This is a genomic window from Desulfovibrio psychrotolerans, from assembly GCF_013340305.1.
GTDB lineage: Bacteria > Desulfobacterota > Desulfovibrionia > Desulfovibrionales > Desulfovibrionaceae > Halodesulfovibrio > Halodesulfovibrio psychrotolerans.
Genome location: NZ_BLVP01000005.1, coordinates 115,343 through 163,666 on the forward strand (window position 1 = coordinate 115,343; position 48,324 = coordinate 163,666).

The window sequence follows — 48,324 nt, forward strand, 5'->3', positions numbered from 1 at the left end:
GCCGCTTACAGAAAACCGTTGCGGGGCAATGCCCAGCGCAAGAAAATAGTCCAGAACAGCCATCGCCCGCATGCCGGAAAGGGCATAATTGTCCAACGGTGCAGAAGGCATGTTGTCCGTATGCCCCGCTATGTTGCAGTCCGCCGTGGTGTATTGCAACATCATTCCCACCTGTTCCAGCAGCTTTTCCGCCGCCGGGTTCAGCGTATAGCTGCCGGAAGGAAAAAGCAGCGAGTCCGTCAGCACAATGGCAAGCCCTTCGGGATGCTCCAGAATCCGCAAATTCCTGTCCAGCGTGCTCACATCAATATCAGGCGGCAGCACATCGTCCGGGAAGAGCAGGTCCTTTATGCGTTCCGGCTTGTTCAGAGCCATCTGCGTATCTTCCAGCAGTTTCAGCAGCACAGTCACCCTTGTGGGCACCTTCCCCGATCCCTGATGGCTGATAATTTCGGCACGGCTCTGAAAAGGACTCATCTGCGAGAGCATTACCCGGTCCATAGAGGCCATACTCAGCAGCAACACAAAAAACGTCAGCAGCAGCGTGACAAGGTCCGAAAACGTAATCAACCACGCCGGGGTGCCGCCACCGCCCTTTTCCTTCTTCTTTCGTGCCATGGCTCACTCTCCCGTCTCTGGGGGCGAAGAACCCGGCAAGCTCAGCCGGAACCGAAAATCCCTGTAGTTAAAATCCCCGGAACCAGCGGCACCGCTCTGACGCAGCCTTTCCATGCGCTCAATCCATTCCTTGTTGCGCCGGTCAAGCACAATATCCACCCGCCGGTTCATGCGCCTGCCTTCGGGCGTGTTTTCCGTCCAGCGCGGTCGGTTGCTGCCAAACGCTTCCACCGTAAGCGATTCCGTAGACATCCCCCTTCCCGTGAGGTAGCGGTAAATGCTCATCACGCGCAAAAAGGAAAGCTCCCATGCGGGCGAACGGGTCGGCAGGCTGCCCAGGTCCACCCGGTAATCCTCTCCCATCTCCTCCCGCAGGCCGGAGGTATGCCCCGCCAGCAGAAGCGGATGGTTCACCCGCAGCAGCCACGGCAGCATACGGTTGATAAGCACCACACCTTCTTCGCTTAACTCTGCCGTTCCGGGCCGGAAGAGCACCTCATCGCTTATGGAAAATATCTGCACATAGCTGTTTTCCTGAAAATTCAAATCCCCGCGCTGGTCGTCCCACAGCATTTCCTTAAGCGGTTCCAGCGAGTCGGTTTCCATATCCATGGCCCCCGGTTCAATAAGCCGGGTGTGGTGTCGCGGCGTTTTGGGGTTAAAGCTGCCAAGCCCCTCGCCAAAGGCACCGGAAATGGAATTCAGCACCACCAGTTTGCGCCGCTCGTCAATAACCGCCATACTTACCAGCAGCACAAAGAACGTGAGCATCAGCGTCATCATGTCCGAGAAGGTGATGAGCCATGCCGGGGCGTCTCCGCCGCCTTTTTTCTTCTTGCGCTTTGCCATGCCGGTCTGCCTGCTGCGTCTGCCTTTTGGGCTTGCCTGTTGGGCTTACCTGTTGGGATTGCCGGCTGTCCCCGCCGGCTACACCCATCGGTTACACCCGTCCGTCATACCCGCTAGTCGCTGCTTTTGCGCTCCCTGGGCGGCTGGAAGCTGGAAAGCTTTTCCTGAATAATACGCGGGTTCTCCCCCTTGGAGATGGCCAGAATGCCTTCCATCTGCATCTCCTTGATGAGAATCTCGTCCTTGCTGCGCGATTTCAGCTTGCCCGCCATGGGGTTGAACACCAGGTTGGCCAGAATGGCCCCGTAAAAAGTCGTGATAAGCGCCACCGCCATGGCCGGGCCGATGGAACTGGGGTCGTTCATGGTCTGCAACATCTGCACAAGCCCGATAACCGTACCAATCATGCCAAGGGCCGGAGCATATTCGCCAAGGGCTTTCACAATGTCGTAGCCGTTTTCGTGGCGGCCCTCTATGTTGGCGATTTCCGTCTCCATAATTTCCTGAATGGCCGCAGGCTCCAGTCCGTCCACGGTAAGCTGCAGCCCCTTGCGCAGATAGGCGTCATCAATCTCCTTGATAATGGGCTCAAGGGAAAGAATCCCCTCGCGGCGGGCGCGGTTGGCGTAGTCCATGAACTGTTCAATGATGGTGGAGGGGCTTTCCGACTTGGAGAACAGCGTCTTCTTGATAACGCCGGTCACGGAAAGCACCTTGCCGAGCGGGTAGTTCACCAACAATGCGCCGGTCGTGCCCCCCAGAACAATGGCCATGGACGCGCCGTCAATGAAGATGAACAAGCTGCTGCCCGACATGATGGCGGCCACCACAAGCCCGAATGACAGCACTATTCCCAGTATGGTTGCCAAATCCATAAGATCAGTCTCTCTTTACCTGTCCAGACCGAACCGGCTGCATGCCGAAGCCCTATCCGCCGCAACACCTCTTTCCCGCGCATTATGGCGCGCCGAAAATCAGGCGTCCCGTGTACCAAAAATATCTGTTCCCACGCGCACCAGCGTGGCGCCCTGCGCAATAGCCTGCTCAAAATCGTGCGACATGCCCATGGAAAGATGGGGCAGCGGCATACCCAGCCTGTGTTCCACGGCATCGCGTATGGTCCGCATATGCTCAAAAAATGGCGTAGCCATGTCGCCCGTGCAGTGAAACGGCGGCATGCACATAAAACCCTGCAGCCGCAGCAGGGGCATCTGCGCCACGTCTTCGGCAAGGGAGGCGGCATCCTCAATGGCAACGCCCGATTTTTGCGGCTCCCTGCCAATATTCACCTGAATGAGCACATCCTGCACTCCTGCCGGGGCACCTGTCTGCGTAACCGGCAGCATTGCCAAACGATTTTGCATGTTCTGTGCCAACTTGAGCGAATCCACGGCATGGATAAGGGAAAACCTCCCCACCACATCCTTGGCCTTCTTGCTTTGCAGGTGGCCAATAAAATGCCACTGCACCTGTCGCCCGGCCTCCCCGCCCATCAGGGAGCAAACCGCCTCCTGCTTGGCAAGGGCCTCCTGCACGTAACTTTCCCCGAACAGGGTATGCCCCAGGGCTGCCAGCTCAGCCACGGCTTCCGCCGGATGCGTCTTGGAAACGGCAACCAGTGCCACCGCATCCTCCTGCCTTCCGGATGCGCGGGCAGCGGCACGCACCCTGTCGCGCACTTCCAGAAAACGCTGCCGCAACGCCGCAGCCTGTTTTTCTTCCATCATCGCCATTACGTCTCGGTTCCTTTAGAGCGGGCCTCGTCTAGAGCAGTATTTATCCGGAGCAGGCTTTATCCAGAGCAGGCTTTATCCAGAGCAGTCTTCGTCTGGAGCAGTCTTCATCAGGCCCGGCAGGAAAACCGGGGCAAGCCTGAAAAAAAGGGCGGCTTTCGGCCGCCCCTTACGACTGTTGCTATGAGGACAGCCCGAGCATGCGCAAAAAGCCAATATCCTCGGTCCACCCTTCGCGAATCTTCACCCACAGTTCCAGGTGCACCTTCTTGCCGGTCATCTCCTGCAGCTCCTTGCGGGCAGCCGTGCCCACACTCTTCAGGTTCTGTCCGCCCTTGCCTATAACCATGGCCTTGTGCGTCTTGCGGGCAACGTAAATAATGGCGTTCACAATAATGCGGTCGCCCGTGTCCTCCCACTTTTCAATCTCCACGGCCGTATAATACGGCAACTCCTGCCGCAGGTCGAGGAAGAGCTTCTCGCGCACCACTTCCGCAGCCATAAAGCGCAGCGGCATGGTAGAAAGCTGATCGGCAGGATACAGGGGCGGGCTTACGGGCAGCCTGCTTTGTATGAATTGCAGCACGGCAGTCAGTCCGTCCGCGTTCTTGGCGGAAACGGGAAACACCTCCGCATTGGGCCACAGCTTGCTCAGCCGTTCCAGCAGCGGAAGCATCTTGGCCTTGTCCCGGAACAGGTCCACCTTGTTCACCACCACTGCAACGGGACGCGTCTCGTTCAGAATGGCTTCGCTCAGCGGCTCAATGTCGTTGTCAAAAAAGTCCGGCTTGCGGATGTACAGGTCAGAATCCAGCACCACCATCACCACGTCCGCCCCGCTCATGGCCTGCCATGCGGTCTGCAGCAGCAACTTGTTCATCTTGCCGCGCAGCTGGTGAATCCCCGGGGTGTCCATGAAGATTATCTGGCTGTCCGGCCGGGAAAGAATGCCGCTTATCTGGTGCCGGGTGGTCTGCGGCTTGGGGGTCACTATGGCCACCTTCTGCCCCAAAAAGGCGTTCAGCAGCGTAGATTTGCCCGCATTGGGCGGGCCCATCATGGCCACCCATCCGCAACGGTGTTCTGTTTCGCTCATTGTATATGGTCTCCTCATCGGAAATAGCATGGGAATGTGTGCTCCGGGGCGGAATACCCGCCTGCCGGGTGCAAATCGGGGTGCGTCCCCTCATACGTCCGGGTACGGCCCGGAAACGGCGTAGGCACACTGGCGGAACAGCCCGCCACGGTGCATGGCGGCTTACTGCAACCATTTTTGTCTCGGCAGATCGTGCCGCAGCATACCGGAACGCGCATGTTTCACATGACATACCGGAAAGTCAAGCTGGCCGCCATCATAATATACGAAAAGCCGGGAATGCGTCCTGCATTCCCGGCTGTGCCATGCAACTATTCCGGAGGAGAAACTATCCTTGTTTGCTCACGAACTGGCTGTGCAGGCCATCGCCCCGCACCGCCTGCCGGTACCCCTGAAGGCGGGCCGAATGCTTTTTGGTTTTCTGAAGCTCGCTCTTGAGCGAGGCATGGAGCTTTCTGGCTTCTTCCGTAAGCAGCCCCTGCATGGATTGCAGCTTGAGCAGCTTGTCCTGCAGGGCGTCCAGCGCCACGCCTTCACGCTTTTCCCACGCCATGGATATAAGGCCGCTGCGCCGCTGGGCGTTTTCATCGGCAAAATCCACATCCCCCGCAGCAAGTGCGTGCAGTTCCTGTTCGCCAAGGGACAGGGCCTGATCAAGCAGTGAAAGGCTGTCGGCCATGATATTACCCCTTGTTCACCTTGCGGATATCTTCGCGCAGCAGGTGAATAACGTTCTTCCAGCGATCGGTGGCAGGAACGAATTCATATTCCAGCAGGTCCGCCAGCAGAATCCAGTCCTCATTTTCCATCACCTCGGTCATTTCACCGAACAGATCGGAAATTTCTTCCACCCCGCTGTTAAAGGCGGCATGGTCCTTCAGCGTAAACTCGCTGCGCAGCACACCGATCATACCCAGGAAGTCACGCACAACCTGCAAGAGATCCTGATACATTTCCAGAGCTTCGGTGTCGTCTGCCTGACGGAACAGGTCCGCCACATGGCGCGCGCCGTCACCCATAATCTGCACCACCTTGTACAGCTCACGGGTTATGCTCATGGCCATTTCCCCAACGGGAACGCTGATGATTTCCAGCGAGGAAATCTCAGAGGCTTCAATGTCTTCGGCCTGATGGGGATAAATTTCCGAGAACGGCTCGTTGTTCACCAACACATCGGTAACGATGCGGTTTTCCATCGTTCCGTTCTCCATCACCTTCACAAGAATCTCTTCCAGGTTCGCAAAGCTGGCAACCTGCATATCACTGTGCTGACCATCAATAACAATCATAGCTTCCCTCCTGATACTGCCCGAGCGGGCCAGAATTTTCCGGTTTGCCGATGAATATTCAATATTCATGCCACAAAAGGAACATCAGGAGAAAACGCCGTGCGCCTGCGCACGGGCATCAGGCTTCCGCCCCCTGCGCCCATGCCGCCATAAGCACGGCATACTGCTGCGCCAGCGCGAGCATGGCAGGCAAATCGCCCCCGGCTTCCTGCGATTCGCACATCCACAGATACCCCAGCACATTAAAATACGCGCTGTTGTCCCATAGGGTCTGCAACCGTTGCCACGTGCCCAAAAACCGCTGCTTGGCCATGTCCGTGGGCCGTGCTGCCAGCAGCTTGCCCTGTTCGGCCAGCAGGTGCAGCAGTTGCGATGCCTGCAAAATTTCCCGCCGCACCGTTTCCCCCGCCTGTGCAGAAAGGCCGCAGGGGCGCATCGGCGGCACAATGGCGCGCACCGGCGTATCGCCCCGCGCCAGCGAGGCCGATGGACGGTCAAGAAATTGACTGTAAAAATGCCGCTGCAGGCGCACCCACTGTGTGCGGTCCGTCTCCTCGTGCCCGGAAAGGGAGGCAAGGTCCATGCCGCCGTCCGTCCCACGCCGTGCCACCCACACCCGCGCCTCGCCCGTGCCGGGGTCGCGCCATGCGCCCTGCTCAAGCCACGCGTCCGCAAGCGAAAACACTGTCTGCGCAGAAACGCGGGAGCGGCAGGCGTGCTCATACGGGCACGGCTTGCCGAACGGGCACGGATGACAGTCCATAGCCGGCTCAAGGCTGCAACTGCCTTCCAGATACGGCCCCGTGTCCCACGGCTGCGCGGTGGCAAGAAACACCGCCAGCACAGGCACACCCAGCCCTGCGGCAAGGTGCATGGTCCCGGTGTCGTTGCTCGCCAGCAGCCGCATACGCCTGAGAACGGCAGCCAGCACGGGCAGCTCTGTCCTGCCTATGAGGCTCAGGTGCGGTTCCGTTGCAGACGCGGCGTAGCGTTCGCCCAGATGCGCCTCGCTCCCTGCCCCCAGCAATACGGGCAGCAGGCGGCGGCTGCGCCACAGCATATCGCCCAGCGCGGCAAAATGCGCCACGGGCCAACGGCGGCGGTCTTCGCTGGCTCCCAGTTGCAGGGCCACAAACCCCTGAATCTCCGCCCCGCCGGGTGCCGTGGCAAGCAGGGCATCCGCCGCTTCCGTGTGTCCGGGCTGCGGTGTCCGCAGGCAAAAAACGCGCTCCCCCGCACCGGGCAGACCATCCAGCCCCGCCGCCTTCCAATACAGGTCCACCAGATTGAACGGGCTGCACCCACGCAGCCGGGTGGATGCCTGCAAAAACGTGCTCCACGGGTCGCTGTTCATCCCGAACCCGTAAGCGTCCAGCCCGAACCCGCGCAGCACGGCCCGGTTCGCTCCCGGTCCCTCCGTCTCCCCGGCAGGCAATGCCCGGTGCAAAACCAGGTGCGACGCCAGCAGGCGCACACTGAGGGTGGCGGTCAGGTTCAGCACCTCGTCCGCTTCAAAGGCGGCGGCTTCCCCGCTCCACCGCCATAACCTGCCCAGTGCACCGCGCCAGTCGGCATCCAGTGCCGCCAGCAGCCCGCCCCCCGCGAGCGGGTATACGGCGTCCACATCACGCAGCAGGTCCGTGGCCGGGGCAAAATTATCCAGACAGACCAGCCCCACCCTGCGCCCGGTGCGCGCAAAGCCGGAAATCACCGGCTGCGTCTGCAGCAGGTCGCCGAATCGGGTCAGGTTCACGAGCAGCGTATTCATGGGACCCCGCATCATGCGGTAACAGGTTGCCCTTCTCCCGGAGACAATGACAAAAAGCCGCGCCGCAGGCAACGTCCGCAAAAGACAACGCCCGCAGCAGGCCGTTCCGGCAGAGGCAACAAGGCCCGGAGAGCGTCCGGGCCGGAAAAACGGGGCAGCCGGTGCCGGGCCGCAACAGAAAAGAGACAACGCACCTTACGATACCAGCCGCAGGATATCGGCCTCCTTGCCTATGGCGGCAAGGGTATCCCCCTGCAGCAGCACCCTGTCCGCCGCAGGCACAAAGGAATAATCCTGCTCACCCTTGGGCCGGATAGCCACCACCATTATGCCCTGTGCCGTCAGTTGCAGTTCCATGAGCGATTGGCCCGCCCAGTTGTTCACTTCCAGTTCCTGCAACAGCACCCCGCCGCCCAGTTGCAGCATGTCCAGCATGCCGGGATTGGCGATGCGGTGCGCCAGCGTCAGGGCGGCGTCATGCTCCGGCTGAATGACATTTTCCACCCCCAGCCGGGTGAGTATCTTTTTATGCTCCGGAGTAATGGCCTTAACAGCCAGCTTGCGCACTCCCATCTCCAGCAGATTGAACACAATGAGAATGGAAGCCTCCATAGAAGACCCCACACTCACCACCACAAGATCCAGATCCTGAAAACGCAGCTGCCGCAACACGGCACTGTCCTTGGCATCGGCAATGTACACATGCGCCAGCAGGCTCTGCGCCTGCCGCACCCTGTTCTCGCTGCCGTCCACCCCCACCACCGAGTGTCCCCGCTCCTCAAGGGCAATCGCCAGCGGCAGGCCAAACTTGCCAAGCCCTATCACGCCTACTTCCATTTTCTTTTTCATGGCATTTCCTGCGCCGCTAGCCCACGGGCATGTCGCCTTCCGGCCAGCGGTAACGGGTTTCCGTCTGCATGTGCTGCAAGAGCGTCAGCAGCCATATGGGGCCTATGCGCCCCACAAACATAAGCACGGCAAGGCATATCTTGCCCGGCGGCGACAAATCAGGGGTTATCCCCGTGCTCAGTCCCACAGTGCCAAAGGCTGAAATGGCCTCGAACAAATAGTCCGCCAACTGCCCCCGCACCTCCCGGTGCGGCAGGTTCCCCCCCTCTGAAACGGAAAGGAACAGCACAGCCAGCAACACCGCGCACGAGGCGCAGAAAAAAAGCGCAAACGCCTTCTTCAGGTTCTCCGCAGGCACGGCCCGCCCGGCCACCACCGTCTGCCCCCGTCCCCTGAACTGGGCCAGCATAAAGGCCCACAGCACACGCACCGTCGTTGTCTTTATGCCGCCCGCACAGGAACCGGGTGAACCGCCCACAAACATGAGCAGCATCATGATGAGCAGCGAAACATTGGTCATGTTGCCGATATCCAGCGTGTTGAATCCCGCCGTACGGCACGAAACCGACTGGAACAGCGCCCCAAGGGCCGTGTCTGCCACAGAGTGCCCCTGCGTGCCCCCGACCATCTCCGAACCAAATATCAACACCGCGCCGCCAAAGGTAAACAGGGCAGATGTCCCCAGCACCACGCGCGAGGGGTAGCTGAGACCGCGCCTTCCAAAGCGCACCCCGCGCGCCAGAAGCAGGCATTCGTCAAGCACCGCAAAGCCCACCCCGCCGAAGGTGATGAGCAGCATGAACACAATGTTCATGCCCACGGCCCCCTGCCACTGCATGAGGCTGTCCGGAAAGAGCGAAAAGCCCGCGTTGCAGAAGGCGGAAACAGCATGGAACAGTGCCCCGAACAACCCCATCCCTTCAGGTGCAAGAGCATAGATAAGTGCCGCGCCCGCCAGTTCAATGACAAGCACCGTCCGCACCACGCGGATGAGGAACCTGCCCAGATGAAAGGAGGGGTCCTGCAGCAGAGCCTGCCCCACGGCAAGACGGTCGGTGAGCGAAACCCGGCGCCGCCACAGATAAAAGACAAGGCTGGTATAGGTCATCAGGCCCAGCCCTCCCAGTTGAAACAACCCCATGAGCACCCAATGCCCTTCCGGGCTGAAGGCTGTGCCCGTGTCCACCGTAACCAGTCCCGTCACGCATACGGCAGACGTGGCCATGAACAGGGCGTCCGTCCACGGCAGGCCATGGGGCAGAATGGCTGTGGCACGCAGGAGAACGGTGCCTGCAAGAATCGCCAGTATGAAGGTGCCCACCGGCAGAAAGAAGGGCAATACGGATTTTCCTCGCATGGCGGAACACATACGCCTAATGTGCCTGCGGGGCAAGAGCAGCCGAATCATGCTGGACTCCGCTCCGCGCAATGCCTATAGTCCCGGAGAAATTTGCCCTGCGGCCCGGGCTGCGCCCGGCCCGTGTCCGGTCTGCATCGGGCCCGTGTCCGAACCGTGTCCGGCCTTGGTCTGATCTGAGCCGGACCTGCGTAGAGCCGGCCCGTTCCCACAACCTGCACAGACACATGCCGGGTACGCACCCGGTATCCATATTCGGAGGCTGCACATGGACATCCGTTTTCAGAAAGGCCCCGCGTCCGACTGGCGCGCCAACACCGCTATTGTCTTCGGCTTCAAAAACGAGCCGCTGCTGGAACGCATCCCCGCACTGACAGATGCCGCACCGTGGATAACCATCACCCCCGCGCACCTCGACTTCAGGGGCGACAAGAATCAGGTGGTGGTCATGTACGGCCATCCGGATATCCCCCTGCCCCGCTGCATCGCCGTGGGTCTGGGCGACCGCTCCAAGTTCACGCTGGAAACCCTGCGCGGTGCCGTGGCAACCGCCATGCAGAAATGCCGTGAACTGAAGGTGGAAACCTGCGCCATCCCGCTGGAAACCTTCAGCGACATGGATGCGGAAGACACCGTGCTTGTCGAAGAAGCGGTGCTCTCCATGCTGCTTTCGCTCTACACCTACGATGCGCTCAAGACCACGCAGGAAGAACCGGCCTTTTCCCCGCGCTGGGCAGCCCTGCTCTCCACGGCAGAGGTCTTCCCGGACGACATTCACGCTGCCGCACGGCGCGGCGAAGCCGCCGCCAAAGGCGTGACCGCCGCCCGCACCCTTGTCAACGGTCCCGCAAACATCGTCACCCCCGCCCACCTTGCGGACAAGGCGCGGGCACTGGGCCGCACCTACGGATTTTCCGTGCGCGTGCTCGAAGCCCCCGAACTTGCCGCCATGGGCATGGGAGCCTTCGAGTCCGTGTTCAAGGGAGCCGAGGAGCAGGCAAAAATGCTGGTGCTGGAACACGCCCTCAAGGGCACGGAAAACGATGCCCCCATCGTGTTCGTGGGCAAGGGTGTCACCTTCGATACCGGCGGCATCTCCATCAAGCCCAGCGCGTCCATGCACGAAATGAAAAGCGACATGGCAGGCGCGGCAGCGGTTCTGGGCCTGTTCGAGGCTCTGGGCAATTCAGACATTCCCCGCCGCGTGGTGGGCATAGCACCCTGCACGGAAAACATGCCCGACGGTCGCGCCACCCGCCCCGGCGATGTGGTAAAAACCCTTTCCGGCAAGACCGTGGAAATCATCAATACCGATGCGGAAGGCCGCCTCATTCTCTGCGATGCCCTTACATGGGCGCAGCAGGAATACACCCCCGCCGCCATCATAGACCTTGCCACCCTCACCGGAGCCTGCGTTGTGGCGCTGGGAACGGATGTCGCCGCCGTGTTTGCCACGGATGACGCCCTTTCCCGGCAGGTCACGGAAACGGGGGAACGCGTGGGCGACCGCTTCTGGCCCCTGCCCCTGTGGGATCTCTATTTCGAACCGCTCAAGTCCGAAGTGGCGGACATGATGAACGTGGGCGGGCGCGAAGGCGGAGCCATCAATGCCGCCCTGTTCCTCAAACAGTTCATAGGCGAAGGCGTGCGCTGGGCACATCTGGATATTGCAGGCCCTGCCTACAAATCCAAAAAATCGCCCCTGTCCGTCCCCGGCGGCACAGGCTTCGGCGTCCGCACCATGCTGGAAATTGTGCGCAACGGCATAACCGGGGCATAGCCAAGGCATAACCGGCGCGCACCCGGTGCGTAAAACGCCCACAGCCACCGACCAACAAAATAGGCCGGAGTCGCGCGACTCCGGCCTTTCTTTTTCTGCTCCGGCTCCGGTGCATCTGCGCCGGAAGGAAAAAACCTAGCCTATGGGCAGCACCTTCCTGCCGTATACCTCGTTCAGCACGTCTGCCATGGCGAGATAAATGGCGGATGCCCCACAGATAATGCCTTCATACCCGGCAATGGTGCCTATCAGCTCGCTGCCCGTGAAATCACGCGCGGCCAGCAGGAAAAAGAGCACCGTCAGGGAAAGGAAGATGAACTTGAGCACAGTGTTGCTCTTCAGCGTGCCCAGGAACATGAACAGGGTGAAGATACCCCACATAACCAGATACCAGCCCATGTAGGCATGGGGGGTGGCTTCGGTCCAGCCCAGCTTGGGCATGACCAGCAGGCCCACCAGCGTGAGCCAGAAAAATCCGTAGGAGGTAAAGGCCGTCAGCCCGAAGGTGTTCCCCTTCTTAAACTCCATGATGCCGGCCACTATCTGGGCCATGCCGCCGTAAAAAATTCCCATGGCCAACACCATGGCGCTGATGGGAAAAAATCCCGCATTGTGGATGTTCAGCAACACCGTGGTCATCCCGAACCCCATAAGGCCCAGCGGGGCGGGGTTTGCAAGCTTCTGTTCCATGTACTCCTCTCTGCTCCAGTGCTTTCTGTCCTGATGAATGTAAAACCCGCGCGTATGCAACGGGCAGTCCTGCCCAGACTACTGTTCGCTCAACCAGCTAGAGCATTCGCATGAAAAAGGCAAGACGGTTGCGAGTGCTCACGTCACCACATTCCTGCCTCTCCATGCCTACCCCAGCTTCGCTCTCATCTCGTCCACTTCTCGTCCACTTCTCGTCCATGTTTCGTCCACATCTCGCACGCCTCGTTACTCCCTTGCTATGGCCTGCCTTTCACCGCCTGCCCCGCTCGGCAGGGGCAAAGATCACCGGGCATATACGGGATACCCCACCTGCGCCCCTCCCCGCCGCCCCGGCGCGCAGCACATGCGCGGCGCAATGCATTATACCCCCACCCGCATAAAAAACCCGTCATGCCCTGTCGCTCCGGCCCGGAATATGGTATGGTTTGCCCACAACAGTTCAAGGCAACAAAACAAAGTGCCCCCGCAGGCACGCAATGAACACCCTAGCCCCGGAAACGGGTCCGCCGACACAAACACGGCCATTAATTTCTCCATGCAGAGCAAGGGATAATGCACTGTCATACAACATCTTTTTAAGCTGCCTTCAAAATGTCGCCGGGCAGAAGAAAACAGAGTATTGACAGCGCGCCCCCCCTGCCTCTAAATGATCCCCCCGGCTTTGCGGAGTGGCACTTTCGCCCACTGCACAACCGCGGCAGCGGATACGGTAGAATGCCCATGCGCGGCATTCCTGTGCGTTCACCTTAATTGGGGTTTGTATGAGGTCCGACAGTTGGCAAAGAAGAAAGCCCTCACGCAGTGGAGTGTCGAAGACTCCGCTGAACTGTACGGCATCCGTAACTGGGGTGCCGGATACTTCGACGTTACCTCGGAAGGGGATGTTGCCGTGCATCCCTTCGGGAGCGGCAGCAATATAGCCGTCAGCATCCCGGAACTCATCCGGGGTCTCAAGGAACGCGGGCTCACTCTGCCCGTTCTTCTCCGCATAGAAAACATCCTCGACTCGCAGATATCCACCCTGCACGAGTCCTTCCGCAAAGCCATAGCCGCTCTGGGCTTCAAGGGCCAATACCGCGGAGTCTTTCCCATCAAAGTCAACCAGCAGCAACAGGTGCTGGAAGAAATCGCAAACTTCGGCTCGCGCTACCACCACGGCCTGGAAGTGGGCAGCAAGGCAGAGCTTATCGCCGCCGTCTCCCAGATGCGCGACTACGAGGCATGCCTGGTGTGCAACGGCTACAAGGACGAGGAATTCATAGACCTTGGCCTGCACGCCATGCGCATGGGCTTCAACTGCATTTTCGTTCTGGAAATGCCGTGGGAGCTGGACAGCATCTTCGAACGCGCCCGCCTCATGGGCGTGGACCCCAGAATCGGCGTCCGCGTCAAACTGGCCGCAAAGGGCGGCGGGCACTGGGCGGAATCGGGCGGCGAACGCTCATCCTTCGGGCTGTCGCTCTCGCAGATCATGGACGTGGTGGATACCCTGCGTTCCATGGACAAGCTGCACTGCCTGAAACTTCTGCATTATCACCTCGGTTCGCAGATTCCCAACATCCGCGACATCCGGGGTGCCGTGCAGGAAGCCTCGCGCGTGTACGCCGAACTCGTGGCGGAAGGCGCAGCCATGGGCTACATAGACCTTGGCGGCGGCCTTGCCGTAGACTACGACGGCTCGCACACCAACTTCATCTCCAGCCGCAACTACACGCTGGATGAATACTGCACCGACATAGTGGAAGCGGTCATGGCCACGCTGGACGCGCGCGGCATGGCCCACCCGCACATCATTACGGAGTCGGGCCGCGCCACAGTGGCCTACTACTCCGCGCTGCTCTTCAACATTCTGGACGTCTCCACCGTGGAGGACGGACGCATTCCCGATGAAATGCCCGCCGACCTGCCCGAGCCGGTGAAGAACCTCTTCGAAGCGTACCGCAGCCTTTCCCTGCGCAACGTGCAGGAATGCTACAACGACGCCCTGTATTACCGTGACGAAACCCGGCGCATGTTCCTGGACGGCCGCGTCACCCTGCGCCAGCGCACCCTTGGCGACAACCTCTTCTGGGGCATCATCAAGGGCGTTGCCGCGCTCAAGGACCAGCTCAAGCACATCCCCAAGGATATGGAAGAAATCGATGTCGCCCTTGCGGACATCTACTACGCCAACTTCAGCGTCTTCCAGTCCCTGCCGGACGCGTGGGCCATTGACCAGCTGTTCCCCATCATGCCCGTGCACCGGCTCAACGAGGTGCCTTCGCGGCAGGCCATCATCAGCGACATAACCTGCGATTCCGACGGCAAGATTGACCAGTTCATCGACCCGCAGGGCAAAAAGCGCGTGTTGGACCTGCACCCCATGAACAACGGCGACGAATACTACCTCGGCGCGTTTCTTGTGGGAGCCTATCAGGAAACGCTGGGCGACCTGCACAACCTGTTCGGCGATACAAACGTGGTGAGCGTGCGCGTCTACCCGGACGGCACCTATGAATTCGTGCGCGAAATTCAGGGCGACACCGTGGCGGAACTGCTGGAATACGTGGAGTACGAACCGCGCCGCATCATGGAAGACCTGCGCGCCCTTGCGGAACAGGCCGTGCGCGCCGGACGCATAACCCCTGCGGAACGGTTCAGCATCCTGCAAGCCTACGAACTGGGCCTGCGCGGATACACTTATTTCGAAAGCTAAGCGTCAGGGGCGAAATGCGCCCCGAAGGAGACAGCCAATGGCCAAAGTACTGATCATCGGCGCAGGCGGCGTGGGCGGCGTATGCACTCACAAATGCGCGCAGGCGCCCGAAGTGTTCACCGACATCGTGCTCGCATCCCGCACCCTGTCCAAGTGCGATGCCATCGCCGCTTCCGTGAAGCGCAAAACCGGGCGCACCATCACCACCGCCAAGGTGGATGCGGACAACGTTCCCGAACTTGTGGCGCTCATACGTGCCCACAAGCCCGACATTGTGGTCAATCTGGCCCTGCCCTATCAGGACCTGACCATCATGGACGCCTGCCTTGAAACCGGCGTGCCCTATCTGGATACCGCCAACTACGAACCGCTGGATGAAGCCAAGTTCGAATACAAATGGCAGTGGGCCTATCAGAACCGCTTCAAAGACGCAGGACTCATGGCCCTGCTCGGCTCCGGGTTCGACCCCGGCGTGACCAACGTGTTCTGCGCCTATGCCATGAAACACCTGTTCGACGAAATGCACGAACTGGACATCATAGACTGCAACGCGGGCGACCACGGCCACCCCTTTGCCACCAACTTCAACCCGGAAATAAACATCCGGGAAGTTACGGCCCGCGGCCGTTACTGGGATCGCGGCGAATGGCTGGAAACCGACCCCTTAAGCTGGTCCATGATGTACAACTTCCCGGAGGGCATAGGCCCCAAGAAGTGCTTCCTCATGTACCACGAGGAACTGGAATCCCTTGCCATCAACATCAAGGGACTCAGGCGCGCGCGGTTCTGGATGACCTTCTCCGACAACTACCTCAATCACCTGCGCGTGCTGGAAAACGTGGGTATGACCAGCATAGAGCCGGTGGACCATAACGGACAGCAGATCGTGCCCCTTCAGTTCCTCAAGAGCGTGCTGCCCGAACCCGCCTCGCTGGGCGGACGCACCAAGGGCCGCACCTGCATCGGCTGCAAGATGAAGGGCGTGAAGAACGGTGAGGTGAAGAACTACTTCATCTACAACATCTGCGACCACGAAGCCTGCTACGAGGAAGTGGAGTCGCAGGCCATTTCCTACACCACCGGTGTGCCCGCCATGATAGGTGCCATGATGATGGTTACCGGCGCATGGAAGGGAGAGGGCGTGTTCAATATGGAACAGCTTGACCCCGACCCGTTCATGGACAAGCTCAACATTCACGGCCTGCCGTGGGTGGTTGTGGATCTGGACAAGCAGTAATCCCACATCGGGGGCCGGTCTCCGGCCCCCTTTTTTACTATTTTCTGGAGATGAGGCGGTTTTGCCTGCGGCGCTTTTTTTCGTTTTTTTTCGCTCCGCGGGCCTAAGGGCCAACCGGCCCTTTGGAAACCCTTCTACGTACAAACGCAGCATCCGCGTTTGGAAGGGATGACTGGGGATAACGCGAAGAACGGCCTTGTTACTCCCTTCCTTTCGAATCCAGTAAGACGAAAACTGCACCTGATAACAAAACTTCGTTGCTTACACGGGTGCAGGAACTCAAGCGAAGTGTATCGATTCGGCCCAAGCCGGGTACAGGGCAAAGCCCTGTCCGCCAAAGGCTGGCGATGCCTGCCACCCACAAAAACTCTTACTCCGCAAAACATCATGAAACTCCCCAATCTTGCTCAACTGCCCTCGCCCTGCTTCATCGTGGACGAGGCCCTGCTGGAACGGAACGTGCGCATACTTGATACCATTCAGCAGCGCACGGGCGCGAAGATACTGCTAGCCCTGAAGGGCTTTGCCACCTTCAGCACGTTTCGTGTACTGAACACGGTGCTGCGCGGCACCTGCGCCAGCTCCCCGCACGAGGCACGGCTGGGACGCGAGGAGTTTGGCGGCGAGGTACACGCCTTTGCGGCTGCCTATTCCGATGACGACATGCGCGAACTGGTCACGCTGGCAGACCACATCGTATTCAATTCCTTTGCGCAGCTTACGCGGTTCCGCCCCGTGGTGCAGGCATGCGGCAGGCAGATAGAGATTGGCCTGCGCGTCAACCCGCAGCATTCGGAAGGCGCGGTGCCCATATACGACCCCTGTGCTCCCGGCTCACGGCTGGGCATACGGCGCGAGCACTTCCTGCCCGAACAACTGCAGAGCGTCAGCGGCCTGCACTTCCATACCCTGTGCGAACAGAATGCCGATGCGCTGGACCGCACTCTGGCAGCGGTGGAAGAACAGTTCGGGGAATTTCTGCACGGCATGCGCTGGCTGAACTTTGGCGGCGGGCACCATATCACCCGTGAAGATTACGACATTGACCGCCTGTGCCGCTGCATAGAGCGCGCGCAGCAGCGGTACAACGTGCAGGTGTATCTGGAACCCGGCGAAGCCGTGGCACTGCAGGCGGGCTACCTTGTGGCCACGGTGCTGGACATAGTGCAGGCGGACATACCCGTGGCCATTCTGGATGCCTCTGCCGCCTGCCACATGCCGGACGTGCTGGAGATGCCCTACAGGCCCTTTGTCATCGGCTCCGGCCAGCGCGACGAAAAGGCCCACAGCTACCGCTTTGCGGGCAAATCCTGCCTTGCGGGCGATGTCATCGGCGAGTATTCGTTCGATACGCCGCTACAGGCAGGCGACAAGGTTGTCTTCACCGACATGGCCATCTATTCCATGGTCAAGACAAACACCTTCAACGGATTGCAGCTTCCCGCCATTGCGCGCTATCATTCGGAAAAAGACGAACTGGAAGTGATCCGCCGCTTCGGGTATGAGGATTTTCGCAACAGGCTCTCGTGAGGAGAACACCATGAACCGCTTTCTCGCCTCGGAACTCCCTGAAATAGCACCGGAAAAAAGTCTCTTCCACGTCATCCCGGCCCCCTACGAGGCCTCTGTCTCCTACGGCGGCGGCACTGCCAACGGACCGCAGGCCATCCTGAACGCCTCGGATCAACTTGAGGTATGGGACGGCATTTCCAACCCTTCGGAACTGGGCATCTGCACTCATCCGGCGGTGGATTGCTCCGGAACGGCGGAACAGGTGATGGAAAACATCGAAGCGGCTGTGGCAAATGCGGCACAGCATGGCATTCCCGTTCTGCTGGGGGGCGAACATTCGGTGACGCTGGGGGCGCTGCGTGCGCTGCAAAAAAAGCACGGTACCTTCGGCGTGGTGCAGTTCGACGCCCACGCGGATCTGCGCAATGCATACGAGGGCAACCCTTACAGCCACGCCAGCGTCATGCGCCGCGCGCTGGATCTGGGCCTGCCGGTCTATTCCATAGGGGTGCGCGCCCTGTGTGCGGAAGAAGTGGCCGTGCGCAAGGAAAAAAAGCTGGCGTTTCTGGACGCGCGCGACCTTGCCCTGAACGGCATTCCCGCCGCCCTGCTCCCGGACGGCTTTCCGCAACGCATCTACATAACGTTTGATGTGGACGGGCTGGACCCTTCGGTCATCCGGGCCACGGGCACACCCGTTCCCGGCGGCGTGCAATGGTGGCAGGCCATCCGCCTGCTGGAACGGATAGTGGCAGGGCATACCGTCATCGGCTGCGATGTGGTGGAACTTGCCCCCATGCCGGAAGACCACGCCTCGGACTTTGCCGCCGCACAGCTTGTGTACAACATGATGGGCGTCATCCAGCGGTTCGCAAAGCGGTAGAGACTTCGCGTAAAAAACGGGAGCGTCCATTGCCTGGCCGCTCCCGCTCATGCAGCTCTGCTATTCCTCGTCCTCAAGCCGCGAAAGCCGGGCCGCGCCGTATGTCTTGCGCGCCTCCCACACCTTCATCCCTATCTTCCTGCCCAAATCAAGCTGGCGTGCGCGCAGCAATGCCTCTGCCGCCTCCTTATCCCCCTGCTGCTTGAGCAGCGTGGCGGATTCCAGATCCCGCAGATATTTCTCGCACTCGGCGATTAGGCCGGACAGGTCGAGCGCGCTCAACTCTTCCGGCACACGGACGGATTTGACCTTTCGGGACATATTCCATTCCTCCCATGACTGCTCCATGAAATACAGAATGTAAACAAAAGGTCAACAGTCTGTATACAGAACGGGAGGGTAAACGCTCATTTTTCCGCGAGGAACACCCGGCAGACCGACAGGAGGACACGCGGAAAAGAGAACGGAGGCGCATATGCCGGATGGCAGATAATGGCGGATGATGGTGGACGATTGTGGAAGATTCCGGAAGATTGTGGACGATGGCGCGCCCCGTCCATTAGCCCGCCGCGCGGCGTCTGTTACAGCCGGACAGACGCATCTTCTGCCACACAGCATCCTTCGCCTCACCGTATCGGTTGCCTCACCGTATCGGTTGCCTCACCGTATCCTTTGCCTCATCGTGTCCTTTGCCTCATCGTGTCCTTTGCCTCATCGCGTCCTTTGCCTCATCGCGTCCTTTGCCTCATCGTGTCCTTTGCCACACCGTATCCTTTGCCACACCGTATCCTTTGCCTCGCCGTATCGTTTGCCGCGCTATGCCAGCCCGTCGCAGGCTGCGCTTATCCCCTATCCCCTCTCGCGCACCTGCTCGCGCCACGGGCTGGAAGGGGCGCAGCAACCCTTGCCCATACGCTGTACCGCCCGCATATAGGCACCGCCCTGCGCCTCGGAAGCCATAGCGCACAGATACCGGCGGCGTTCTTCGCTCCAGCGCAGTTCCGGGCAGCGGTCGGTATAGCCGTGCCGGTGCAGGGACTGATCGCACGGGTAGTTCATGCAGCACCACCCGCACCCAGTGCAGGGCAGCGACTCTGTGCATTCGGGGGGCTGCCATGCGCCGTCACACACATCTGCGGGGTTGTGCTCAGACATGCTGCACCGCCCTGCCATGTGCGGCTGACAAAGACGGAACCGCGAATGCACGGAGAATGGCTGGCAGGCGGCAGGGCGGGTGACGCAAAGGTTGCCCGACACAACAGGTGATACGGGTAATACGGGCAGTAAGGGCAGTAAGGGCAGAACGAGTTATTGATTCCGGTTGCCGGATGGATGGAAAACAGGCCCGCGCAGGGCAGGCAGTGCCGCTAAACGCCCGTCCTGAAAGGAACACGGGCTGCATGGCTCCCCCTATGACCGGGGTACAGGATACGGCAATGGTCCGGTCGGCAGCCGTTCTGCCGCCCTCTATCTGCGCGCGTAGCGCAGTTTCATCACCAGAATGGACAGTGAAAGGACAAAGGTTATGCCGTTGGCAGTGATAATGGGATACGACCCCACACCCAGACCGTACAGAAACCAGAGAAACACGCCGCAGGTCAGCGCGATGTAGGTAAGAAGAGAGATATCGCGCACCGACTTGGTCCGCCATACCCTGAGCACCTGCGGCAGGAAGGCGAGGGTTGTCAGGCAGCCGGCAACCGAGCCGACAAGCTCCACATACTGTACAGGAATCATGCCCCCTCCGCACGCAACAGGATTGGTGCGCAAGCCATACTCCCCAAAGCTTCTTCCGGGCAAGCGAAGAATGCGTGAAGTATGCGGCACTTCGTGCTACACGGGATGCAGAGAACACGCAGGTTGAACACCACCGCGCCGACAAGGAGACAGGCATGCAGGCAGAAAAGTTGACCGCCCCGGTTCTGGTTACGGGGGCTACGGGATACGTGGGTGGCAGGCTGGTGCCGCTGCTGCTGGAAAAGGGATACCGCGTGCGCGCCATGGTGCGCTCTGCGCGCAAACTGGGGTGCAGACCGTGGGCGGCACACCCCAATCTGGAAATTACCGAGGCGGACCTGCACGATACGCAGAGCCTGCGTAACGCCCTTTCCGGCTGCGGCGCGGTCTACTACCTTGTGCACTCCATGACCGCCCGCCACAACGACTTCAAACAGGCGGACAGGACTGCCGCCTATAATATGGTGCGTGCGCTCAAAAACAGCGGCGTGCAGCGGGTCATATACCTTTCCGGGCTGGTGCCCGATGATTCCGCCATTAGCCCGCACCTGCGTTCCCGCGCCGAGGTGGCGGAGATTCTCTCCCTCTCGGACACCCCCGTCACCGTGCTGCGGGCTGCGCAGATTCTGGGGTCCGGCAGCGCATCGTTCGAGATTGTGCGGTACCTCGCAGACCGTCTGCCCGTGATGGTCACCCCGAGATGGGTGCGTACGGAATGCCAGCCCATAGCCATATCCAACGTGCTGGAATATCTGGAAGGCGTCCTGCGCGTGCCGGAAACGGAAGGAAAGACCTATGATATCGGCGGGCCGGACATCCTCACCTACAAGGACCTTTTCGATATCTACGCGCAGGAAGCCGGACTGCGCAAACGGCTCATCATTCCCGTGCCCCTGCTCACGCCCTATGTCAGCTCCCTGTGGCTGAACCTTGTCACCCCCGTGCCCACGGTGCTTGCCCGCCCGTTGGTGGAAGGGCTGCGCAATCGGGTGGTCTGTTCAGAAAACACCATCCGTGAACTCATACCGCAGGAACTGACGGGCGTGCGGCAGGCTGTGCGGCTGGCGCTGGACAAGCTGCGCCAGCACACGGTGCCCACCTGCTGGAGCGATGCCGGAACGCCGCCCGTGCCGGAATGGATAGCCTGCGGCGATGCCTCGTTTGCGGGCGGCACGGTTCTGCACAGCGCGCACATGGTGCGCATTCATGCTGAACCGGACGAAGTATGGACGCATATACGACGCATCGGGGGCGAGACGGGATGGTATCAGGGCGACGCCCTGTGGCGGCTGCGAGGCTTTGTGGACAAACTGCTGGGTGGTCCCGGGCTGCGGCGCGGCAGACGCCACCCGGAAGAATTGTTTGTGGGCGATGCGCTGGATTTTTGGCGCGTGCTGGATATCCGGGAAGAAAGACGGCTCCTGCTGCTGGCAGAAATGCGTTTGCCGGGCGAGGCCCTGCTGGAATTCACACTGACCCCGGCGGAACAGGATGACGCATCCGGCGCAGGCGGACAGGAAGGACAGACAGGACAGGCACCGCAGACGGAACTGGTAATGACCGCACGGTTCCTGCCGCGCGGCCTGTGGGGCATTGTGTACTGGTACGCCATGCACCCGTTCCATCTGGGCATCTTCAGCGGCATGCTGCGTGCCATAGCCCGCAAGACCGGAAAGGATATCACGGCCGGCCCCGTGCGTCTTAAGGACAGCCGTTCGCGATTTGACGGTTCCGGCGGCAGCGGGACAGGCAACAGCGGCTCCGGGGGCTGCGCCCTGTAATGCAGAGATGCTGCTGACGGCTCCTCTGCCCGCCGGTTTGCTTTTTGGCGTCAGCCTGTTATGAACCTTGTCAGGCCGCCGCTGCATACACCGCCCCCGGCCGGGACAAAGCCCGAACGGCACGGAAGACGTGATATACGCCCGCGAAACCACACGCGCACACACCGCAAGACTGAGGATACCCGATGTTCGAACTGTTTCTGCCCCTCGCGTTCATGCTCTCTCCCGGCGCGATCAAGGCTGCCGGAAACGGCAGCGGCGCAGGGGGCATGCTGTTCGGCATATTCCTGTTCGCGGCCATGGCGCAGGCCCTGTTCACGGGCAACGGCATGGGAGCCACGCAGGAAGGGTCTTCCGCCTCACGCGGGCTGCATTGTGCGGGGCTGGGCATCATAAGTGCGGCGCGCATTCTGGCCCTGTTCACGCTGGTCACCCTGTGGCTGGGCGAAGCCGGGTACGCCTTCAACGAGCTTTTTGCGCCGTGGTATCCCAACCTGGGCTTTTCCTTTACCTTGCTTGCGCTCATCTTCGGCATTTCCATGCTGCCGGAAACGCCCCGTGGCGTGGTGCTCTATCTTGCCACCATGATCACGCTGGCGGGCGTGGGCTATGTGGCCGTTATGGCAACCCAGCCCCACGGGCTGGAATCGTGGTTTCCCACCATGTTCCCGCAAAAGACGCCCCCCTTCTTCCCCACCGGGGGCGACCCCGTGCGCAGCCTGTATCTTGCCCTGCTCGCCCTGCTGGGGTTTGACCTTGCCGTACGGCCTGACAGCGGTCGCGGGGCACGCCGGACCGCCATTGCCGTGCTGCTTGCGGTGGCCGTGTTCGGCGTCTGCATGTGGGGCGGCCTTTCTGCGGCGCATCCGCTGGACCTTGCCGGGTCCGTGGTGCCGCATTTTCTTATGGCCAGCATTGCCCTGGGCGAAAGGGGCCGCGATATCATGGGCGTGGTGGTGCTTACGGGCACCTTTGCCGCCGCAACGGCTCTGCTCACCGCCTGCTGCCGACAGATGCAGCACCTGTTCCGCCGCACGGACGACCTGAACTTTCACCGCGCCATGAGCATTCTGCTGTGCCTTGGCGTGGCCGCCATGCTGGCAACGGGCTGGGCAGGCGAACCCCGTCTGGAAATCCTCATCGCCGTGGCTCTGACCGGCTGGTTTGCCGGGTACGCGCTCATCAATCTTTCCCATGCCGTACGGGGCGTGCTGCCGCCGCTGGCTGTTACAGGCGTGCTGCTCTACGTTTTTGGGGCCTGCGTGGCCAGCGGGCTGACCACAGACCTGTTCGCCAGACTTGCCTCACTGCTGACCGACGGCGCAGCCGATGCCGTGCATGAAGGTACCACCGACCCCGGACAACTGCTCCTGTTCGCCTACGCTTTTGCGGGTCTGTGCGGTGTGGCACTGCTTTTCGCCCTTGGCTTCAGGCGCCCCCCCGCGCAGGCAAAAGGGGACGACAGCACACCCAAAGACGGGCAACCTACAAAAAAGTAGGCTTCCCGCTCCTGCCATCGGTCATGTCCGTCCTGCGGCATTGGTCTATCCGCAAATATCGTTTCCTGCTTGCCATAGATGCGTCCTATGCTATGCTGAAGGCAAACCCGTGCCCGCAGCCGCGCGCCGGGGGCATTTTACAGGAGGAAACTGCCATGCGAGGCAAAACCCTGCACATACTCTGGGCAACGCTGCTGTTCGTTGTCCTGTTCACGGCCATATCCGCCCGCGCGGCGGAACAGACCGGCATATCTGCGGACGAGGCAAAGGAGCGTCTGGGTGTCGCCGTGTTTGTGGATGCCCGCACGGGCGCGGACTGGAGCGGCTCGCAGCTCATCATTCCCGATGCGCTGCGCGGACAGCCCGGACAGGAAGCCACATGGGCGGCAGACATTCCCAAAGACAGCGAGATCATTGTCTACTGCGCCTGACCCAACGAATACACCAGCACCCGTGTGGTGCGCACGCTTAAGGGAATGGGCTTCACCAATGCCAGAGCCTTGCTGGGCGGCTGGCATGGCTGGCACCGGGGCGGATACCCGGTAGTGAACAAATAACCCAAGGGCAGGCGGAACAACGCCTGCCCTTTTCCGTTATTGCCTTCCGGCGAAGCGAGCCTATCTGTTTCTTGTACACGGCACGCAACCTGTGCTATTATTCCTCTATTGCCGTATTTTTCCATTCCTCATGCGCAAGACACCCGGAGGCTACCATGGCATCTGCACATACACCCGGCACCGATCACGACTGGCTCATCCCCGAAGAGGGGCAAAAGCACCTGAAGGACGTCTTCAAAAGCCTGAAAGGCACCGTTCGGCTGGTGCTGTTCACCTCTGATGAACCGGATAATCAGTTCAACCTTTTTGCCACCCGCTTTGCGGCGGACCTTGCCCTGCTTTCAGACAAGATTGTCACCGAGCGGCATGCGCTGGACAGCGATACGGCGCGCAGGCATGACGTGACGCTGGGCCCCACGCTGCTGGTCAACCCGGACGACTACCGCATCCGCTTTACCGGCGCACCGCTGGGGGAAGAGGCACGCGCCCTCATAGAAACCATCATGCTGATTTCCCTTGGGGTGAGCGGCCTTTCCGCCGCCTCGCGCCAAATTCTGGATGAACTGGACGGACTGGACGAACAGGACAGGCAGCGCCATCCGCGGGTCTTTTCCTCGCCGGGGTGTCCGTACTGCCCCGGACAGTTCATGAACGCCGTTAAATGCGCCATTGCCAAGCCGCAGCTAGTTTCCGCAGAATGCGTGGATTCCGATGAATTCCCAGATCTTTCCGCACGGTACGGCGTGGGTTCTGTGCCGCATACGGCTTTCAGCGAAACGCACAGCGGCATAGGACTTATGCCTGAAGAACGGTTCGTGCTCGAACTGGTGGCCCTGAAAGGGGCCGAAGATGCCCTGCGGGAGCGCGGGCTGGTGCAGGACGGGCCTGCACACCCTGAACACGACATGGCGGTGGAGGAATATGACATCATCATCCTTGGCGCAGGACCCGCAGGGCTTACGGCGGGCATCTACGCAGAACGCTCCGGCCTGCGCAGCATAGTGCTGGACAAGTCCATCATCGGCGGGCAGGTGGCCGTGACCCCCGTGGTGGAAAACTACCCCGGATTCAAGAACGTGGGCGGCATGAATCTGGTGGAAATTCTCACCGCGCATACCCGCGAATATGCCAATGTACGGGAAAACGAGCCGGTGGAAGAAGTAAAGCTCGGCAGGCAGATAGAGGTCTTTACGCCCAAGGCGGTCTATCTGGGCAAGGCGCTGGTCTTTGCCACGGGTTCCCAATGGCGCAGCCTTGGCGTGCCCGGTGAAAAAACATACTACGCCAACGGTGTTTCCTACTGCGCCTCCTGCGACGGGTTCGGCTACCGGGGCAAAAAGGTGCTCATGGTGGGCGGCGGCAACAGCGCGCTCACCGATGCCCTGCACCTGAAGAATCTGGGCGTGGATGTCACCATCGTACACCGGCGCGACAGCTTCCGCGCGGAAAAGGCGTTGCAGGATTCATTGACCCGTGAGAGCATACCTGTCATCTGGAACACCACGGTGGAAGAGATTGTGGGTGAGGATGGACGCGTGACCGGCGCGGTTCTGCGCGATACGGCAGCGGACAAGACCTTTACCTTTGCGTGCGATGGCGTGTTTGTGGCCATAGGCCATGTGGCAAACACGGAACTCGCTTCCCAGATCGGCATTGTTCTGAATGCGGACGGCACCATCAAGGTGGACCGCAGCATGCGCTCGAATATTCCCCGCGTCTACGCAGCAGGCGATGTGACCGGGGGCGTACGGCAGATAGTCACTGCCGTGGGAGAGGGAGCCACCGCCGCCCTCTCCGCCTTTGAGGACATACAGAACCCCTACTGGAAAAAGAGCGGTTGACCCTTTCGCCCCTGCGGCGGTTCATGGCAGGAACCGTTGCGGAGCCTCCTTCACGTTTCCGCCGGAACGGTGCGCCGTGCGCTGTTCCGGCGGATTCCTTTCTGCCCGTCTCACGTGCCCCCGCTTGCTCCCACTTGCCCCTACTTGCCCCTACTTGCTCTGTCATGACGTATGGGCTAGTCAGGGACATGCCTGCCTTAGCACCGCTCATCTCCGTGATCATGCCCGCCTACAACGCCGCCACCACCGTTTGCGCGGCTGTGGAAAGCGTGCTTGCGCAGACCTGCACAGACTTTGAACTCATTGCCGTGGACGACGGCTCCACCGACCACACCGCCCGCCTGCTGGAGGCCCATGCCCGGCGTGATGCGCGGATACGCCTGCTCCGCCTGCCGCACGGGGGTATTGTGCCCGCCCTGAACGCAGGGCTTGAGGCGGCACAGGGCCGGTTCATTGCGCGCATGGACGCGGACGATCTCTGCCTGCCGCAGCGTCTGGAAATGCAGGCGGGGTATCTGCAGCAGCATTCGGAGGTTGGCCTTGCGGGGTGCCGGGTGCATTTCGGCGGCGCCCCCGGAGGCTATGCCCGCTATGTGGACTGGATAAACAGCCTGCTCGCGCCGGAAGAGATTGCGCTGGAACGGTTCCGGGAATCGCCTTTTGCCCATCCTTCGGTCATGTTCCGCGCGGAACTGGTTACGGCGCACGGCGGCTATGCCGACGGGCCCTTCCCCGAAGACTACGAACTCTGGCTGCGCTGGATGGAAGCGGGCGTGCGCATGGCCAAACTGCCGCAAACCCTGCTGCTCTGGAGCGACCCGCCCACACGCCTTTCCCGCACCGACAGCCGCTACAGCACCGACTGCTTCTATGCCATGAAAACGGCCTACCTTGCCCGCTGGCTTGCCGCCCGCAACCCTTTCCACCCGCGCATCACCGTCATTGGCGCGGGCAAGACCAGCCGCAGGCGCGCCCTGCCCCTGCTGGACCTGGGGATGGAGATCGCGGCATGGATAGACGTGGACCCCCGCAAGATAGGCAACATTGTCCACGGCATTCCCGTGCGGGGCAGAGAGGCGCTTCCCAAGCCGGGAACGGGGTTCTGCCTTGCCTACCTCGCCGGGCACGGCGCGGCGGACGAGCTGCGGGAATTTCTGCATCCGGCGGGCTATGTGCCGGGGCGGGACTACCTGCTGGTTTCGTAACCGGACAGGCCGTCACTGTTCCGCCGCCGCGCGGTCACCCTCTTTTCACCGTACCTTACGGCAGATGTCACGCCCGCGTCACCACGCCTTCACGGGCCGGGCGCATCTCAGTAGGCGCAGGGAATTCCATTCCCGGAATCCCGCAGCCATGAGGAGGGAACATGGACACGGCAAGACTTGACGCGGGGAGGACGACAGGCGGCACAGCGACAGCTTCTTCAGCCACCCCTGCCCGGACCGGAAACACCGGCACGCGCATGGAAGCCAGCACCGGAGCGAACTCCGCAACCAGTGCCGGTACACATTCCGAGGCAGACACGGAAGCAGACAAACGGCATAACGGCAATGCCGGATTGGCCCGCGAAGGCGCAACGCTACGGGCAGACCTGCATGTGCATTCCCGTTTTTCCACCCGGCCCTCGGAATGGATACTGCAAAAGCTGGGATGCGCCGAAAGCTACACCGACCCCATAGCCCTGTACCACACCGCGAAACGTCAGGGCATGGATCTGGTGACCATAACGGACCACAACACCATTGACGGCGCACTCCAGATAGCCCACCTGCCGGGCACCTTTATTTCCGAGGAAGTCACCGCCTATTTTCCCGAAGACCGCTGCAAGCTCCATGTGCTGTGCTACGGCATTACCGAAACCCAGCACCACGAAATCCAGCGCCTGCGCACAAATGTTTACGAGCTTGTGGACTACTTCCTTGAACAGGGCATTCCCCACGCCATGGCCCACGCCATGTACTCGCTCAACGGCAAGCTCACGCCACGCCACATTGAGCGCCTTATGCTGCTTTTCCGCACTTTTGAACTGAACGGCTCGCGCAACAGGGTGCTCAACGACACCCTGTGCGACATCATCGCCTCGCTGGACAAGCCCCGCGTGGAACGCATGGTGAATGAACACAACCTGCTCCCGCGCATGTCGCAGCCGTGGTTGAAGCAGCTTATCGCCGGTTCGGACGACCATTCCTCGCTGAATATTGCTCGAAGCCACACCCTAGTGCACCACGTTCAGGGTGACGGACAGGCCCGCATCCGCGATTTTCTGGAAGGCATATCCGACGGACGCTCCGAGCCGCAGGGCATGGCCGCGCAGCCGGAAACCATGGCCCACAACCTGTATTCCATTGCCTACCAGTTCTATAAAAACAAATTCGGCCTGAGCCGCCACGTGAACCGCGACCTGCTGCTCCGCTTCGCGGACCGCGCCCTTACCTCCTCGCCGGAACCGACAGGCGGCTTCATCTCCCGGCTGCACAGCCTCATAGGGTTCCGCCGCGCCAAGCATGTTTTTGCCCGCCCGCCGCGCAGCGTGCAGGGCCTGCTGCAAAAGGAGGCGGAAGAAATTATCTGGAATGATGCGGAACTGCGCACCCTCATCAATACGCTGGACAACAGCGGTGTCGCTTCCGAACAGGCATGGTTCCGCTTTGTAAACCACGCCTCTGAAACGGTGATGAAAAACCTCGCGGATTCGCTCATGGGTCACGCGCTGGGAGCCAACCTGTTCAGCGTATTCAACACCATAGGCTCCGCCGGCTCGCTGTACGCCATGCTGGCGCCCTACTTTGTGGCATACAGCCTGTTCACCAAGGACAGAACCTTCTGCACGGAAACCCGCGACCGCTTCATCCTGCAGGAAGGGCCGCGCCCCCGCCTGCATATAGGCCACTTTACGGATACCTACTACGATGTGAACGGCGTGGCGCGCACCCTGCAGATGCAACTGGACATTGCGCACAAAACGGGCAAGCAGCTCAAGGTGATAACCTGCGCGCCGGAAGCCGATTTCGCCGCCTCGTGCGACAAACGCCCCGGCGTGGTGAACTTCAGCCCCATAGGCACCTTTGCCATGCCGGAGTATTCGGAACTGCGCCTCTACTACCCCCCGGTGCTGCGCATGCTGCAATACGCCTACGAACAGGACTTCACCCACATACACTCCGCCACCCCAGGCCCCGTGGGATTGGTGGCGCTGGCGGTTGCGCGCATTCTGCAACTGCCCATTCACGGCACCTACCACACGGCCTTTCCCCAGTACGTGAGCATGCTCACGGATGACACGGGGCTGGAAGACGCCATGTGGCGGTACATGATATGGTATTACAACCAGATGGACCGTGTGTACGTTCCCTCGCACGCCACGGGTGAGGAGCTTATCGCCAAGGGGCTGCCGCGCGAAAAGGTGGTATTCTACCAGCGCGGCATAGACACGCAGCGCTTTCATCCCTCCTACCGCAACGGCTTTTTCAAGCGCTACAACCTGGACACCGTGCCGGGCACGGGTGAAATGAAATTCATCTACGTGGGCCGCATCTCGCGTGAGAAAAATATCCATGTCCTCACGGAAGCCTTCCGGCTGGCGGCAACGCGGCAGCGCAACATACGCCTTGTCATCGTGGGCGACGGACCCTACCGGGAAGAAATGGAACGCGACCTTGCCGGTCTGCCCGCCACCTTTACCGGCTACCTCACCGGAGACGACCTTGCCGCGGCATACGCCTCATCGGACGTGTTTGTCTTTCCCTCCGGCACGGACACCTTCGGCAACGTGGTGCTGGAAGCGCAGGCTTCGGGTTTGCCCGTCATTGTGACCGACATGGGCGGGCCCAAGGAAAACCTTATTCCCGGAGAAACGGGCCACATCGTGCCGGAAGGCGACCCCGTGGCACTGGCAGAGGCCATTATGCTCATGGCGGGACAGCCCGAGCGGGTGGAGGCCATGCGCACGGCGGCACGGGACTACACAGAGGGGCGTTCTTTCGAAGCCTGCTTCATCCATCAGTGGGAGATGTACCGCGAAAAACGGGTGGCATAGTGCAACGCCGCCGCATAGTGCAACGCCGCCGCTTAGTGCAACGTCGCCGCTTAGTGCAACGTCGCCGCTTAGTGCAACGTCAACGCATAGTACAACGTCGCCAGTGCCTTCCCGCAACGGCGTAACGTCTGAACGGAACGGCCCCCCATGTTCGAATGTTCCGTGTTCTACGATCCATATTCCAGCAGTTTTTTCGTATCCGCCGGGATGCGCCACAAACGCAACCGACAGCGTCCTCCCCCATCCGCATTGCCCGCAGGACACACACAGAAACGGCCCGAACATTCGGGCCGTTTCGCCGGTCGGGGGAACCGGATGGGAGTAGAGGAGGAGTGTACGGTCTCTAGGTCATGCGGGCCAAGGGCCGGTGGCGGCCACTTTGCAGCCACCACCGTTCAAGGGCGCGGATGGCCTGCCGCTGCGCTTCAGGCGCGGAGGCTATCGTTGCCTGTATGACGTCAATCACTGCCTGTGCAGCATGATTGGTTGCGGGGGAAACGCTCTTCTGCGTATGGGTATTCATATGGGCTCCTGATGTTACCCTGAATAAAAGCAGAGACTGTGCCAAATCCTTTTAATCATACATTACAGAATATTAAAAGAATATCGCCATGATGTTGTGCAAACACTTGTGCAGCAATTTGCGCCTGCGCGCGGCCCTTGTGAACCCGTTGTGCACCCCCTTGCAGACAACTGCCCATTCTCCGGATACCCGCCATACCGCCTGCCCGCTTGCACAGGACGGCCGGATGTCGTAGGAAAGCGCCATTCCGCGCCATTCCGCGACAAGGAGAGTGCATGCGTTCCGCCGTCATTCCCCCCATACTGGACCTGACCAAGCAGGTGGTGCGCGCCGCCGTGCGCCCCGGCGACACCGTGGTGGACGCCACCGTGGGCAACGGGCACGACACTCTGTTTCTGGCGGAATTAGTGGGACCGGCGGGCCATGTCTACGGGTTCGACATTCAGGCTCAGGCGCTGGATGCCGCCCGGGCGCGGCTTCAGGCAGCGGGATGCCTTGAACGCACAACCCTGCTCCATGCGGGCCATGAACAGGCGGGTACCATGCTGCCCCCCGCCGCGCAGACATCCCTTGCCTGCGCCATGTTCAATCTGGGCTATCTGCCCGGAGGCGACAAGGCGCGCGTGACCACGCCGCAGGCAACGCTCATTGCCCTGCGCACGCTGCTTTCCATGCTCAGGCCACACGGCATTCTTACCGTGCACTGCTACACCGGACACAACGGCGGCGAGGCAGAAGGCCATGCCGTTCTGGAATGGGCACACGGACTGGAATGGGAAACGCACCGCGTTGCCCGTTATGATTTTTGCAACAAGCCCCGCAACGGGGAGGCGCTGCTGGTGATAGAACGGGTCTGAAGCCCGTTCTCCACGGAGCACCGCGCTGAGACGAGTGCAAGGAGAGGGTTCCATGCAGGACGAAAAGATTTGGCCGGACACCACGGACGATGACCTCTGGACAGCTGCCCGCGCGGATATAGACGCCAAGTATCCCGGCAGATTCAGCGAAGAGTATATACGCGACGCCTTTGAGCGCACCTGCGCCAAGTTTGACGACTACGTGCCCCTTTCGCGGTTTCTCAAAAAGCTGCGCGTGGTCTGCCTGTGGGAACGCCCGCTGGTGCCGGACGAAATTCTCTTTCCCGACGAATAGGACGCCCTGCCCGCCGGAACCGGAAAGCACGCAGGGCACCCGCAATTGTCAGCCGCCGGCTAGCGGACCACAAGCACCCGGCACGGGGCGGTTTTGAGCACCCGCTGGGTAACGCTGCCCAGCAGCAATCCTTGCAGAGGGTTGGCACCACGGGTGGCCATGACTATCATGTCCACCTTTTCCCGTTCCGCCAGTTCGGAAATGGCTTCTGTGGGGGCATGGTCCACCACGCGCTCCATATAGCGGATGCCGTTATCCTGCAGGATGTCGCGGGCGGGTCCGAGCACCTTGTTGGCGTGCTCCGTTACCTCGCGGACATAATCTTCCTTCATTTTCAGGTTGGGGAAGACTTCGTTGCAGTGCAGGAGCAGGATCTCGGCCTTGAAAATCTTGGCGAACAAGACCGCCTCGTGTACGGCGCGCAGAGAATGCACCGATCCGTCAACGGGAAGAAGAATTTTCTGGATATCCATGCGTGTACCCCCTGTGCAAGGTGTTGTGGTGGACATAGGTATTACTGTTCACCGTAACCCATCAGAAGCTTTACGGCAACGGGAAAGCGCAGCAGGCGATACCCTGCGCAGGCCGGACCGCGCCCTGCGCTGTGCCCGCAGATGCTGAACGAAAAGACGTTTACGCCCCGCCGCGTTGACGGAATCCCGCCCCGCGCGGTAGGGAGGGGCGTTAACGGAACAACAAACACGAGGCTGCCATGCTTACCTATCCCGCGATGAATCCGGTGGCGTTTTCCATCGGCTCCTACCATGTTCACTGGTACGGCCTCATGTATCTGTTCGGATTTCTGGCCGCATGGGCTCTGGGCAGACACCGCGCCAAGCAACCCGGTTCCGGCTGGAACCCGGAAATGGTGGACGACCTTATCACCTACTGTGTGGTGGGGGTGGTGCTGGGGGGCAGGCTGGGGTACGTGCTGTTCTACGACCTTTCGTTCTACATGCAGAATCCGGGGCATCTGGTGCAGATATGGAACGGCGGTATGTCCTTCCACGGCGGGCTGCTGGGCGTTATCGCGTGTTTCTGGCTGTTTGCGCGCAAGCACGGCCTGAGTATCTTTGATATCGGCGATTTTGCCTCGCCGCTGGTGGCACCGGGTATTTTCTTCGGCAGGATAGGCAACTTCATAAACGGCGAATTGTGGGGCAGGCACACCACCTCGGCTGTGGGCATGGTCTTTCCGGACGGCGGCCCTTTTCCGCGCCATCCCTCGCAGCTTTACGAAGCCGCTCTGGAAGGTCTGCTCATGTTCGTTCTGCTGTGGGTCTATTCGGGAAGACGCCCGCCCCGCCGCTGCGTTTCCGGCATGTTCCTCATCGTGTACGGCATGTTCCGCTTTTCTGTGGAGTTTTTCCGCGAGCCGGATGCGCACCTGGGCTTTGTGGCACTGGACTGGCTCACCATGGGCATGCTGCTGTGCGTTCCCATGGTCATGCTGGGCGTGTTCCTGTATCTGCGGGGCATACGGCTGGATGAACGCCCCGGCATGGCCCGGTAGGTGCGCGCAGATATTGACAGAGGGTGTTTTTTGTGGAAATGGCAGGTTGTTGGAACACTCGCCGCATGTACGCATACGGGCTGCGGCGATGCCAGCGAGCTAGTTTGCCAATGGAGGTAGCATGGCCAAGGAAGATGCCATAGAGGTGTCTGGTGTTGTGCAGGAAGCCCTGCCCAACGCCATGTTTCGCGTGACGCTTGAAAACGGGCTGGATGTGCTGGCCCACATTTCCGGGAAGATGCGCAAGTTCTACATCCGCATTCTGCCCGGAGACTCCGTGAAGGTGGAACTTTCCCCTTACGACCTCACGCGCGGGCGCATCACCTACCGCATGAAATAATCCGCTTCCGGTCATGAGGCATCCCCAGATGCTGCCATAACGCCGCTTGCCAAAGGACAATGCGTCCCTGCGCCGGCGGCTTTTCGTGCTTGCTCCATGTTTCGCCTATCCCGTTGTCCCCGATATTCCGCCCATAGGCCACCTGTCGCTCCACGCGTGTTTCTGTGTTTGCCTTGGGCACAATAGCTGCCCATGCGGGCATGCGCAGGCCACCACCTTCTCCTGCCTTTGCATTTTTGGACAATCTCTCCCGCAGGGTTGCCTGCGAACACACCCATAGCGGTGCAGAATACGCCAGTGCTGGGAATGCCCTGCGTTCACAGACTGCGCGCCGACGGCCTGTACCGTTTTTCAAAATTGTCGACAGTCGCCACTTTTTCCGCTAGAAAAATGTCGACAGTCGCCAATGCAGGCGGCCTTCCGGAAAATCATCCGTCCGCCTGCGCCCTCTGGCAACACGCGGCGGTTTCTGGCAGTATCGGCAGGAGTCCTTTTCCCGTTCAGTCAAGGTGTAACCACATTCCGCGCGGCATTGATCCGCATGGGAGGAACAATATGGATACAGGTCTTGATGCGCGCATAGTCGGGCGCGGCAAAGAATTTTTCAAGAGCATCAGCGGCGAGGCACCGTCCATCTTCAACAAGGGTTGGTGGACCGGCAAGGTCATGGATTGGGCCATGCAGAACGAGAGCTTCAAGGTCCAGCTGTTCCGCTTTGTGGACGTGTTTCCCTATCTGAACACCTCTGAATCGCTCTCGCGCCACATACGCGAGTATTTTTCCGGAGAAGACAACGATGTGCCCGCCGTGCTCAAATGGGGCGCGGGCAAGGCCGACGGACTGCTCGGCAAGCTCACCTCCGGCATCATGGAAAAGACCATCCGCACCAACATAGAAGCCATGGGCCGCCAGTTCATCGTGGGACAGGAGACCAAGGAAGCTGTGAAGGGGCTTGCCAAGCTGCGCAAGGACGGGTTCGCCTTTACCGTGGACCTGCTGGGCGAAGCCACGGTGAGCGAGGAGGAAGCCGATGCATACCGTGACGGCTACCTTGAGGTGCTGGATGCCATAGAACGCGAGCACGACAAGTGGAAGGCACTGCCCGGAAAGGGCGGCGACTCCTCGCTGGACTGGGGATTCACCCCCAAGGTGAACGTCTCCATAAAGCCATCCGCGCTCTTCTCTCAGGCTAAATCTGTGGATGTGGACGGCTCCGTGAAGGGCATTATGTCGCGCCTTGTGCCCATATATCGCAAGGTCATGGCCATGGGCGGCTTCCTGTGCATAGACATGGAATCGCTCAAGTACCGCGAAATGACGCTGGAACTGTACCGCCGCCTGCGCACAGACCCGGAATTCCGCCACTACCCGCACCTTTCCATCGTGTTGCAGGCGTACCTGCGCTGCACAGACCACGACCTTGCCGACCTGATCAAGTGGGCGCGCACCGAACGCCTGCCCATAGCCATCCGTCTGGTAAAGGGCGCATACTGGGACATGGAAACCGTGGTGGCCAAACAGAACGGCTGGGACGTGCCGGTGTGGACGCACAAGCCCGAGTCGGACATAGCCTTTGAACGGCAGGCCCGCGTCATTCTGGAAAACCACGACATCTGCTATTTTGCCTGCGCCTCGCACAACATACGCTCCATTTCCTCCGTTATGGAAACAGCGCATGAACTGAACGTGCCCGATACCCGCTACGAGTTTCAGGTGCTCTACGGCATGGCCGAACCCGTGCGCAAGGGCCTGCTGAACGTGGCCGGACGCGTGCGCCTGTACTGCCCCTACGGCGACCTTATTCCCGGCATGGCCTACCTTGTGCGCCGCCTGCTGGAAAACACCGCCAACGAATCCTTCCTGCGCCAGAGTTTTGCCGACGGCACGGAAATGGAACGCCTGCTGGAGAATCCGCAAAAAACGCTGGAGCGCGAACTTGCCGCCAAGCCCGCACCCAAGCCCGACGGGTTCCACGAAGGGGTGGAGGGCATTCCCCTGTTCGTGAACGATGCCATGATAGACTTCACCGTACCCGAAGCACGCGCTGCCTTCCCCTCTGCCATTGCGGACATACGCTCCCGCATGGGCGGCAAGATTCCGCTGTACATTGACGGCAAGGACGTGTTCACGGAAGACGTCATTCCCACCACCAACCCGGCCAACTACTCTGAAAAGCTGGCGGACATCTGCCAGGCCGGTGTTGCGGAAGTGGATGCGGCACTGAACGCGGCGGAACGCGCCTTCTACATATGGCGTGACGTTTCGCCCGAAGACCGCGCCAACTACCTGTTCAAATCCGCTGAAGTGGCCCGCAGAAAGGCGTACGAGCTTTCCGCATGGCAGATTCTGGAAGTGGGCAAGCAGTGGGATCAGGCCTTCCACGATGTGGGCGAGGGCATAGACTTTCTTGAATACTATGCCCGCGAAATGCTGCGCCTTGGCCGCCCGCGCCGTATGGGCCGTGCTCCCGGCGAACACAACCAGCTCTTCTATCAGCCCAAGGGCATCGCGGCGGTTATATCGCCGTGGAACTTCCCCTTCGCCATCTCCATCGGCATGGCTGCCGCAGCCATTGTTACGGGCAACCCCGTGGTGTTCAAGCCTTCCTCCATCAGCGCGCGCGTGGGCTACAACCTGACAGAGGTCTTCCGCGAGGCAGGGCTTCCCGCAGGGGTCTTTAACTTCTGCCCCGGACGCAGCTCCGTCATGGGTGACTACCTTATCGAGCATCCCAAGGTGAGCATGATCTGCTTCACCGGCTCCATGGAAGTGGGCCTGCGCATCCAGAACAAGGCCAGCGTGGTCCAGCCCGGACAGATGCAGTGCAAGCGCGTCATCGCGGAAATGGGCGGCAAGAACGCCATCATCATCGACGACGATGCCGACCTTGATGAAGCCGTGCTGCACGTGCTCTACTCCGCCTTCGGCTTTCAGGGGCAGAAGTGCTCGGCCTGCTCGCGCGTCATTGTGGTGGAGCCCATCTACGAGCGGTTCGTCTCGCGCCTGATCAAGGCAGCAGGCGACATAAAGATAGGCCCCTCCGAAAACCCGGCCAACTACATGGGCCCGGTAGCAGACGTGACCCTGCAGAAGAATGTGAACGAATACATCAAGGTGGCCGAGCAGGAAGGTACCATTCTGCTCAAGCGCACCGATATTCCGGCAGAAGGCGCGTATGTGCCGCTGACCATTGTGGGCGACATCCAGCCCGACCACCGCATCGCGCAGGAAGAAATCTTCGGCCCCGTGCTGGCGGTGCTGAAGGCCAAAACCTTTGACCATGCGCTGGAAATTGCCAACGGCACCCGCTTTGCCCTTACCGGCGGCGTGTTCTCCAGAAGCCCCGAGCATCTGGAAAAGGCCCGCAGGGAGTTCCGCGTGGGCAACCTGTACCTGAACCGCAACAATACCGGCGCACTGGTGGAACGGCAGCCCTTCGGCGGATTCAAGATGTCCGGCGTAGGCTCCAAAACCGGCGGCCCCGACTACCTGCTCCAGTTCATGGACCCGCGCTGCGTGACGGAAAACACCATGCGCCGCGGCTTTGCCCCCATTGAAGAGGACGACGACTGGATCGCGTAGCGGCACCAAGCCGGATACGCATGAAAACACAGAAGGGCCGGACGGCATTTGTCGTCCGGCCCTTTCTTACGCTAGCCGCATCTTTTTACAGCCTTGCCATGCAGCACCGGATGCTCCAGAATGACCGGCAAAGATAACGCCACACCAAGGAAGCCTGCGACGTATGAACCCAACACCGAGATATACGGCAAATCTGCCGTGCCGCCTGCCCGTCCGCACATCCGTCCGCATGTCGCTCTGGCTGCTGCTCTGGCTGGTCTTCAGCATGGCAGTGCCTGTGTGTACCGCAGTGGCGGAAGGCAGTGGCTACCGGACTATCACGTCCGCAGAGGCCAAGGCGATACTGGAGAGCGGTGCCGCGTATGTTCTGCTGGATGTGCGCACGCCCGAAGAATTTGCCGGCGGGCACATCCGGGGAGCACTGCTGCTGCCCTATACGGAAATACGGGGGCGTGCCGCGCAGGAGCTGCCGGACAAGGATATGATCATTGTTCTCTACTGCCGGAGCGGCAGAAGAAGTGCCATAGCCGCTGCGGAACTGGTGCGCATGGGCTACGCGAACGTGTATGACGCGGGCAGCATCTACGACTGGCCGCAGGAAGACATAGTACAATAAACCGCGGGGGACAGGCGATATGCGTCTGTCCCCCGCTTCATTGCATTCTTGCGGGCCGGTTACAACCGGATAGTGAAGGTTGCACCCCAATATCGGGAGCTGCAACCGGATACCGGGGATTGCAACCGCGCAAAAGACTGCTGCAACAGGATTCCCGCAGCGTGGAGGCACCCCGAAGGCAGCCTGCCCGCGCGGTTCCCCGCGCTACTGCTTCTTGTTCTCGTGGTCCAGCGCCATTTCCACGGCTTCGCTGAACAGGTCGAAGGGCAACGCCCCGCGCACCACGATGTTGTTCACCAGAAAATACGGGGTGCCGCTGAAGCCCAGTTCCTGCGCCTCGCGGATATCTTCGTCGATTATCGCCTTCACCGCGCTGCCCTTGGCATCGGCGGTCAGACGGGCCACATCCAGCCCCACGGCCTCTGCGGTAAACCGCAGAAACTCCTCTCCCTGTGCGGTCAGCGCGGCCCTGCCGGCGAACACGGCATCATAAAACTGCCAAGCCTTTTCCGCATTCTGCATGGAAGCAGCCACAAAATACTCGGAGGCCGTGCGCGCATGCTCGTGGCTGGCAAGCGGGTAGTTCTTGAAGACAAAGCGCAGCGTGGAGCCGTAGTGCTTGAGCATGCTGTTCACGGTAAACGCGGCCTGCTCGCAGTAAGGGCAGGTGAAGTCGGAATAAGCCACTATGGTCACAGGGGCTTCCGCACCGCCGCGCGTGATGCGGTTCTTCAGGTTCACGTTCTTGGGAACGTCCAGATCGGCCTGCCATTGGGTTGCCACGGTCCTGCGCTGGGCTTTCTGCGAGCCTTCACGCATGATCAGAAAAAGCTCTTCGCTGTGCTCGCGCAGCACATCCATCATCACCTCAGGGTGCTCGCGCAACACGGATTCCACCTGCGCCTTCAGCGCGGCATCGGCGGCAACGGCCTGTACGGTCAGTCCCGGCACGGGCAGGGGCAGGGCAAGAGCGGCGGCAAGCAGGGCAGCGGCAAGTATCTTTGTGGACATGAAGTCTCCGGGATATAACGTGGTTAAGAAAATGACGCACTGTTGCCGCAGGCTCTAGGAAAGCGGTGTGCGCGCATCGCAGGAAAATTCAGCACAGAACCTCTGCAGGGAGATGGCTCCGATCTGAAGGGATACGGCGGCGCAACGGACAGCCGCGCCTCAACGGCCCGGTTCGGCAAGCAGTTTTGCTTGTACCCGCAGAAGTGGCTTCTGGCAAGGAGATGCCGCACAGCGGCTATTTACAAGCACACAAGGCGGGAGTAGCATCCTGCCATGGTCATACGCTGCATTATCGTGGACGATGAACCGCCCGCGCGGGATGAATGGGAGTACATTCTTTCCCGCATGGAGGGCGTGGAGGTCGTGGCCACGGCACCTTCCGCCTCGCTCGCTCTGGAGGCCATCTACAGGCACGAGCCGGACCTTGTATTTCTGGACATAGAGATGCCCGGCGGCAACGGATTTACCGTTGTGGAGCAGCTCATGGACATGGAAGACCCCCCGCTGGTCATCTTTGCCACGGCCTTTGACCAGTACGCCATACGCGCCTTTGAGGAAAACGCCATAGACTACATCCTCAAGCCGCTTGAAGAGGCGCGGGTACGCAAGGGACTGGACAAGGTGCGGCAGAGGCTGTCGGGTACACGGAAAGAAGGCGCACGGCAGCAGCCTGATACGGCCAGACAGCACTCCGACGCGGCTAAGGGCGATTCGCCTGCCTCTCCGCCTGACCCGGAAACAACGGAAGGAACGGCTTCTTCGCAGGGCAGTCTGGAACACCTGCTGACCCTTATGGGCCAGCGGGCGTCTTTTACCCGCATTTCCGTGGAGAGCATGGGCCGTGTGCTGCTCCTGCAACCGCAGGATGTCTTTTTCTGCCGGGCGGACGACAAGAAGGTGTGGGCGCACACCCGGACGGACAGATTCCTGTGCCACGGGCAGGTCAATATGGGGCGGCTGGAGGAACGGCTGGAACCCCACGCCTTTTTTCGCGCCAACCGGAGCGACTTGGTCAATATGGAACGGGTGCGGGAATTCGCCCCGTGGTTCAACGGCAAGTATACCATGATAATGAACGATGCTGTGGGCACGGAAATCGTGGTCAGCCGCAGCAGGGTCAAGGCATTCAAGGAACGGCTCGGGCTGTAGCATATGCGGCGCTCCCTGCACGGAGCACGCGACGCCGCCCGGAGCGAGATACATGTGGTTTGCCCCTCCCCGCATGGGAACCCGGGGCACAGAGGTTTTTTCGCATGACTACGGAAGTTTTGCTCGGCGTGCTCATAGAACGCTTCGGGCTGGTGGTGGCAGCGGCCTTTCTGCTGCTTTCCCTGCGACCGCTGGCACGGTTCGGCGGTTCGCACTCCTCTTCGGTGAACACGGCGTTCTACGTGGCGTTCTTCGGGCTGTTCGGCATACTCGGCACATACAGCGGCAACGATATCCATCAGTCCGTTGCCAACCTGCGCGCCATGGCCGTCATTACCGGCGGGCTGTTCGGCGGCCCCGTGGTGGGTGCCGGGGCGGGCCTCATTGCCGGGCTGCACAGAAATCTCATCGATATCGGCGGGTTTTCCGCTATCCCCTGCGGGCTGGCCACTTTTCTGGAGGGGCTTGCAGCCGGGCTGGTGGCCCGCAAGATGGGCGATGGTCTGGACTGGCGCGCGGCGGGCATTCTGGGCCTGGTCGGCGAATCGGTGCACATGGGGCTGGTGCTGCTGCTCTCCCGTCCATTCGAAGACGCCCTACATCTGGTACAGATCATCGGCATGCCCATGATAGTGGTAAACACGCTGGGAGCCATTCTCTTTGTGCAGATCATCAATGTGGTCTTCAAGGACCGGGAAAAACGAGACCCCGACATGGCGGAGCAGATTCTGGCCATTGCCAACCAGACCGTCCCGCACCTGCGCGGGGGCCTGAATGCGGAATCTGCCCGTGAGACCGTGCGCATCATCTTTGACGGTATTCCCGTGGCGGCGGTCTCCATTACCGACGACAAGACCATCCTTGCCCATATCGGCAAGGGAGACGACCACCACAACGCCGGGGCGCCCATAAACACCATGGGCACCCGCAATGTGCTGGAAACAGGCGAGCCCGTTTTTCTGAACGCCCCGGAAGACATAGGCTGCCGACACGCGGGATGCCCCCTGCATTCGGGCATTGTGGTTCCCCTGCGCAAGGGCGACCGCATTATAGGCACCCTTAAATTCTACGGCTCCAAATCTGACCCGCTGGACCGCATACGCTACGAACTTGCCAAAGGGCTGGGCAGCCTCTTTTCCACCCAGCTGGAACTGGAAGACCTGCACCTGCAAACCCGCATGCTGGCCCATGCGGAAATACGCCGCCTGCAGGCGCAGATTAATCCGCATTTCCTGTTCAACTCGCTGAACACCATTGCCGCCTTCTGCCGCACCAATGCGGACAAGGCCCGGGAACTGCTGCTGGATCTTTCGCGCTACATGCGGCGCAACCTTGATTCCAGCCGGGGCTTCATTCCTCTTTCCGACGAATTGCAGCAGGTGCAGGCGTACCTTGCCATTGAACAGGCCCGCTTCGGCGACCGCATCCGGGTGCAGATGGATGTTTCCGACGGCTGCGAGGACTGGCCCGTGCCTCCGCTGCTCATTCAGCCCATTGTGGAAAACGGTGTGAAGCACGGCATTTCCCGGCGCGAGGAAGGGGGGCTTATCAAGCTCACCATTGCCCGCGAAGGTGAGGAACTGCGCGTTGCCGTGGAAGACAACGGTGTGGGCATGCGCCCCGAGCAGGTGCGCAAACTTTTTGAGCAGAGCGACATGGAATCTGCCTCCGAAGGCATAGGCGTCATGAACTGCCACCATCGTCTGGCACGCATGTTCGGGCCGGAATATGGGCTGCGCATAGACAGCATGCCCGGAGAAGGAACGCAGGTTCTGTTCCGCATTCCCCGTTTGGCTACGCTGCATTAGCAGGCCGCCGGGGTGAATTATTCGCAGCAGCAAGGCCCGCCGCCTTTTTCAGCGAGCTGCCAAGGTCAAACCGCACAGGAGAACGAATGCGTCTGGTTTCCTGGAACGTGAACGGGTTCAGGGCAATAAGCAAGAAACCCGAATGGAACTGGTTCGCCGCGTGCAACGCGGACATTATCGGATTGCAGGAGACCAAAGCCAGGCCGGAACAGGTGGACGAGGCGGACAGGAATCCGCCCGGATACCAAAGCTACTGGTTTGCCGCTGCGGTTAAAAAGGGCTATTCCGGCACGGCGGTGTTCAGCCGCCCCGCCCCGCTTGCCGTGACATACGACCTGCCCTGCGCGGACTACACAGGTGAAGGCCGGGTTATCCATCTGGAATACCCCGCGTTTCACTACTTCAATATCTACTTTCCCAACGGGCAGTCCGGCGAAGACAGGCTGCGCTACAAGCTGGGCTTTTACGATGCTTTTCTGGAACACGCCCAGCGCCTGCGGCAGTCCAAGCCCATTGTGGTATGCGGCGACTTTAACACCGCCCACCACCCCATTGATATCGCCCGCCCCAAGGAAAACGAGGGCATCTCCGGCTTTCTGCCCATTGAACGGGCTTGGATGGACAAGCTGGTGGCACACGGTTACGCCGACACCTTCCGTCTGGTGCACCCGCAGGCTGCGGACCAATATTCGTGGTGGTCCTACAGGTTCAAGGCGCGCGAACGCAACGTGGGCTGGCGCATAGATTACTTTTTTGTCTCTGAGGAGCTGGTTCCCGCCGTGCGCGATGCATGGATAGAGATGGACCAGTTCGGCTCCGACCACTGCCCTGTGGGGCTGGAGCTGGACGTATAAACGGAAAAAGCGACGATACTGACAGGCGAAACGCCCCGGCAGACCATAGTGTGATCTGCCGGGGCGTTTGTGATTGCTTCGGGCACGTTTTCCGCACCCTGCGGTGAAGCCTTAGGCGTGCGCAGTGTAATCCGCTTCGCGCACGTTCCCGAGAATGTGGTTGAGCGCTTCCGACAATTCGTCCGCAAGAATGGGCAGGTCGCTGAGCAACAGCACCACCTCGGTCACGGATGCATTTTCGGAAACGGGCAACCCGGATTCACGGGCAAGGCGCACCAGTTCTTCCCTGTTTGCGTTCAAGGCGTTCATATGGTCATCCTCCTTTTCATCCGCTCCCCTGCCACGTCGCGCCCACACACATACCGGCAGAGGGAAGTTTTTCCATTAGCGTCCGTCCCGGATTCCGTCAAGTCGTTACGGGCGGCAGATGCCCGCCCCGCAATCCGTTGCGTTGGTGCGGGACAGAATAGGCTCCAACCTGCTACTGTGCGCTCAACCAGTACGATCTGAATTGACACGGCCCTGTGCATCTGACAGGTATATGGGCATTGTCAGGGGATTTAATCGTCGGGAGTGCTCTTGCCGCGCGTTTCCAAAGGAGACGGGTTATACGTGCGGATACAGGCGCATACTCGGCGGTACGGCATCGCGCCGCGCTGCCGACCCTGCTGTCAGGCTCGCCCTGCGGCAAGGATTCCACGCCATATCCCGGCAGGCCGTTCCGGTCCGATAATAACCGGACAGGAAAACGGCAGGGAAGACCCTTTGCGGTCACGCCCACTGTCTATGGCTGTTGCATGGAACAATGAACCGAGACAGAGGAGGTAGGTGCACATTCAGGACCCTCTGCGAAATGCCGCCTTGGCGTCATGCGCGGCATGGTCTGTTCCGGCATGAAACAGGTCGCGCCGGAACTGTGATTGGTACCCTGTTGCATCCGCATGAGGATGCCCGCACGGATACGACTTGTTGCCATGTCCCCGTGCGGTACGCGCGGCAGCCGGAAGACGAAGGCCGGCCCGCGTTTGTTGTGGAGGAGTTTTCCGCCGCATGCGCGACGGAAAAGATGTTTTCTGCACATGTACCCCCGGGCGGAGACCGGTACGGTACGCAACGAAAGATATCGTCTGGCTTGCAAAGGCCTCCCCCTGTTGGCGCTAGGGGAGGCCTTTCCCTTTGCGGGTTATCCTCTCCCGGCGCTCCGCCATTGCGCTTCTGCGCAAAACCTGTTGACCGGGCTGGCGCAATGCGCCTATCCCTTGGCAGTGAACACGGCACTGGCCGCCGGTGCGGCGGAACAGGAAAACGGGCCAGCCTCTGGTCCATGCATATCCAGAGATTGCAAGGAGTGAGACTATGCAAAGAACGCCCATTGCAGAAGCGCTTAACGCGCAGCAAGCACAGGCGCGGATAACGGTGTGCGGCTGGGTGCGCACCCGCCGCGATTCCAAGGGCTTTTCGTTTCTTGAAATCAATGACGGTTCGTGCCTCATGAACATACAGGTCATCATAGACGAAACCGTTCCCACATACGGCATTATCAAGGACGTAAGCACGGGGGCTTCCGTGCAGGTCACGGGAGAACTTGTGGAGTCTCCGGGCAAAGGGCAGAAATGGGAAGTGCGCTGTACGGAGCTTACCCTTTTCGGCACTGCTGACCCGGAAACCTTTCCGCTCCAGAAGAAGAGACACTCCGACGAATTTTTGCGCACCATCGCGCACCTGCGCCCCCGCACCAACAAATACGGAGCCGCGTTCCGCATTCGGTCTGAAGCTGCATTTGCCGTGCATTCCTTCTTCCGCGATCGCGGGTTCTTCCATGTGCATACGCCCATTTTGACCGGCTCGGACTGCGAAGGCGCGGGCGAGATGTTCCGCGTGACCACCCTGCCCGTGCAGGGCATTTCCAAGCCGGAGAACGGCAACTGGTTTGAAGATGACTTCTTCGGACGCGAGAGCAATCTTACCGTTTCCGGGCAGCTGGAAGCCGAAATGCTCACCATGGGCATGGGCAGGGTCTACACCTTCGGACCCACCTTCCGTGCTGAGAACTCCAATACTCCGCGGCATGCAGCGGAATTCTGGATGATTGAGCCGGAAATGGCCTTTGCGGACATTCAGGATGACATGGACCTAGGCGAAGACATGACCAAGTATGTGGTGCGCCACGTCATGGAACACTGCGCCCCGGACCTGAACCTGTTTGCCAGTTTTGTGGACAAGGAACTGATGGGACGGCTGGAAACGCTGGTACGTGAGCCTTTTGCACGCATTACCTACACTGAAGCTGTGGATATTCTGCTCGCTTCCGGGAAGGACTGGGAGTTCCCCGTTTCGTGGGGCTGCGACCTGCAGACCGAGCACGAGCGCTATCTGGCTGAGGAACACTTCGGCAAACCTGTGATTGTGCGCGACTATCCCAAGCAGATAAAAGCATTTTACATGCGCCTGAATGACGACGACAAGACCGTTGCCGCCATGGACGTGCTGGTGCCGCGCATAGGCGAGCTTATCGGTGGCTCCCAGCGTGAGGAACGGCTGGATGTGCTGGAAGCCCGCATCCGTGAAATCGGCCAGAACGTGGACGACTACTGGTGGTATCTGGATGCCCGCCGCTTCGGCACCGTGCCCCACGCAGGGTTCGGAATGGGGTTTGAACGGCTGCTCATGCTGCTCACCGGCATCACCAACATCCGCGACGTAATCCCCTTCCCGCGTACGCCGCGCAACATCGATTTCTAACCCCTGTCGGAAAGAAATCCCCTGCAGACATAATCCCCCGGACACTACGGTGCGCCGGGGGATTCGTTTAATTGGTCTCGGGCCGCCTTGCCAACGGCATACGTTCAGGCACACGCAGGCTCCGCGCCCTTGGCGGATGCAGGAGACTCCCTTCGACTGACATGCAGCAGGCAGCCCCGGCAGACTCATTGGGCAGTGTTGTTCTTTCGCCTGCCAACGAACAGCAACGCTCCTGTGAGCGCCGTAAAGGGCGCCACAAGCACCAACCCTATGCTGCCGATAAGCGTGGTCATAACCTCAGCGGCCACAAGATTCATGTTCAGGATGCTTATCATGGGAATATTCTGCGCCATAAAAAGCATAAGCAGGGTAATGTAGCCGCCGGAATAGGCCAGCAGCAGCGTGGTGGTCATGGTGCCCACAACCACCCTGCCCACACGCAGCCCGGAGGCAAGCGCCTGCGGAAATCCTATGCCGGGGTCGGCCTTGACCACCTCTTCCAGACAGGTGGCCACATCCATGGCCAGATCCATAACCGCACCGGAACAGGCAATGAATATGGCGGCCAGAAATATGCGGGTGAGATTCAGGTGAGCGTGCCCTGAGTAAAGCAGGGTTTCCGAAAAAGGAATCACCGCACCGCTGAGCCGGAACGGCCCTGCAAAGGCAAGCGACAGCAGGCAGGTGGTTATAATGCCCAGTTGGGCCCCCAGAAATGCCGCCATGGCCCGCCTGCTCAGGCCGCCGACAAGAAAAATGATCGCGCCCGTGAGCAGCGTGACGACAAGGAGTCCGACCAGAATCGGATCGTGCCCGCTCAGCAGGGCCGGAACAAGCAGCTTCCAGATGACATACCCGGAAAAGACAAAGGAAAGAAGGGCCTTTAGCCCGGTCCACCCGGCAAAAGAAAGCAGCAGCAGAGCGAAAAGGCCCATAAGCAGCCCTTCCACATGTAGCCGGTAATAGTCCTGCGCAATGGCGTGGGAAATGGCCCCGTTCTCCAGCGACAGAACGACCAGTGCCCGGTCGCCGACAACGAAACGCTTGTCCAGATCCATCTTACCCAGCATTTCGTTGTGGGCTTCAACCACCGCGCCCGCAAACGGGCCATCGGCAATACGGATACTCAGCCGCTGAATACCGGCGGAAACAATGCCGTAGGTACGCACCCGGCTGTCATCCGCCTCTAGGATCTCTCCCTGACAGCGAATGGCATCGCCCGCATGGCGTTTCTCATATCCGGTGGGTATCCAATGCAACAGGAGGGTGAGAAGAATAAAGAACAGCGCGAGACGGGCATCCTTGGATACAGGCATTGTCGCTCCGAAAACGGGAAGGCCCAAGGCCGTGTGCCCGCAAAACTGTTCAGTTCAGCGCCTTGCGGGGCGGAAGGCCCAGCACGGCCACAAATTTTGTGAAGAGGTCGGTGTTATCGTAGTATCCCTGAAAAAGACTGCTCTCCACACCGGTGGCAAAGGTGAGGACGGGCACACCGGTATGGGAGTACGATGTCCATGATACTCCGGCCATTTTGTTGAGAAGATGGGTTAACGCCACCGTAAACGGTTCGTGCCACCCGTACAGCAGGTAGTCCGGCCCCTTGGTGTCTGCATCCTGCACGCTCATGCTCCGCGCAAAGGCGACCCGGAGAGCCTCCTCCTCGAAAGGTTGGATGGACTGAGTGGTTACGCTCCCCGTATTGCCCGACTCCGCGCCAGTTCCCGCTGCTGTGTCAGCATTGGCCGATTCCCGGCTTGCAGACACCCGCAGGCCGAAGAAATCGTCTATCATAGGAGCAACCTGCTCAAATGTGCCGTGCGGATTTGCCTTGCGCCATGCGGTAAACATCTTGTTAAAGGCACTGTGGGAACCTTTCTGACGCGCCAGTTGCTGTAGGTACGTTGAATATCTGGTTCCGGCAAATCCCAGTGCCATTCCGCCTGTCTCATGGTCACCCGTGACGACTATCAATGTTTCTTCAGGATGTTTGGCCGCAAAGCCGAGCACTCTTTCCACCGCCGCCTCCAGCGCCAGCAGATCATTGACGACTGTGGCAGCATCGTTGGCATGGCATGCCCAGTCCACCTTGCCGCTTTCAACCATCATAAAAAAGCCGTTGGGGTTGTCTAACACCTCAATCCCCTTGGCCGTAAGGTCTGCAAGGGAAATATCTCCGGCAGCCGCATCAATGGCATAGAACATGGACTGCTCATCCTGCAGGCGGGGCGGCACCACCACGGCTCTTGCTCCTGCACCCAACGCCGCAAAACTGGCTTTGTCGTTCACGTACGAGTAGCCTGCGCTGCGTATGGCATCCAGAACGTGCTCTTTTCTGCCTTTGCGCCTTGACTGTTTGCCCTCCGGGTCAACAAAGCCGCCGCCTGCAAAGTAGTGAAAATTACTTGCGGCCAGTTCAAGGCCTATCTCGTAATGATTTTTACGGCTCTTCTGATGTGCGTAGAAAGCGGCGGGCGTTGCGTGATCCAGTGAAACGGACGTGACAATGCCCACCTTCATGCCCTTGTCGCGGGCCATTTCTGCTACAGACGGCACAGGCTTGCCATCGGCATCCACACCCACTCCGGCATTGTAGGTCTTGGTACCCGTTGCTATGGCCGTGCCCGCTGCTGCTGAATCCGTGACCAGCGATTCACTGGAATAGGTTGTCGTCATGGCCTGATGAGGAAAATGCGTAAACGCGAGCCGCGCCGCGCCGGGGCGGACCTCCTTGCCCTCAAGAATGGCCTTGTACGATTCTGCAACATAAATTTGTGACATGCTCATGCCGTCTACTATGAACAGAAAGACATACTTTGCCTTCCCCGCCCGGGCGGGTTGTGCCAGAAACAGACATATGGCGAGAGCCAGAAGCATGCGTACTGCGAATCCCGTTTTCGTGTGGCGCGAGCAGGTAACCATGACCAGACTCCTTGTTGCGTTGGGGATACCGCACTATGGATCATTCTGTTGGCATTCAGGTGACGGCGACGTAGAGAGGTGCTCCAAGGTTTGGCTGAGCATATACCAGATGCTTCCTAGTTCATTTCATATAGAGAACTGGCGGCAAAGCAAGAAGTCCGATGCAGCAAACCAAAAATTTCTTTTCAGGCCCCTTCCCCCCGTCTGATCCTGCTACAAAGTTGTGGATACCCAGTTAAGCTACTATCCTGACTCAAACAGGAGCAGTGGATGAGTAACACACGACG

At 60.3% G+C, this 48,324-nt stretch carries 41 protein-coding genes (1 of these 41 running past the window's edge); 21 read left to right on the plus strand and 20 right to left on the minus strand.

Annotated elements, in window-relative coordinates; translation table 11 throughout:
* The 10 genes from HUV26_RS05110 to HUV26_RS05155 all read right to left on the minus strand — a co-directional run.
* A protein-coding gene (locus HUV26_RS05110; protein WP_174409033.1) for an OmpA/MotB family protein crosses the window boundary here: on the minus strand, window positions 1-618 show its 5' portion. It extends 111 nt beyond the left edge of the window; the window shows 618 of its 729 coding nt (coding positions 1-618); its start codon is at window positions 616-618; its stop codon lies beyond the left edge, outside the window.
* 3 nt (window positions 619-621) lie between these two features.
* Window positions 622-1,467 (minus strand): OmpA/MotB family protein, encoded by an 846-nt coding sequence (locus HUV26_RS05115; RefSeq protein ID WP_174409034.1) that lies wholly within the window; start codon window positions 1,465-1,467, stop codon window positions 622-624.
* A gap of 113 nt (window positions 1,468-1,580) precedes the next feature.
* On the minus strand, window positions 1,581-2,342 hold the full coding sequence (locus tag HUV26_RS05120) for a motility protein A (protein WP_174409035.1): 762 nt from the start codon (window positions 2,340-2,342) through the stop codon (window positions 1,581-1,583).
* 99 nt (window positions 2,343-2,441) lie between these two features.
* Complete coding sequence (locus HUV26_RS05125) at window positions 2,442-3,200, minus strand: YggS family pyridoxal phosphate-dependent enzyme (protein WP_308483148.1); 759 nt, start codon at window positions 3,198-3,200, stop codon at window positions 2,442-2,444.
* Window positions 3,201-3,381: 181 nt separating this feature from the next.
* Entirely contained in the window at window positions 3,382-4,296 is a 915-nt protein-coding gene (gene era, locus HUV26_RS05130) for a GTPase Era (protein WP_174409036.1), read from the minus strand.
* 328 nt (window positions 4,297-4,624) lie between these two features.
* Window positions 4,625-4,975 (minus strand): hypothetical protein, encoded by a 351-nt coding sequence (locus tag HUV26_RS05135; protein WP_174409037.1) that lies wholly within the window; start codon window positions 4,973-4,975, stop codon window positions 4,625-4,627.
* 4 nt (window positions 4,976-4,979) lie between these two features.
* On the minus strand, window positions 4,980-5,585 hold the full coding sequence (locus HUV26_RS05140; protein WP_174409038.1) for a DUF8043 domain-containing protein: 606 nt from the start codon (window positions 5,583-5,585) through the stop codon (window positions 4,980-4,982).
* A gap of 118 nt (window positions 5,586-5,703) precedes the next feature.
* Window positions 5,704-7,353, minus strand: a complete 1,650-nt coding sequence (locus HUV26_RS05145) for a glycosyltransferase family 9 protein (RefSeq protein ID WP_174409039.1) — start codon at window positions 7,351-7,353, stop codon at window positions 5,704-5,706.
* A 195-nt stretch (window positions 7,354-7,548) separates the two neighbouring features.
* On the minus strand, window positions 7,549-8,202 hold the full coding sequence (locus HUV26_RS05150) for a potassium channel family protein (protein ID WP_174409040.1): 654 nt from the start codon (window positions 8,200-8,202) through the stop codon (window positions 7,549-7,551).
* 16 nt (window positions 8,203-8,218) lie between these two features.
* Complete coding sequence (locus HUV26_RS05155) at window positions 8,219-9,559, minus strand: TrkH family potassium uptake protein (RefSeq protein ID WP_174409041.1); 1,341 nt, start codon at window positions 9,557-9,559, stop codon at window positions 8,219-8,221.
* A 268-nt stretch (window positions 9,560-9,827) separates the two neighbouring features.
* On the opposite strand from HUV26_RS05155, the gene HUV26_RS05160 reads away from it, so the two are divergent.
* Complete coding sequence (locus tag HUV26_RS05160) at window positions 9,828-11,339, plus strand: leucyl aminopeptidase (protein ID WP_174409042.1); 1,512 nt, start codon at window positions 9,828-9,830, stop codon at window positions 11,337-11,339.
* A 135-nt stretch (window positions 11,340-11,474) separates the two neighbouring features.
* Here the strand turns inward: HUV26_RS05160 and satP are convergent, their stop codons facing one another.
* Window positions 11,475-12,029, minus strand: coding sequence for an acetate uptake transporter (satP, locus tag HUV26_RS05165; RefSeq protein ID WP_174409043.1), 555 nt, complete (start codon window positions 12,027-12,029; stop codon window positions 11,475-11,477).
* Between the two features lie 796 nt (window positions 12,030-12,825).
* On the opposite strand from satP, the gene speA reads away from it, so the two are divergent.
* The 4 genes from speA to speB all read left to right on the plus strand — a co-directional run bounded on the left by speA (window position 12,826) and on the right by speB (window position 18,377).
* Window positions 12,826-14,745 (plus strand): biosynthetic arginine decarboxylase, encoded by a 1,920-nt coding sequence (gene speA / locus HUV26_RS05170; RefSeq protein WP_174409044.1) that lies wholly within the window; start codon window positions 12,826-12,828, stop codon window positions 14,743-14,745.
* A gap of 37 nt (window positions 14,746-14,782) precedes the next feature.
* On the plus strand, window positions 14,783-15,982 hold the full coding sequence (locus HUV26_RS05175) for a saccharopine dehydrogenase family protein (protein ID WP_174409045.1): 1,200 nt from the start codon (window positions 14,783-14,785) through the stop codon (window positions 15,980-15,982).
* A 387-nt stretch (window positions 15,983-16,369) separates the two neighbouring features.
* A complete protein-coding gene (gene nspC / locus HUV26_RS05180) occupies window positions 16,370-17,512 on the plus strand; it encodes a carboxynorspermidine decarboxylase (RefSeq protein WP_174409046.1) in 1,143 nt (380 codons plus the stop codon).
* Window positions 17,513-17,522: 10 nt separating this feature from the next.
* Window positions 17,523-18,377 carry an agmatinase gene (speB, locus tag HUV26_RS05185; RefSeq protein WP_174409047.1) on the plus strand — a complete coding sequence of 285 codons (855 nt, stop codon included), beginning with the start codon at window positions 17,523-17,525 and terminating at the stop codon, window positions 18,375-18,377.
* Window positions 18,378-18,437: 60 nt separating this feature from the next.
* Here the strand turns inward: speB and HUV26_RS05190 are convergent, their stop codons facing one another.
* The 3 genes from HUV26_RS05190 to HUV26_RS05200 form a co-directional block, all read right to left on the minus strand.
* Entirely contained in the window at window positions 18,438-18,698 is a 261-nt protein-coding gene (locus tag HUV26_RS05190; RefSeq protein WP_174409048.1) for a hypothetical protein, read from the minus strand.
* A gap of 528 nt (window positions 18,699-19,226) precedes the next feature.
* Entirely contained in the window at window positions 19,227-19,436 is a 210-nt protein-coding gene (locus tag HUV26_RS05195) for a hypothetical protein (RefSeq protein ID WP_174409049.1), read from the minus strand.
* A gap of 408 nt (window positions 19,437-19,844) precedes the next feature.
* Entirely contained in the window at window positions 19,845-20,114 is a 270-nt protein-coding gene (locus HUV26_RS05200) for a SemiSWEET transporter (RefSeq protein ID WP_174409050.1), read from the minus strand.
* A 155-nt stretch (window positions 20,115-20,269) separates the two neighbouring features.
* Between HUV26_RS05200 and HUV26_RS05205 the strand changes: the two genes are divergently transcribed.
* The 6 genes from HUV26_RS05205 to HUV26_RS05230 all read left to right on the plus strand — a co-directional run bounded on the left by HUV26_RS05205 (window position 20,270) and on the right by HUV26_RS05230 (window position 29,828).
* Entirely contained in the window at window positions 20,270-21,895 is a 1,626-nt protein-coding gene (locus HUV26_RS05205) for an SDR family oxidoreductase (RefSeq protein ID WP_174409051.1), read from the plus strand.
* A 185-nt stretch (window positions 21,896-22,080) separates the two neighbouring features.
* On the plus strand, window positions 22,081-23,394 hold the full coding sequence (locus tag HUV26_RS05210) for a hypothetical protein (RefSeq protein WP_174409052.1): 1,314 nt from the start codon (window positions 22,081-22,083) through the stop codon (window positions 23,392-23,394).
* Window positions 23,395-23,549: 155 nt separating this feature from the next.
* Window positions 23,550-23,825 (plus strand): rhodanese-like domain-containing protein, encoded by a 276-nt coding sequence (locus HUV26_RS05215; protein ID WP_174409053.1) that lies wholly within the window; start codon window positions 23,550-23,552, stop codon window positions 23,823-23,825.
* Between the two features lie 281 nt (window positions 23,826-24,106).
* A complete protein-coding gene (locus HUV26_RS05220; protein ID WP_174409054.1) occupies window positions 24,107-25,792 on the plus strand; it encodes an FAD-dependent oxidoreductase in 1,686 nt (561 codons plus the stop codon).
* 188 nt (window positions 25,793-25,980) lie between these two features.
* The gene (locus tag HUV26_RS05225; RefSeq protein ID WP_174409055.1) at window positions 25,981-26,997 is read left to right on the plus strand and encodes a glycosyltransferase family 2 protein; all 1,017 of its coding nucleotides are present in this window, start codon (window positions 25,981-25,983) and stop codon (window positions 26,995-26,997) included.
* Between the two features lie 161 nt (window positions 26,998-27,158).
* Complete coding sequence (locus HUV26_RS05230; protein ID WP_243451272.1) at window positions 27,159-29,828, plus strand: glycosyltransferase; 2,670 nt, start codon at window positions 27,159-27,161, stop codon at window positions 29,826-29,828.
* A 343-nt stretch (window positions 29,829-30,171) separates the two neighbouring features.
* Here the strand turns inward: HUV26_RS05230 and HUV26_RS05235 are convergent, their stop codons facing one another.
* Window positions 30,172-30,351, minus strand: a complete 180-nt coding sequence (locus tag HUV26_RS05235; protein WP_174409056.1) for a hypothetical protein — start codon at window positions 30,349-30,351, stop codon at window positions 30,172-30,174.
* Window positions 30,352-30,626: 275 nt separating this feature from the next.
* Here HUV26_RS05235 and mnmM point away from each other — a divergent pair, with 275 nt between their 5' ends.
* Window positions 30,627-31,208 (plus strand): tRNA 5-(aminomethyl)-2-thiouridylate-methyltransferase MnmM, encoded by a 582-nt coding sequence (mnmM, locus tag HUV26_RS05240; protein ID WP_174409057.1) that lies wholly within the window; start codon window positions 30,627-30,629, stop codon window positions 31,206-31,208.
* 52 nt (window positions 31,209-31,260) lie between these two features.
* A complete protein-coding gene (locus tag HUV26_RS05245) occupies window positions 31,261-31,503 on the plus strand; it encodes a hypothetical protein (RefSeq protein ID WP_174409058.1) in 243 nt (80 codons plus the stop codon).
* Window positions 31,504-31,562: 59 nt separating this feature from the next.
* Here the strand turns inward: HUV26_RS05245 and HUV26_RS05250 are convergent, their stop codons facing one another.
* Window positions 31,563-31,976, minus strand: a complete 414-nt coding sequence (locus HUV26_RS05250) for a universal stress protein (RefSeq protein ID WP_174409059.1) — start codon at window positions 31,974-31,976, stop codon at window positions 31,563-31,565.
* A gap of 239 nt (window positions 31,977-32,215) precedes the next feature.
* Between HUV26_RS05250 and lgt the strand changes: the two genes are divergently transcribed.
* The 4 genes from lgt to HUV26_RS05270 all read left to right on the plus strand — a co-directional run bounded on the left by lgt (window position 32,216) and on the right by HUV26_RS05270 (window position 37,554).
* The gene (lgt, locus tag HUV26_RS05255; RefSeq protein WP_174409060.1) at window positions 32,216-33,016 is read left to right on the plus strand and encodes a prolipoprotein diacylglyceryl transferase; all 801 of its coding nucleotides are present in this window, start codon (window positions 32,216-32,218) and stop codon (window positions 33,014-33,016) included.
* A 121-nt stretch (window positions 33,017-33,137) separates the two neighbouring features.
* Window positions 33,138-33,356: a translation initiation factor IF-1 gene (infA, locus tag HUV26_RS05260; protein WP_174409061.1), complete on the plus strand. Its 219-nt coding sequence runs from the start codon at window positions 33,138-33,140 to the stop codon at window positions 33,354-33,356.
* Between the two features lie 555 nt (window positions 33,357-33,911).
* Window positions 33,912-36,938, plus strand: coding sequence for a proline dehydrogenase family protein (locus tag HUV26_RS05265; protein WP_174409062.1), 3,027 nt, complete (start codon window positions 33,912-33,914; stop codon window positions 36,936-36,938).
* Window positions 36,939-37,101: 163 nt separating this feature from the next.
* On the plus strand, window positions 37,102-37,554 hold the full coding sequence (locus tag HUV26_RS05270) for a rhodanese-like domain-containing protein (RefSeq protein WP_174409063.1): 453 nt from the start codon (window positions 37,102-37,104) through the stop codon (window positions 37,552-37,554).
* Window positions 37,555-37,758: 204 nt separating this feature from the next.
* On the opposite strand, the gene HUV26_RS05275 is transcribed toward HUV26_RS05270, so the two are convergent.
* Window positions 37,759-38,565: a DsbA family protein gene (locus HUV26_RS05275; protein WP_174409064.1), complete on the minus strand. Its 807-nt coding sequence runs from the start codon at window positions 38,563-38,565 to the stop codon at window positions 37,759-37,761.
* A gap of 273 nt (window positions 38,566-38,838) precedes the next feature.
* Between HUV26_RS05275 and HUV26_RS05280 the strand changes: the two genes are divergently transcribed.
* From HUV26_RS05280 to HUV26_RS05290, 3 genes are all read left to right on the plus strand, one after another.
* On the plus strand, window positions 38,839-39,714 hold the full coding sequence (locus HUV26_RS05280) for a LytR/AlgR family response regulator transcription factor (RefSeq protein WP_174409065.1): 876 nt from the start codon (window positions 38,839-38,841) through the stop codon (window positions 39,712-39,714).
* Window positions 39,715-39,818: 104 nt separating this feature from the next.
* A complete protein-coding gene (locus HUV26_RS05285) occupies window positions 39,819-41,522 on the plus strand; it encodes a LytS/YhcK type 5TM receptor domain-containing protein (protein WP_174409066.1) in 1,704 nt (567 codons plus the stop codon).
* 86 nt (window positions 41,523-41,608) lie between these two features.
* Window positions 41,609-42,376: an exodeoxyribonuclease III gene (locus tag HUV26_RS05290; protein ID WP_174409067.1), complete on the plus strand. Its 768-nt coding sequence runs from the start codon at window positions 41,609-41,611 to the stop codon at window positions 42,374-42,376.
* 111 nt (window positions 42,377-42,487) lie between these two features.
* Here HUV26_RS05290 and HUV26_RS05295 read toward each other — a convergent pair whose 3' ends face one another.
* A complete protein-coding gene (locus tag HUV26_RS05295; RefSeq protein ID WP_243451273.1) occupies window positions 42,488-42,685 on the minus strand; it encodes a hypothetical protein in 198 nt (65 codons plus the stop codon).
* A 1,047-nt stretch (window positions 42,686-43,732) separates the two neighbouring features.
* Between HUV26_RS05295 and asnS the strand changes: the two genes are divergently transcribed.
* Window positions 43,733-45,118 carry an asparagine--tRNA ligase gene (asnS, locus tag HUV26_RS05300; protein ID WP_174409068.1) on the plus strand — a complete coding sequence of 462 codons (1,386 nt, stop codon included), beginning with the start codon at window positions 43,733-43,735 and terminating at the stop codon, window positions 45,116-45,118.
* Window positions 45,119-45,303: 185 nt separating this feature from the next.
* Here asnS and HUV26_RS05305 read toward each other — a convergent pair whose 3' ends face one another.
* Both HUV26_RS05305 and HUV26_RS05310 read right to left on the minus strand, forming a co-directional pair.
* Window positions 45,304-46,434 (minus strand): YibE/F family protein, encoded by a 1,131-nt coding sequence (locus tag HUV26_RS05305; RefSeq protein ID WP_174409069.1) that lies wholly within the window; start codon window positions 46,432-46,434, stop codon window positions 45,304-45,306.
* A gap of 49 nt (window positions 46,435-46,483) precedes the next feature.
* Window positions 46,484-48,037 carry an alkaline phosphatase gene (locus HUV26_RS05310; RefSeq protein WP_243451274.1) on the minus strand — a complete coding sequence of 518 codons (1,554 nt, stop codon included), beginning with the start codon at window positions 48,035-48,037 and terminating at the stop codon, window positions 46,484-46,486.
* Window positions 48,038-48,324: the final 287 nt, after the last annotated feature.

Excerpts from the sequence above, each read along its gene's own strand:
- HUV26_RS05245 (WP_174409058.1), top strand. The coding sequence starts at position 31,261 with ATGCAGGACGAAAAGATTTGGCCGGACACCACGGACGATGACCTCTGG.
- HUV26_RS05150 (WP_174409040.1), bottom strand. The coding sequence starts at position 8,202 with ATGAAAAAGAAAATGGAAGTAGGCGTGATAGGGCTTGGCAAGTTTGGC.
- HUV26_RS05140 (WP_174409038.1), bottom strand. The coding sequence starts at position 5,585 with ATGATTGTTATTGATGGTCAGCACAGTGATATGCAGGTTGCCAGCTTT.
- HUV26_RS05285 (WP_174409066.1), top strand. The coding sequence starts at position 39,819 with ATGACTACGGAAGTTTTGCTCGGCGTGCTCATAGAACGCTTCGGGCTG.
- HUV26_RS05275 (WP_174409064.1), bottom strand. The coding sequence starts at position 38,565 with ATGTCCACAAAGATACTTGCCGCTGCCCTGCTTGCCGCCGCTCTTGCC.
- HUV26_RS05175 (WP_174409045.1), top strand. The coding sequence starts at position 14,783 with ATGGCCAAAGTACTGATCATCGGCGCAGGCGGCGTGGGCGGCGTATGC.
- mnmM (WP_174409057.1), top strand. The coding sequence starts at position 30,627 with ATGCGTTCCGCCGTCATTCCCCCCATACTGGACCTGACCAAGCAGGTG.
- HUV26_RS05115 (WP_174409034.1), bottom strand. The coding sequence starts at position 1,467 with ATGGCAAAGCGCAAGAAGAAAAAAGGCGGCGGAGACGCCCCGGCATGG.
- HUV26_RS05195 (WP_174409049.1), bottom strand. The coding sequence starts at position 19,436 with ATGAACTACCCGTGCGATCAGTCCCTGCACCGGCACGGCTATACCGAC.
- HUV26_RS05205 (WP_174409051.1), top strand. The coding sequence starts at position 20,270 with ATGCAGGCAGAAAAGTTGACCGCCCCGGTTCTGGTTACGGGGGCTACG.
- HUV26_RS05250 (WP_174409059.1), bottom strand. The coding sequence starts at position 31,976 with ATGGATATCCAGAAAATTCTTCTTCCCGTTGACGGATCGGTGCATTCT.
- HUV26_RS05290 (WP_174409067.1), top strand. The coding sequence starts at position 41,609 with ATGCGTCTGGTTTCCTGGAACGTGAACGGGTTCAGGGCAATAAGCAAG.
- HUV26_RS05145 (WP_174409039.1), bottom strand. The coding sequence starts at position 7,353 with ATGAATACGCTGCTCGTGAACCTGACCCGATTCGGCGACCTGCTGCAG.
- speB (WP_174409047.1), top strand. The coding sequence starts at position 17,523 with ATGAACCGCTTTCTCGCCTCGGAACTCCCTGAAATAGCACCGGAAAAA.
- infA (WP_174409061.1), top strand. The coding sequence starts at position 33,138 with ATGGCCAAGGAAGATGCCATAGAGGTGTCTGGTGTTGTGCAGGAAGCC.
- HUV26_RS05125 (WP_308483148.1), bottom strand. The coding sequence starts at position 3,200 with ATGGCGATGATGGAAGAAAAACAGGCTGCGGCGTTGCGGCAGCGTTTT.
- nspC (WP_174409046.1), top strand. The coding sequence starts at position 16,370 with ATGAAACTCCCCAATCTTGCTCAACTGCCCTCGCCCTGCTTCATCGTG.
- HUV26_RS05160 (WP_174409042.1), top strand. The coding sequence starts at position 9,828 with ATGGACATCCGTTTTCAGAAAGGCCCCGCGTCCGACTGGCGCGCCAAC.
- satP (WP_174409043.1), bottom strand. The coding sequence starts at position 12,029 with ATGGAACAGAAGCTTGCAAACCCCGCCCCGCTGGGCCTTATGGGGTTC.
- HUV26_RS05295 (WP_243451273.1), bottom strand. The coding sequence starts at position 42,685 with ATGAACGCCTTGAACGCAAACAGGGAAGAACTGGTGCGCCTTGCCCGT.
- HUV26_RS05310 (WP_243451274.1), bottom strand. The coding sequence starts at position 48,037 with ATGGTTACCTGCTCGCGCCACACGAAAACGGGATTCGCAGTACGCATG.
- era (WP_174409036.1), bottom strand. The coding sequence starts at position 4,296 with ATGAGCGAAACAGAACACCGTTGCGGATGGGTGGCCATGATGGGCCCG.
- HUV26_RS05200 (WP_174409050.1), bottom strand. The coding sequence starts at position 20,114 with ATGATTCCTGTACAGTATGTGGAGCTTGTCGGCTCGGTTGCCGGCTGC.
- HUV26_RS05155 (WP_174409041.1), bottom strand. The coding sequence starts at position 9,559 with ATGCGAGGAAAATCCGTATTGCCCTTCTTTCTGCCGGTGGGCACCTTC.
- HUV26_RS05280 (WP_174409065.1), top strand. The coding sequence starts at position 38,839 with ATGGTCATACGCTGCATTATCGTGGACGATGAACCGCCCGCGCGGGAT.
- HUV26_RS05225 (WP_174409055.1), top strand. The coding sequence starts at position 25,981 with ATGCCTGCCTTAGCACCGCTCATCTCCGTGATCATGCCCGCCTACAAC.
- HUV26_RS05265 (WP_174409062.1), top strand. The coding sequence starts at position 33,912 with ATGGATACAGGTCTTGATGCGCGCATAGTCGGGCGCGGCAAAGAATTT.
- HUV26_RS05135 (WP_174409037.1), bottom strand. The coding sequence starts at position 4,975 with ATGGCCGACAGCCTTTCACTGCTTGATCAGGCCCTGTCCCTTGGCGAA.
- HUV26_RS05120 (WP_174409035.1), bottom strand. The coding sequence starts at position 2,342 with ATGGATTTGGCAACCATACTGGGAATAGTGCTGTCATTCGGGCTTGTG.
- HUV26_RS05215 (WP_174409053.1), top strand. The coding sequence starts at position 23,550 with ATGCGAGGCAAAACCCTGCACATACTCTGGGCAACGCTGCTGTTCGTT.
- asnS (WP_174409068.1), top strand. The coding sequence starts at position 43,733 with ATGCAAAGAACGCCCATTGCAGAAGCGCTTAACGCGCAGCAAGCACAG.
- HUV26_RS05270 (WP_174409063.1), top strand. The coding sequence starts at position 37,102 with ATGAACCCAACACCGAGATATACGGCAAATCTGCCGTGCCGCCTGCCC.
- HUV26_RS05305 (WP_174409069.1), bottom strand. The coding sequence starts at position 46,434 with ATGCCTGTATCCAAGGATGCCCGTCTCGCGCTGTTCTTTATTCTTCTC.
- lgt (WP_174409060.1), top strand. The coding sequence starts at position 32,216 with ATGCTTACCTATCCCGCGATGAATCCGGTGGCGTTTTCCATCGGCTCC.
- HUV26_RS05230 (WP_243451272.1), top strand. The coding sequence starts at position 27,159 with ATGGACACGGCAAGACTTGACGCGGGGAGGACGACAGGCGGCACAGCG.
- HUV26_RS05220 (WP_174409054.1), top strand. The coding sequence starts at position 24,107 with ATGGCATCTGCACATACACCCGGCACCGATCACGACTGGCTCATCCCC.
- HUV26_RS05190 (WP_174409048.1), bottom strand. The coding sequence starts at position 18,698 with ATGTCCCGAAAGGTCAAATCCGTCCGTGTGCCGGAAGAGTTGAGCGCG.
- HUV26_RS05235 (WP_174409056.1), bottom strand. The coding sequence starts at position 30,351 with ATGAATACCCATACGCAGAAGAGCGTTTCCCCCGCAACCAATCATGCT.
- HUV26_RS05210 (WP_174409052.1), top strand. The coding sequence starts at position 22,081 with ATGTTCGAACTGTTTCTGCCCCTCGCGTTCATGCTCTCTCCCGGCGCG.